Consider the following 57,144-nt stretch of genomic DNA (forward strand, 5'->3'; position numbering starts at 1 on the left):
GGCGCTCACCAGCACTTCTGCGGTTTGCGCGGCGTCGGCGTCGCTGATACCGTGTGCGCGGAATGCCTCGGCGGCGATGGAGACTGCCCGCTGGCGGTCGACCTCCTGGACCATTATGTCGAGGGGCCGATGCGGTGGATGGCGAACTGACTCTCGCCCAGTGCCTCGCTCAGCGTGACTTTTCCATTGACGACCTCCTCGATCTCGTCCCAGAGTTGGTCGGTCGCCCAGTCGAAGGACTCGTCACCGACGAGGGCTTCACTCACATCGACGTCGGTCTCCTCGGGGACGCGCTCGGCGCTACCGGGGTTCCCAGTTACTTTGATGGTGGGCATCACCGCGTTCGAGAGCGTATGGCCCTGACCGGTGGAGATGACCATGAAGTGCGCGCCGCCCGCACCGATGCCAGTCACCGATTCTGCGCCGTGACCGGGCGTGTCCATGATGTACATCCCCGAATCGCTCGGAATCTTCGCACCGTAGTCGATGATGTCCTGAATCGGGCCGTCGCCGGACTTGACCAAGGCTCCGAGCGATTTCTCCTCGATGGTGGTGAGTCCGCCGTCCATGTTGTCCGGCGTTGGCTGTGCGCCACGCACGTCGTAGCCGGTCGCCTGCAGGCGCTCGTCCCAGTGTTCGACTCGTTCGAGGATTTCCTGCTTGACTTCGTCGTTGACCGCGCGCTCGGAGAGTTCGTTCTCGCCGCCGAAGAACTCCGGCGTCTCGGCGAAGCAACCACGGCCGCCGTAGTCGTCGATGAGCCGCCAGACCGCACCTGCGGTGGCTTTGTGTTGACAGAGCCCGCTCGTGGTGTCCGAAGTCGCGCAGTTGATGCCGAAGGTAAGCTTCGACATGTCGGCCGGGACGCGGCGCTGAGCGCTTGCGTCCTGTGCCATCTCCTGAGCGGCGTTGACAGTGGCCTTCAACGCGTTCATCACACCCTTCTCCTCGTGGATGTTGATGGAAGCGCTGGGTCGTCCGGTTTCGGCGATGTCCTCTGCGAGTTCGTCACCGTCGACGATTTCGCCGGCGTGGGCAACGACGACTGTGCCGTACGTGTTGGGGTGAGTCGCGTATCCGAGGAGGGTGCGGTAGGTCTGGAAGACGTCGGGTTTGGTCTGACACCGTCCGAGCGGATGCGTGATCGGAATCGCGTCTTCGACGATGTCCGCCGCCCGTTTCACCGTGTCGTTGGCGTAGGGGGCGGTCGAGACGATGACCGTATGATTGCGAATGCCGACGCTACCGTCGTCGCGTTCGTATCCGAGGAATTCACTCATTGGTGTTACTCACTGATGACTTTGGCCTGGTTGTCGTCGGCGAGGTCGCCGCGACCGTAGTTCGACTCGACGTTGTGGACGTGAACCCACGTCCCCGCGGGGATGTCTTCGGTGGCGTTGCCGATGCTTTTCCCGTACTTCGTGATCGTCTCGCCGGACGCGATGTCCTCGATGGCGATCTTGTGACCGAAGATAACGTCTTCGGTGATTTCGACGGTGCGTTCCTCGTCGCCGACGCCGACCGTGACGGCCTCACCGGCTTCGAGTTCGCGAAGCGCCGTTGCGACGTTGTCCGTTGGTTCGACTACCTGTAGATACCTATCGGGCATACACTCCGATGAGGTGCACGCCACCATATAATGTTTTCTCATGGCACACCCTACAGCAGGAGCGTCACCGCGACCAGTGCGAGCAGACTCACCGTCAGGAAGTGCGCGAGCACGACGGCGATGGGTCGGAGACCAGTCGCGCGGAGCCGTCGCGGGTTCAACTCGAAGCCGAGGCCGACGAACGCGAGCGTGAACAACCAGTCGCTGACGGTCGCGACGACTGCTTGTGTCCCGCTACCGACGAAGCCGACGTTGACGATGGCGGCGACGACGAGGAACCCGACGAGGAACTTGGGGAAGCGGTACCATATCTCGGTGGCATCGGCTTGCTCGCCGCCGCCCGCGTAGCGGAGCGCGTACGCGACGGCGAGAAAACCGATGAACGTATTCCGGACCAGTTTCGTCACGGTCGCCCACTGTCCCGCAGTCTCGGAGACGGCGAAGCCGACGGCAGCCGTGGGACCAGTCGAGAACAGGCTCAGCCCCGCCCAGATACCGAAGGCACGGTCTGGCAGGCCGAGCATCGACCCGAGAATCGGAAAGACGACGAGCGTGACGGCGTCGAACAGCAGCACCGTCCCCGCGGCGTAGCTGATGTCGGCCTCGTCGCTGTCGATGCTCCCCGCGACGGCCAACACCGCCGAGACGCCACAAACGCTCGCGCCCGCCGCCAACAGCGAACGGGTTCGACGCTCGATGCCCACCCGGCGGCCGACGACTTCGGTGAACACCACGCCGACGACGACGACGCCCGCCGCGAGTCCGACGACGAGCGGCCCCGTACTCGCCAGTTGGCCGAGGGTGAGTTGCGCACCTAGCAGGACGATCCCGGTCTCTAAGAGGAGCTTGTGCCGGTCGAGTCCGGGTTCGGCCCACTCGGGCGCACCGACGGTCGCCGCGACGGCCGCCCCGCTCCCGATAGCCACGACGAGCGGGCTCAGCGGGGTCGCACCGCCAATCACGCGAGCGACGATAGCGATCGCTCCCAACACCGCGAGTCCCGGTAGCAGTCGGACGCCCGACCGCATCAGGGGACCAGCGTGGTAGCGGTGACGATGGCGACGCCGAGCGCGGTTGCCTTCCAACCGCGATCCGCTGCGGCGACCCGTCGACGACAGCGAGCGACGAGGCTCTGGGCATTGCTGCTCGAACCGATGACGTCCATGTACGAAAACGGGTGTGGGGCACCTACATAAAAGTACGGCGTCCGCGCCGACCATCGAGCGCGGGTCCCACAGGTTTAATAATCGATGCCGAGAGTGCCATGTATACGAATGGCAGACACAGCCGAAAGTGCGTCCGGCGCAGCCGCGCAAGACCCGGCAGCCGGGCGGCAAAACAGATTCGAGCGGTACCGCGACCTCAGATTCACCGAGGAGGAACTGGCGGTCATCTTGCTGACCCCGGTCGTGTCGTTCCTGCTCGCGGTGTCGTTTTACCCCATCTTCGACACCGTGATGGCGAGCCTCCACACCGGGTACGTCCTGGAGATCGAGCCACGCGAGTTCGTCGGTCTAGAGAACTATCGGAGCCTGTACGGGAGCGGTCCGCTGCTGGATCAGTTCCTGAACGGCGACGGTTTCTGGAACGCGCTGCGGGTGTCGCTCATCTACACCGTCGTCAGCGTCCCCGTCGAGCTCGTATTGGGGCTGGGCCTCGCACTCTTGCTCAACCGCGAGTTCAGAGGGAAGTACTTCGCGCAGGCTGCTATCCTGTTCCCGTGGGCCATCCCGACGGTCATCAACGCCCGCATCTGGGCGTGGATGTTTAACGGCCAGTACGGCGTCGTCAACGACCTGTTGGTCCGTGCCGGCATCATCGCCACTCCGTTCCCGTTCCTGGCGAGGCCGGACGCGGCGCTGGGCGCGATGCTGTTCATCACCATCTGGAAGACCAGCTCGTTCATGGCGCTCATCCTGCTGGCCGGTCTCCAGTCGATTCCAGACCACCTCTACGAGGCGGCCCGGATGGACGGGGCTTCCCGGCTCCGGCAGTTTAAGGACGTTACCCTGCCACTGCTGAAACCCACGTTACTCGTCGCGCTCATCTTCCGGACGCTCCCGGCGTTTCAGGCGTTCGGCCTGCCCTACGGCCTGACCGGGGGCGGCCCCGCGAGCGCGACGACGACGCTCGTCCTGTTCGACCACCAGTTGACGTTCAACCGCCTCTCCTTCGGCGAGGGGTCGGCCGCCGCGACGGTGATCACGCTCATCGCGCTCGCGATCGCCATGCTCTACGTTGGCACGCTGTACGAACCGGAGGTGCGCTGAGATGGCCACCAGTGACCGCGACCGCGGCTTCGAACTCGAAACGTTCCAGTGGGTCGGCAAGAAGGTCGGCTTCTACGGGAGCATCTTCATCATCGCGCTGGTCTCCGTGTTCCCCATCCTCTGGATGCTCATCACGTCGCTGAAACAGCCGGGCAACGTCGTCCAGTTCCCGGTGCAGTACGTCCCGCAGGACCCGACGCTTGCGAACTACCGCGCAGCCCTCGAACAGGCCCCGTTCCTGCGGTACCTGTTCAACAGCTTCGTCGTCGCCAGCGGTACGGCCATCCTAGACGTGTTACTCGGATCGCTGGCCGGCTACGCGCTTTCGCGGCTTCGCTTCCGATTCAAGCTCCCCGTCCTGTTGCTCATCCTGGGGACGGCGATGTTACCCTTCATCGCGCGACTCATCCCGCTGTTCTCGCTGGCCCGCTCGTGGGGCCTGCTGAACAGCTATCTCGGCCTCATCATCCCCTACGCCGCCTTCCAGTTGCCGTTCGCAGTCTGGATCTTCCAGGCGTACTTTAAGGAACTCCCCGACTCACTGGAGGAAGCGGGCCTGATGGACGGCCTCTCGCGGGTCGGCGTCCTCTTCCGCATCATCTTGCCCGTCTCCGCGCCCGCGATGGCGACGGCCGCCATCATCGTCTTCATCTACGCGTGGAACGAGTTCCTCTTCGCGCTGACGTTCATGACTGAGGACTCGATGCGGACCATCACGGTCGGTATCGCCCTTTATCAGGGCGAGTTCCAGTACCCGTGGGGGACGATCTCAGCAGCGGTGTTCATGTCCGTGATTCCGCTCATCCTGTTCATGCTGTTCTTCCAGCGGAAGGTCGTCGAGGGACTGACCGCCACCGGTAAGGCCTGAGCTAGCGGTTCTCCGTTCTTCTTCCGTTTCTGTTTCTGGTGCACTGATTTGAGTGAGTCAGTGCTGACAGTTGATAAATCCAGAACCACCAGTTGGCTGTTCAGAGGAGTGCCTCACCGTCGTTCTGGCCGCGAGAAACAGTAAAACAGCGCGCCAGCCGTTCCTAGTCGTTCACGACGTTGTACGGCTCCTCACCCAACAGCACGGAGCGGACGATGTCGGTGACGGTGCGGCGGCGCTGGTCGTTAGCCTCCTCGCTGTACCACGCGACGTGGGGCGTCGTCACAACTTTCGGGTGGTCCCGGAGCGGGTCGTCCTCGGCAGGCGGTTCCTCGGGGAACACGTCGAGACCAGCGCCGGCAATCTCACCGGCTTCGAGGGCCGCATGGAGGGCGTCAGTGTCGACGATGGGACCGCGCGCGACGTTGACGAAGTAGGCGTCCTCGCGCATGCGGGCGAAGGCGTCAGCGTCGAACAGTTCGCGCGTGTCGGGCGTCAGCGGGGAGTGGACAGTGACGAAGTCGGCTCGCTCCAGCACCGCTTCGAACTCGACGAGGTCAGCGGGGTCGGCGGCCACGTCTTCCTCGGAGAGGAAGGGGTCACTGGCGACGACATCGGCACCGAGTGCTGCAGCGCGTTCGCCGACGGCGCGGCCGATCGCGCCGTAGCCGACGACGCCGACCGTTCTGGTCGAGAGGCGGTGGATGGGTGCAGCGACGCTCCGGTCCCAGCCGCCGTCGGCCACGTCGGCGTCGTAGGACGTGAGGCCGCGGGCGAGCGCGAGGTACAGCGTCAGCGCGTGGACCGAGACCTCCTCCAGGCAGTAGTCGGGAACGTTCGTGACCGGAATCCCGCGGTCGCTGGCCGCGTCAACAGCGATGTTGTCGACGCCGATGCCGTACCGGGAGATGACCCGGCAGTCGGTCAAGGCGTCGATGGCGGCTTCGTCCAGCTCGTAGCGGAGGTTGATGACCGCGTCCGCGTCGGCAAGCGTCTCGTGGGCGTCGGCGGCGTCTTCGCCCACATCGCCGGTGAGTTCGACGACGTCGGCGATATCGGCGAGTCCCTCGCGTTCGATGGAGAGGTCGGCGAAGTCGTGGTCGGTGACGACGACGGTGTGTCGTGACATAGCAGAACAGTGGAGGCCCCGGGGTTAAATAATCAGGTCGTAGCCGTCCACGAGGTACTCTTCACAGAGGTCGCGGTCCAGTTCGACGCCCAAGCCCGGGCCTTCAGGAAGGTCGATGTAGCCGTCTTCGAGGATTGGGCCGGAGCCCTCGACCCGGTCGACCATGTCGTTCCACCACGGCACGTCGCGGGAGTGCCACTCCATACAGAGGAAGTTCGGGATGGCCGCCGAGACGTGCGCGCCGGCGACGGTGCCGAGGGGCGAGGAGATGTTGTGCGAGGCGATGGGGACGCCGTAGAGGTCACAGACGGTGGCGATATCGACGTACTCGCCGAGGCCGCCGCACTTGTTCACGTCGGGCGCGGCGATGTCCATCATCCCCTCGCGGGCGGCATCGTTGAACTGGCTCGTCGTCACAAGGTTCTCGCCGGTCAGCACCGGCATGTCCAGCGCCTCGGTGACCCGTTTCTGGGACTCGGTCTTCTCCGGCGGGACCGGGTCTTCCAGCCACGCGAGGTCGAAGCGTTCGAGTTTCTTCCCGAGGCGGATTGCCGTCTCGGTGGTGAAGTTCCAGTGGAGATCCATCCCGAGATCCACGTCGTAGCCGATCTCGTCGCGGACCGCTTCGACGAGACTGACCTTGTGTTCTAACGCCTCGTTGTCCATCCGGCGGTTGGCCTCGTCGTACTCGGCGTGAGTCGGCACGTCGAGGTCAAACTTCAGCGCCTCGAACCCCTCGTCGACGACTTCGCGGGCCGCGCGGGCGTAGGACTCCGGCGTGTACACGTCCTGCGGGTCGTGCTGGCTGGCCTCGCCCAGCGACTCGCCGCCGTGGGTGTCGCAGTAGATCTTGATCTCGTCGCGGTATTTCCCGCCCAGCAGTTCGTAGACGGGCACGTCGAACAGTTTTCCCTTGATGTCGAAACAAGCCGTCTCGATGGCGGTGAAGGCCGCCTGCCCGATGCGGCCGGTGCCAGTGTAGCGCTGTTCGAGCAGCTCGCGGATGCGATTCGTATCGAGCGGGTTCTCGCCCTCTAAGTCCACGTCCATCCGGCCTGCCATGTCCAGCGCCGCTTCGGCGCGGAACGTCTCGCCGAGCCCGTAGACGCCCGCGTCAGTTTCGACTTTGACGATGCCCCACGTGAAGTTACCCGCGATAGCCATCGTCTCGATGCCGGTTATCTCTACGTCTCGTTCGGCCGGTCGGTGAGTCTCCGCCATGCCCATGTCCCGCCACGGCACACCGCCGCCCTGCGGAATACGATAGTCCGGTTGGTCGTCTTGCGTCATCGTCTGCCTTGTCGCGCAAGCCGACGTTAAAGATTGTGGTGGTCACTCGCGCACGGTCGCGTCGGCGAGCGGCCGGCGGTCCGGGCGACCGATATCGGTCACGGTGAGACTGGCAGTTCCCCGAACGTCCGCCGACGAACGGCCGACAGAGAGGTCGAAGCGACCAGGTTCGACAGCGGGTTCCCCGTCGGCGTCGTAACACGCGAGCGCCGCCGCGGGCAGCGAGAACTCGACCGTCACTCGCTCGCTAGCCGCCATATCGAGGCGCTGGAACCCGACAAGTTCGCGTTCGGGCCTGACGACACTCGACAGCGGGTCGCTCGCGTAGAGTTGGACGACTTCGCTACCGGGTCGGTCAGCGACGTTCTCGACCGCGAGCGAGAGCGTCGTCTCGCCGCCGCCAGTGATTTCGTCGGCCTCGACGGCTACGTCGTCGTACTCGAAGTCGGCGTAGCTCTCGCCGTGGCCGAACGGGAACAGCGGCGACCCTTCGGTAAAGACGTACTCGCCGCCCGATACCGCGTCCCGCCGGTAGTGAATCGGTAGTTGGCCGACCGAGCGCGGGAGCGAGACGGGGAGACGGCCCCCGGGGTCGGTCCCGAGTAACACGTCGGCGATGGCGTTTCCGCCGGCCTGTCCGGGGAGCCACGCTTCGACGGTGGCAGCAGCGTGGTCGGCCACCTCGGGGACGGCGAACGGCCGCCCGCCGGCGAGGACGACGACCACCGGCGTCCCGGTGGCCGCGACCCGGCGAACGAGTTCGGGCTGTCGCCCTGGAAGTTCGAGACTCGCGCGGTCCAGCGCTTCCCCGGCGGTACCCGACGAGTCCCGTTCTACGTCGATACCGGACTGGCCTCCGACGACGGCGACGGCCACGTCGGCTTCGCCGGCGGCCACAACCGCGGCGTCGATGTTGTCGTCAGGGCCAGCGCGAATCCCACAGCCTCGCGTGTGCATGACTGAATTAACACGCTCCCGGAGCGCCGACAGCGGCGTCACCACGTCGATGCCGCCGGTTTCGTTCTCTGCGCCCGCGTAGGAGTAGTTCCCCAGCAGGTTCCGTCCGTCGGCGGCGCTGGGACCGACGACGGCGACCGATTGCTCGGGCAACAGGGGCAACGTTCCGTCGTTGTGAAGCAGGACCAGCGACCGGCGGGCGGCGCGCTCGGCCAGCGACCAAATCTCGTCGGTACCGAACACGACAGAAGCGGCGGCAGGGTCCGGGTTTGCGTCCTCGAACAGCCCCGCTCGCTCCTTCTGGCGGAGGTGTCGGCGGACAGCGCGGTCGACCAGCGACTCGTCGACTTCGCCCGCTTCGACGGCCGCCACGAGTCGGTCGCCGAAGCACTCCGTCTCGGGGAGTTCAACGTCGATTCCCGCCGAGAGCGCCGCGATGCCCGCGGCCTGCCGGTCAGGGACGACGCCGTAGTCGTCGGCCAGCATCTCGATGCCGCGTCCATCTGAGACGACGGTCCCGTCGAATCCCCATTCCTCGCGGAGGAGGTCGGTGAGGAGACGCTCGTTCGCGTGGCAGGGGACACCGTCGACGGCGTTGTAGGCGGCCATCACCGACGGCGCACCCGACTCGACGCCCGCGCGGAAGGGGCGAAGATCAGCGTCGCGCATCGCTCGGAGCGAGGCGGTTGGGGCGGCGCGGTTGCGGCCGCCCGCGGGGCGACCGTGCCCGACGAAGTGCTTGAGCGTCGCGTCCACGCCGCCGTCGTCCAGTCCCGAGACGACGGCCTCGGTCATGCGACTCGCCAGCGCGGGGTCCTCGCCGAACGTCTCCTCGATGCGACCCCAACGCGGATCGACACCGAGGTCGGCAACCGGTGAGAGCGTGAGCGTACAGCCGACGGCGCGTAACTGCTCGGCGACACCGCGGGCCAGTTCGCTCGCCAGTTTGGTGTCCCAACTGCTGGCCACGTTGATCGGCTGGGGGACAGTCGCGCCCTCGCGCCCGGCGTAGCCACAGAGCCCCTCCTCACGCACGAACGCGGGGAGTCCGCGAGGAGCTTCCCAGTGGAGGTAGGTCTGGAGGTCGGCCACCGCCCGCGCGAGTTCGGCAGGTCGGAGGCCGCTCTCGCGACCGACGCGCGTGACGCGGCCGACGCCGTGGGGAATCACTTCCCGAGCGCGCTCGCGCGAGAACGCCCCGTCCTCCAGCAAGTCGCCGATTCGCACGGTCCCTAACTGTGCGACCTTCGCCCGCAGGTCTAGCTGCTCGATGAGGTGGTCGATGTCCGACCGAGTCATAGCTCTCGCTTCGCTCAGTAAGGACATAACTCCGGCGGGACGGAGTAGATTTATTAGCGAGAGCGCCCCGGTGGAAGGTAGGATGACGAGCGAACGCATTACCGTCGCCGCCGTCGAGGAGTACGCAGTCGAGGACGACACGGTCCAATTCGACTGTGCGATCGACGCGCCGGAGACGGTCACGCCCCGGACAGTGCCCGTGACGCTGACGTTCTACGACGAGCGGACCTTCCGCTTCGAACTGCAGGCCAACCCCGAAGTCGCCGTCGAGAGCGAGTATCCGAAACTGGACACCGACGCTGTCGCGTCCGAAATCGACCTCGACGCGAGCGAGGACGACGGCACGCTCACCGTCGAGACCGGCGCGCTGGCCGTCGAGGTTGGACTGAGCGAGTGGTCGTTCGCGGTGACCGACGCCGACACCGGCGAGACGGTGTTCGAAGAACAGCGGGCCGACCCCGACGTGTTCGGCCGGCAGCGGGTCGAATCGTTGGGGTTCACACAGGAGGAGATCAACCACAATCCCCGAAAGATCACCGAGACGGGCACGTCGTTCCGCCTCTCCCCCGACGAAAAGATCTACGGCGCGGGCGAGCAGTTCGTGGAGTTCGACCGCCGCGGCCGGGAACTGGACCTCTGGCACGAGGAACCGCTCGGTACCGAAACCGAGCGGGCCTACAAGAACATCCCGTTCCACCTCTCGACGCAGGGCTACGGCCTCCTACTCGATACGACGAACCGCGTCCACTACGACTTCGGCAAACAGTCCACGGCGTCGGGGACGATGTCCACAGCGGACGATTCGTTCGCCTTCCTCTTTTTCTACGGGCCGGACTTTCCCGACATCCTCGAACGCTACACCGCGGTCACGGGCCGCCCCGACCGGCCGCCGAAGTGGAGTTTCGGCACGTGGATGTCCCGGCTGGGCTACGAGTCCCGCGCGGAACTGGAGGAGGTCGCCGAACGCCTGCGCGAGGAGGAACTGCCGAGCGACGTGCTCCATCTGGACCCGTTCTGGATGCGCGACCGCTCCTCCTGTGATATGGAGTGGGACACCGAGCAGTTCCCCGGCCCCGAGGAGATGATAGCGGAGTTGCGCGAGGACGACTTCCGCCTCTCGCTGTGGGAACACCCTCACGTTCCCGTCGGCACTGACGCCTTCGCCGAGGGGGCCGAAAACGGCTACTTCGTCACCGATGGCACCGGGAAACCGTACGTGATGGACCACACCTGTCAGGGCGACTACCGAGGCGCGCTGGTGGACTTCACTGATCCCGACGCCGTCGAGTGGTGGAAGGACAAACATCGCCGACTGCTCGAACAGGGCGTCGCCGTCTTCAAGACGGACTACGGCGAGTACGTCCCCGAGGACGCCGTCTTCGCCAACGGACAGAGCGGGAAGTCGATGCACAACCTCTACCCGTACCTCTACAACGAGGCCGTCTACGAGACAGTCGGCGAGGTCAACGGCGACGATGAGGCAGTCGTCTGGGGTCGCTCGGCGTGGACCGGCAGCCAGCAGTTTCCGATGCACTGGGGTGGGGACCCACAGACCAGCTGGAACGGGATGAGCGCGGCGCTGCGGGGCGGTCTGTCGGCCTCGCTGTCGGGCATCGCCTACTGGAGCCACGACATCGGCGGCTTCCGCGGGACCCCGTCTGACCCGCTGTACGTCCGCTGGGCGCAGTTCGGCCTGCTCTCCTCGAACGCCCGGTGTCACGGCACGACGCCGCGAGAACCGTGGGAGTTCGGCGACGATGCCGTAGACATCTTCCGGGAGTACGCGAACCTTCGCTACCGCCTGCTCCCGTACGTCTACACCTACGCCGAGGTGGCCGCACGCACGGGCCTGCCCGTCGTCCGTCCGCTCGTCCTCGAATATCAGGACGACCCGACCGTCCACCGCATGGACACTCAGTACCTCCTTGGTGAGGACCTGCTGGTCGCCCCGGTGTTCACCGAGAGCGGGACGCGCTCGGTGTATCTCCCCGAGGGAGAGTGGCGCGACTACTGGACCGGCGAGCGGTACGAAGGCGGCCAAACCGTCGAGATGAATGTCGCCCTCGATGAGATGCCCCTGTTCGTCCGGGCCGGAAGCGTCGTCCCCCAGCGCGAACCGACCCAGTCCGTGCAAGCGGGGACGCCCGCGGAACTCGAACTCGATGTGACGCTCGCCGACGGCGAGGCGTCGGGCCGGTTCTACGACGTGGACGCCGACGAACTCCGCGACATCGGCGTGACGGTCGACGACGGTACGGTGACGGTCGAGCTCGGCGCGGTGAGCGCCGATACCGTTCGCGTCACTGTCCGCGACACGGCCCCTGAGACCGTCGTCGTCGACGGCGAGTCGGCGACCGAAGTGGACGCGGACCCGGCGTCGGACGAGTGGACCGAGACCGAGGACGGACTGCTCCTCGTCGTCTGAGGCGCGAACCGCTCGCTCACGGCTCTGCGGGAGAGGTGGATTTATTAACCGACGTGGTAAAGCATGGGACACGGATACATGGTGACACAATGGGACGCCTACAACTGAACGACCTGACCAAGGTGTTCGACGCCGGAGACAACGAGATCGTCGCGGTCAACGACCTGAACCTCACCGTCGAGGACGGGGACTTTCTCGTCCTCGTCGGTCCCTCGGGGTGTGGGAAATCCACGACGCTTCGCTGTATCGCCGGCCTCGAACACGCGTCATCCGGACAGATAACGCTCGACGACCGGGACATCACCTACAAGAAGCCCAAGGAGCGCGATATGGCGATGGTGTTCCAAAACTACGCGCTCTACCCACACATGACGGTGCGCCAGAACATCGGGTACGGACTGAAGATAACGACCGACCTCTCGAAAGACGAAATCAACCAGCGCGTCGAGGAGACCGCCGAACTGCTAGAGATCGGCGAGCTGCTCGAAAAAGAGCCGTCGGACCTCTCGGGCGGACAACAGCAGCGCGTCGCGCTGGGCCGGGCCATCATCCGCGAGCCCGAGGTGTTCCTGATGGACGAGCCGCTGTCGAACCTGGACGCGAAGCTCCGGACGACGATGCGGACGGAGATCCAGCAACTCCAGAGCGACATGGACATCACGACCATCTACGTCACCCACGACCAGACGGAGGCGATGACGATGGGCGACCGCATCGCCGTCCTCAACGACGGCGAGCTCCAGCAGGTCGGCGAGCCACTGGTCTGTTATCACCAACCCAAGAACCGCTTCGTCGCGGGATTCATCGGGTCGCCATCGATGAACTTCCTCTCGGTCCACCGCGAGGGTGAGACGCTCGCTCACGAGGAGTTTACCTACCACATCACCGAGATGACCCGCGACGCCATCGCGGACGCCAGCGACGATCTGACACTCGGTATCCGCCCGGAGCACATCCGACTGACCGAGAGCAGCGAACAGAACGCCATCGAGACGACGATCGAGGTCGTCGAGCCGATGGGCGAGGTCACCTACGCGTACTTCCAGATCGGCGGGGAGACCTACACCGCGAGTATCGAAGGCGAACGGCGGATCCAGGCGGACGAGACGGTCAACGTCGTCTTCCCAGAAGAGAAGATCCACGTTTTCGACGGACAGACCGGCGAAGCCGTCAAGAACAGCAATCTGGGCGAAACCGTCGATACGCCGCAGGTCTGAAAAGACGTTTACCTCTCGCAAACAATTAAGTGACCGCTGTCCATAGTGCGGAGCATGCCCGAACCAACGGCAGCGAACGGCGCCGGACGGCGGATACAGGCGGTCGATACGTCCTGTGAGATCCTCGAAGCGCTTCGAGACCTCGACGGTGCCGGCATCTCGGAGTTGGCCGACGAGCTCGACTGGTCGAAGGCGACGATTCACGGTCATCTGGCGACGCTCGCTGACAACGAGTTTGTCGTCAAGCGCGGCGACATCTACGAGATCAGCCTCCGCTTCGTCGATATCGGCGAGTACGCCAAGAGTCAGGTCGATATCCACGACATCGCCGTCAAGGAGGTAGACCGGCTCGCCGAAGAGACCGGTGAAGTCGCGCAGTTCATGGTCAAAGAACACGGCCGCGGCGTCTACCTCCACAAGGCCAGCGGCGAGAACGCGATTCAGACCGCCTCCTACACCGGGAATCGGAAGGACCTCCACTGTACCGCACTCGGAAAAGCGATCCTCTCGCAGTTGTCCGAGGCGGAAGTGGACGAGGTCATCGAGCGCCACGGCCTCCCCGCACGCACCGACCGAACTGTGACGACCCGCGAGGAACTCTTCGAGAACTTAGCGGAGATCCGCGAACGCGGCGTCGCCTTCGACGACGAGGAGATCCTACAGGGACTGCGCTGTATCGCCGCTCCCATCGAACATCCGAAGGGCGATCTCCACGGGGCGATCAGCATCTCCGGGCCGACCAACCGGTTCAAGGGCGAGCGGTTTCACGAGGAACTGCCCGAAATCGTACAGGGCGCCGCCAACGTCATCGAAGTCAACGCTACGCAGGTCTGACCGTTAACGAGAGCCAAACGAATCATCCTCCCGCGTATCCTCAACTCACCCCTCGTGCTCCCTCTCTCCGACGCTTCGGCCGGAATTCGTTCTCACGGACCGACAGTCTCGCCAGCGGGATCTTTTACGAGAGGTGAAAATACAGCCACAGCCACCCAGAGTCCCGAATTCACCGCTTTTCCGACCACCGAGACTGCATCGGCCGTGTTTTTCGGTGGTTTTCGGCCGATCATCCGTCCATACGGCCGTGAGCGACGGAAAACCACTGAATTCGAACAGTATCTCGGCAGCTCGATTTACATCTCGCAAACGCATAGTATCGCACTGGCCCCTCAGGAAGCTGCGACGGTCAGTTCACGCGAGCCGGATCGATCGTCGGGGAATAACAAGGGTACGGAAGTTATTCGAATGAGGCCAGCGGTGATCGCGTACGCAGTGGAGCGGCGAGACAGTTCGACAGCCGGCGACCGGCGGCCGGCGACCGGATTGTGTCGACGGTGTTCGGCTGAGCGCGGCATCGAGTCACGGAGCCGCCGTCACCGACAGTCGGTGAGCCATATCGGAAAACCGATGTGAGGATTCATCCATGAAATCGCGCAAGTGAAATCTATCATTGCCCGCGAACGAGCGTATATCGGAGATATATAGAAACTATTAAGCCAATGTGTATCCATTTTACCGATATGGCACACGACGAAGGCGAAAACGCGGACGGCGTCTCGGTATCGATGGAAGTCACGGGTCCCTACGACGACGTGATTTCGAAGCTAAAATCCAGTACTACGGAGCGAGACGCTATCGGTCCGCTGATGGGCGACGTCCAACTGCTCTTAGAGACCGTCGAGCGGATGGGCGGCGGAACGCGAAGCGCCATCGCGGACCAACTTCCGCCGGAGATGACCGCCGATTTCGACGCCGAGGCGGTCGTCGAGACGTGTCAGGTACTCGAACGATACGACCTCGTCGTCCTCGAAGGGAACACCTGGAAACCGGGTCCGCGTCTCGGCGAATAGCGCGGTAACGGTGGCTCGGACGGCCGCTCTCGTGGTTAGTCCCAGTCGTATCCCCACTCGCGGAGTTCGTCGGCGACGAGGTCGGGGTTGTTCATGGCGACGACCAGCGCCGCTTCCAGTGCGTCGGTCTTGTAGACGTCTTCACCGAGGTCGTCTTCGAGTTCGCGGAGGAAGTCGCTCTCGCGCTCTTCGACGTGCGGACGAACGAATATCGGTCGCTGTGTTCGCCCCTCCTTCACGGAGGAGCGCCGGAACTTATAGGGTATCGACGGCGGCGCGGACTCGGTGGTTGCGTCGTCCGCGTCGGCATCGGCTCCGGCGGTCGCGTCGTTCCGGTCGTCATCGTCCACCGGTGCGCCGGTCTGTCGGCCGGTCGTTTCGGCTGCCGCCTCCGTCGCGTCGTCGGCCACCCCCGCTGGCTCGTCTCGCTCCTCGATCTCCGCGAACGGGTCGTCACCGGAGCCGGCTTTCATGCCGTCACCTCCTGTTCGCGCGTCTCTCGAAGCCGACGAGCGAGCGTCTCGAACCGTTCGAGCGTCTCCAGTTCGTAGTCCCGTTCCCGGCTACGGTGTTCCTCGATGTAGGCGAACGCCGAACACTGCTGTCGCCAGCAACCCTCTAAGAGCGACGTCCGTTCGCGGAAGACGACCGGCACGTCGTAGTTCATCGCTTCGAGCCTGTCGAGCATCTCCTCCTGGTCGTTGGTCCCCTTATATCGGTTGGGCACCGCAGCAAGGACGCCGACGTTGATGTCCAGCGTCTCTTCGAGCCCGTCCACGAGGTCGGTGAGCCCGGTGACCGACTGTTGGCCCTTCCCGCTCGGTTCGAACGGGATGACGAGATTCCGCGTGGCGTGGATCGCGTTGTACAGCTTCACGTCGGCCGTCGCCGGCGGGTCGACGATGACAGTGTCGTACTGGGCGGGTACGTCGGCCGCTTTCAGCACGCGGAGCAACTGGACGTTCGGGTTCCAGTTCTCCCCGAAGTCGGCGGCCTCTTCCTCGCGGCGGCGCAGGTGCTTCGAGAGGACTTCGAGCGAGTTGTGCGCCGGGACGACGTCGACGCCCTCAGAGGTCTCGATAAGGTCTTCGAACGGACCTCGCGGTCGCTCGACGAGGTGTCGGACGAGACTGTCCGCGTCGGAGTCGGTGCGTCTGTCGCCCACATCGAGGAGATACGAGAGGCTCCCCTCTTGTGGGTCCATATCGATCGCAAGGACGTCCCGACCCGCGCGAGCGTCCGCGACGGCGAGGTTCACCGCTAGGGTAGTCTTCCCGACCCCGCCCGCCTCGCTGTACACCGTGTATGTCAACATATCCGGTCAGTTGCCGCATACGGACATAAAAGTTAGTCAGACGGTATAGTTAATCAGTATAGCTATCCTATGGAATGCGTGTCAGTCCCCAGTCAGATTGTCAACTGTTTAGGGAGTAACTATCGAGAACGAGTCGTTCAAGTATTACTCGGTGTAACCACCGGCAGATGAAACGACGAACGTTCCTCTCACGCGCCGGCGTCGGCGTCACGGGACTGACGGCACTGACGGGCTGTATGGGCGACTCATCGGATCCAGACGGCGGAACAGAGACGGCTAGTTCGGGCGGCAAGACGGGGACCGCCAGTTCGAGCGGCGGGACGCTCACGATCGCCACGTACTCCTCGTTTACCGGCGAGGACACGGCCGGGAACTGGCTCAAATCGGCGTTCGAGTCCGAGCGGTCTGGCGTCACCGTCGAGTTCCAGACGCCGGACAGCGGCATCAACCAGTACATCCAGCGGAAATCCCAGAGCGCGCCAATCGACGCGGACCTCTTCGTCGGATTGAACACCGGCGAACTCGTGCGGGTCGATCAGCAGTTAGACGACCAGCTGTTCGCGGCGACGAGCGAGCAGCTCGAGGGTGCCGACTCAGTGAAGTCGTCGCTTCAGTTCGACCCGAACGGCCGGGTGATTCCCTACGATACGGGCTACATCAGCCTCGTGTACGACGAGGGAGCGGTCGACGAACCGCAGACGTTCGATTCGCTGTTGAAACCGGCCTACGAGGACGGTCTCATCGTCCAGAATGCCCAGCAATCCGACCCCGGGCGCGCGTTCTTGCTCTGGAGCATCAAGCAGAAGGGACCCGACGGCTATCTCGACTACTGGCAACAGTTGGCCGATAACGGCGTCCAGATTCTCTCTGACTGGGAGCCCGCCTACCAGGCCTACATGAACGAGGAAGCACCAATGGTCGTCTCCTACTCCACCGACCAGGTGTACTACCACGGCGACGACGTCGACATGTCCCGACACCAGGTCGGCTTCCTCAACGACCAGGGGTACGCGAACCCGGAAGGGATGGCGCAGTTCGCCGACGCCAAGAATCCCGAACTGGCCCGCGAGTTCATGTCGTTCGTCCTCAGCGAGGAAGCCCAGGCCGAGATCGCGGTGCGAAACGTCCAGTTCCCGGCCGTCGAGGGCGTCGAACCGGGCGGCACGTTCGGGAAGTACGCACTCGAACCGCCCGAACCCGTGACATTCAGCTACGAGGAGCTCTCGGGCAACGTCGGCGGGTGGATAGAGGAGTGGGCGCGCCAGATCGCGAGTAACTGACGATGCAGCTCCGAGACGACCGAGTGCTGTCGGTCGGCGTTGCAGCGACGCTGCTGACGCTCGTCGCGGTGTTTTACTACCCCGTCGGCAGCGTCCTCGCCAGCGCCGTCTCGGCTGGCGGTCGTCTCACACTCGCTCCGCTCGTCTCGGTGCTCGCCGACCCCTTTTACACGGGCGCGTTCCACTCGCTCGTGACCGCGCCAACGACGGTCCCACGCGGTCTCGTACAGTGGTTCGCGGCTGGAATGCCGTCGGTCCGGTTGGGCCTGTTCGGCTTCACCGCCTATCAGGCGCTCTTATCGACGCTTGCGAGCGTCGCCGTCGGGTTGCCCGGGGCGTACCTGCTCGCTCGCTTCGAGTTCCCCGGACGGCGATTCGTCCGTTCGGTGACGATCCTCCCGTTCGTCCTCCCTTCGATTATGGTCGCGGTCGGCTTTCTGGCGATGTTCGGCCGGAGCGGCCTGCTCAACGACCTGCTCGGCGTCGTCGGACTCGGTCCGGTCGAGTTGACGTTCACGCTCGAACTCATCGTTCTCGCCCACGCATTCTACAATGCCCCGCTCGTCACGCGGCTGGTGACGGCAGCCTGGGAGTCAGTGGACGCTAACCGCGTCGAGATGGCGCGGACGCTCGGGGCCTCACCCCTCCGGGCGTTCCGCGACGTGACGCTTCCACAGATTCTGCCGGCGCTGTTGACCGCGTCGGTGCTCACGTTCGTCTTCACCTTCATGTCGTTCCCGCTCGTGCTCGCGCTCGGTGGTCTCCAACTCGCGACGGTCGAGGTCTGGCTGTACGCCCGCGTCCAGGACCTCGCGTTGACCGAGGCGGCGACGCTGGGTGCGATCGAGACCGCGCTCTCGCTCGGGCTCGTGTACGTCTATCTGCGCTTCGAGGCCATGCAGATCCGTCCCCGAGGCGAGAACCGCGGACTGACTCGGACGCCCCTCGTCTCCGGGTGGCGGTCGCTCCTCGACCCCAGACGGTTGGGACTGCTGGCGTACGGTGCTATCGTGCTGGTCCTCTTCGTCGGCCCCCTGGCGAGTCTCGTCGTCGAGAGCGTGACGACGCCGTCGGGCCGACTGACGCTCGACTACTACGCGTTCTTGCTGTCCCAGCAGTCCTCGACGGCAACCGGGACGACGCGCCCGTTACCGGCCATCGTCAACTCGCTACTGTTCGGCGGCGGCGCGTTGCTGCTGGCGTTGCCGATGGGCGTCGTCGTCTCCGTCGTCGCCACGCGCGACAGTCGCGGGTCACGGCTCGCCGAGGCGCTGTTGACGGCCCCACTGGCGGTCAGCGGCATCGTCCTCGGATTGGGAATGCTCCGAACGCTCGTCTTCGGCACGACCCTCTTCGGCCATCGTATCACGGTCACGGGACCGATCGCGATCGTCGCTGCACACGCCGTCGCGGGGTATCCGTTCGTCTCGCGGAACGTCACCCCGGCGCTCTCGGGCGTCGACGACCGCCTCGGCGAGGCCGCGCGAGCGCTCGGGGCCGACCGGACCGCCGTCCTCACCGATATCGAGTTGCCGCTGGTCGCGCCGGCACTCGTCGCCGGTGCCGCCTTCGCCTTCGCCATCAGTATCGGCGAGTTCGACTCGACGGTCCTGCTGGCGGAGGGGATCGACAGCGCGACGATGCCGGTCGCGCTCGAACGCTACATCGGCAACCGGTCGCTGGGACCGAACCTCGGTCCGGCGACGGCGATGGGGACGGTGCTGTTGGCGGTGACGACCGTCAGCTTCGTAATAATCGACCGCGTCGGCGGACGGTGGGAACGATGAAAACCGCTGGCGTCGAAGTGGACGACCTCGCGGTCGCATACGACGGCGTGACCGCGCTCGAAGGCGTCTCGCTGTCGATAGAGGAAGGCGAGTTCTTCACGCTGGTCGGCCCCTCGGGCTGTGGAAAGACGACGATGCTGCGCTCGATTGCCGGACTGGAGACGCCGTCGGCCGGGCGCATCGCCATCGACGGCCGCGACGTGACCGACGACCCGACGGAAGACCGCAACGTCGGCATGGTCTTTCAGAACTACGCGCTCTTTCCCCACATGAGCGTGCGCGAGAACGTCGCCTACGGCCTGCAGTTTCACGATGTCGACGACGGACGCGACGAGGACGAGCGCGTCTCGAAACTGCTCGACCTGGTCGATCTGGCGTCGTTCGGGGACCGCGAACCGACGCAGCTCTCGGGCGGTCAACAACAGCGGGTCGCGCTCGCCAGAGCGCTCGCTCCGGAACCGGACGTACTCCTCCTCGACGAACCGCTCTCGGCGCTCGACGCCCAGTTACGCGAAGAACTCCGAGTGCAGATTAAGAACCTGCAGCAAGCACTGGACATCACGACGGTGTACGTCACGCACGACCAGGCCGAAGCGCTGGCGATCAGCGACCGGATCGCGGTCGTACAGGACGGCACCGTCGAACAAGTGGCGACGCCGGAGTCGGTGTACCGCGACCCGGCGTCCCGGTTCGTGGCCGAGTTCGTCGGCGACAACAACGTGTTCGCCGGCAAGGTTACGGAGGGCGGATCACAACTGGCTGTCGACGGCGCGACCCTGCCGCTGCCGAACTGGGCCGATGCACGAGACGGGGAATCCGTTGCCCTCTCGGTCCGTCCGGAGTCGATTTCTCTCGAAGGCATAGATACTGTGACTACCGACGAGACAACGCTCGACGCGACAGTGCGGACGGCCGAATTCCTCGGCGACGCCTACCGAGTCCACTGCCTGTGGAACGACCAGACCATCGCCGTCAAGACTGCTGCGACCGAGCCGCCGGCGGGCGACGTGACGCTTCGGTTCGACAGCGACGACGTGCACGTCCTCTGATATCGGGGACATTTTAGCCGCGCCCACTGGAAAAACACTATGAGTAATCTGGGGAAGATCGACCGCGACATCTTCGAGGAGATCATCTACCCCGAGCTGGGCGCTCGACGGGACGACGTGGCCATCGGGCCGCGACACGGCGTCGATTTCGGCGTTCTCAATCTGGGCGGGCAGGCGGTCGTAATCGCGACCGACCCCATCTCGCTGCTACCTGCCCTCGGTCTCGAACGGGCGGGCAGACTCGCGCTGGAGATCGTGCTGACCGACGTCGCCGTTTCGGGCATCGCGCCGACACATCTGGCGATAAATCTGACCCTCCCCCCGTCGTGGAGTGACGAGAAGTTAGCGATGGCGTGGACCGGACTCGCCGCACACGCCGAGCGCCTCGGCGTGAGCATCGTCTCCGGCCACACGGCGCGCTATCCCGGCATCGATAGTTCGTGGGTCGGCGGGGCCACCGTCCTCGGGGTCGGCGACCACGACGCGGTCGTCCGGCCGGACGGGGCGAGCGTCGGTGACGAAATAGTCGTGACGACAGGTCCCGCCGCGGAGAGTACGGGCCTGCTCGCGACGCTATTTCCCGAGCAGTTGGGACTCCCACCCGAGACCGTCGCGACGGCACAAGAACGCGTCGAGGATATCGCGGCCGTCGCGGACGCTCGCGCGGCCTTCGAGGCAGGCGGCGTCACCGCGATGCACGACGCGACGGAGGGCGGCGTCGCCGGTGGATTCGTCGAGATGGCCCGCGGAGCAAACGTACGCTTCGACATCGATACCGAAACGGTCCCAATCGCAGACGGCGTCGAGGCGGTATGTGAGGCGGTCGAAGTGGACCCGTGGACGGTGACGAGCGCGGGCACACTCTTGCTCACCGTCGAATCAGGCCGCGGGGCCCCCATCGCCGAGGCAGTTAGAGACTGCGGGACGCCGGCTGCCGTGGTCGGAGAAGTCACGTCGGGCGAGGGCGTCTTCGCTGACGGCAACCGTCTCACTGCTCCCGATAGTGACCCCTCGTGGGAGGTCTTCGCCCGTTTCTCGTGATACAGGGAAGGATGGGCACCAATACAATACGGATTCTTAATTACAAATAGCCTATTTTGCTCTTATAGACATGTGCTTAAGCCATAGTTGGCCATATATAGCCTCAATTAGTCATTATACGGATTTCTCGGCGAGATTAAGAAAGCGAATTTCTCGTTTTAGTTCGGTCGTCGTTCGGTGAGTATTCGGCGTGTCTGGCCCCTTTTCGCCGCTGTCGGAGTGATGGTACTCTTAGTGGAAGTCCTTGCAAGTGCTCGCTGCGCGGCTCAAGCAACGACCGTACAGCATCGAGCGGAGCGGCTCGAATCCAGTCGTAGTCAGGAAAGCAACACGTATAGAATAACGAAAGTACGATCGTTATCACAGGTAGAAAAGTCCCTATTCACGGCTTGAATGTCCCGATATCGTAATTGTACTGTCCTCCCTATCCAGAATGGTAAGAACATTGATTTTTTAGTCCTGATTCTGCCGCGCCAGAAGTATCCGTAGATACTTAACATCGTCCACGCCATAGCAAGCAGATCTGCAGCTCGATGTCGGCGAGAAGGCCACGAAACCCGGCCAGTCAGACACCCCCGTGGGCGACTGGTCGAGTACGCAGATGCAACAGCAATCGAAAGGCGGCCAAGCGGAATCGATGCCATCCGTCGCGAGGGACGAATTCACCGCCGGCTTCCGGTCCGAGATCCCCCGCCCCCATACATTGAATACGCTCGCACGATACTGTTTAGACCGTGACCGGACAGCGAGTTATCAAGATGAACCCCGCCTTGCGCGTTTCGACCGGGAGAGAGAATCTCTCGCAGGGACGAGCGGTACTCGAAGCGGTGCGGGACGCTGGCGCGTCGGTCTCGACGGTGGCGGTCGGATCGACCGGACACCTGGGGTTGGAACCGCTCGTCACGGCGACGCTCGACGGCGAGACAGCGTTCTTTCCCGACTGTTCACCGGCGCACGCTCGAACCGTCGTCGAAGCGCTCGACGACGGAACGGTTCCGACTGACGATGCGACCGCAGTCGTAGCCCACGAACCGGGGACGTCGACCCTCCCGGTTCCGAAAGACGGCCCACTCGCCGTTGGCGAACGGCAGGTACTCGGCGCGTGCGGCTGGGCAGTTCCCGGGAGTATCGAGGACTACCGCGCCGGAGCGCACTCTGTGCCGACCGACATCGAATCGGCTGACGCACTGTCACGGCTCCGCGAAAGCGGCTTGCGTGGCCGCGGCCGCGGCGACGAGAGCGCCGACGCGTCGGTCGCAGAAGAGTGGACGACCGTGAATGAGGCCGCGGGAGAGCCTATCGTCGTCGTCAACGCGAACGAAGCCGACGACCACGCCGCCGGTGACCGACTCTTGCTCGAAGGCGCGCCGCTCTCGGTACTCGACCCGGCGTTCACCGCGGCAGCGGCACTCGACGCGACCGACGTCGTGGTCTACCTCACGGAGGGAGTGGACCTCGCCCGTGAGCGAGTGGAGGCGGCCGCGGACGCACTGGTCGAAGCGCGCGACCCCGACGCCTCGCTCCGTGTCGTCGTCGGCCCAGAGGAGTACAAGGCGGGCGAGCCGACGATGGCGCTCGAAGCCATCGAGGGGAAACACCGAATCGAGGCCCGGCGTCGGCCACCCGGGCCGAGCGAGTACGGACTGAACGGTCGGCCGACGTTGCTACACACGCCGCGGACGCTGGCACAGGTCGGGCGCGTCCTCGCCGGAGCGGACCCCGGTGGCGTGCCGGCCGACCCCGGGACGCGCCTGTTCACCGTCGCCGGCGACGTTTCCGCACCCGCGACGGTCGAACTCTCGACGGGGGCGACGCTTTCGGACGCCCTGCCAGCGGTCGAACTCGAAGGATCCCGAAAGGCCGCCTGCGTCGGGGGCGTTTTCGGCGGCGTGACCCGCTCGCTGGACGTGCCCGCGAGCGCGCCCGGTCTCGACAGCGCGCGTCTCGGAACCAACGGCGTCGTCGAACTGGTCGGGGAATCGACCTGCATGGTCGCGCTCGCCGGCGAGCGTGCGAAGTTCGCCCGCGAGGAGAACTGCGGGCGCTGTGGTCCCTGTCGAGAGGGGTCGAAACAGCTCGTGGACCTCCTCCGGGACGTCTACGACGGCGAGTTCAAGGACGGGATGCTCCGCGAACTGGGCCGCACGATGCGCGAGACCAGCCTCTGTGGGTTCGGCAGCGACGCCGCGCGACCGGTGACGACGACCATCGACGTTTTCGAAACGGAGTTTCACGCCCACGCCGACGGCCGCTGTCCGAGCGGGGTGTGTACGAAACTATGAATATAGCTACACCACGCCGACATCTCGACGCCTCGAATCGACGTATCATCGACCCTGCGGCGTTCGGAGGAACCGATGAGTACTGACCCGATTTGGGAGGGTTCGACGACCGGAGCCGACGTTCCGTTGACCGAAGACATCGCACCGGGGACGGCCAACGACCCGCCCGCCGGTGCGACGGACGAGGCGACGCTGACCGTCGACGGCCAAACCGTCGAAGCCAGCGCCGGCGCGACGCTGCTCGACGCCTGCGAGACCGTCGACACCGACGGCGACGTGCTCGCGCTCTGTTCGTACGACGATGAGGAGAAGATTGGGCCGCGCAGCGAGTGTCGGACCTGCATGGTCGAGACGGAGGAACACGGGATCGTTCCCTCGTGTAGCTTCCCCGTCGAAGACGACATGGTCGTCTCGACGGATACCGAGGCGGCCAGCGAGGCCCGCGACGTGAACTTAGACCTCATCCTCTCGAACCACAACCTGCTGTGTACGACCTGCGGGGCCAACGGCCGCTGTGACTTACAGGACGTCGCTATCGAGAACGACGTCGAGGAGCCCCGCTACGGCGTGTTACACGACCGGAGCCAGCTAGAGCCGATTGACGATTCCTCGCCGTTCATCCAGATCGACCGGAACAAGTGCATCCTCTGTAACCGCTGTGTCGAAGCCTGTAACGACGTGCAGGTCGAGGGCGTCCTCCGTGTCGAGGGGTCAGGAAGCGACACCCGCATCGGCTTCCAGAACGACGCCGACACGATGATGGACTCGACCTGCGTCTCCTGTGGGCACTGCGCGACGGTCTGTCCGACCGGGGCGCTCGTCGAGCAGGGACTGGTGGACGCGACGACGCTGCCCGTGCCCGGCTTCACGCACAAGAACTCCGCCGAGGGCATCGTCGGCGAGGACTACGAGCGCCAGCAGACGCAGATGACGCCGATGAAGCGCGAAGGAGACAATCGAAACGAGCCGCGGGTCTCCAGACCGGAACCGGCGGCCACCGAGGGGGACGACTGGCTATGAGCGACGACGAGACGCCGGCCACCGAGAAGGAGGGCGTCGCGGGCTTCATGGCTCGTGCGCGCGAACAGGCGCAGTCGCAGGCGAAAGATGCCGTCAACGAACGCGTACAGTCGCGGACAAAAGACGCCGTCAACGAGCACGTCGTCCGGCCGTTCGAACACGCGGTCTCCGGCTTCGCGGGCAACGCGATATCAGAGGGCCGCCTCTTTTCGGTCGCGGACGCGGTCAGCGACTACCAACTCAACGAGATCGACGTCACGGACACGACCTGCGAGTTCTGCGCCGTCGGCTGTCGGTTCGACGTCTACTCGAAGGACGGCAAAATCCTCGGGAAACGACCCAATCCCGAGAAGGCACCCATCAACGGCATCTCGACCTGTGTGAAAGGGAAGTTCAGCCACAGTTACGTCAACAGCGACGACCGATTGACCCAGCCGCTCGTGAAAGAGGACGGCGAGTTCCGCGAGGCGTCGTGGGACGAGGCACTCTCGCGAGTCGCCGAGGGACTCGACGAGATTCGCCGCGAAGACGGCCCGGACGCGCTGAGTTTCGTCGCCTCCTCGAAAGCAACCAACGAGGACAACTACGTGATGCAGCGGTTCGCCCGCGAGGTCATCGGGACGAACAACATCGACAACTGCAACCGGCTCTGTCACTCCTCGACGGTGTCGGGCCTCTCCAGTACCCTCGGGTTCGGGGCCGCGTCGGTCGGCTTGGAAGCGCTCGAAGAGACGGATTGCTACCTGCTCACCGGGTCGAACACGACCGAAGCCCACCCGGTGCTGGCGACGCGAATCAAGCAGAACGTCAAGGACAACGACGCCGACCTGTTCGTCTTCGACCCGCGGAAGGTCCAGATAGCCGAGTACGCGGACCAGTACTCCCGCGTCGAACCCGGCTACGACACGACGTGGCTCAACGGTTTGACTCGCTACATCATCGAGAACGACCTCCACGACGAGGAGTTCATCGAGGAACGAACCACCGGCTTCGAGCAGATCGAAGAGACGGTCCAGAAGTTCACGCCAGAGTTCGTCGAGGAGAAGGCGGGCGTCCCGCCCGAGGAGATAGCGAACGCCGCAGAAACCATCGCCAACGCCGACTCCTGCGTCTTCGGCTGGACGCTCGGCCTGACCGAACACTCCCACGGGACGGAGAACATCTACGCGATAGCGAACCTCGCGCTCGTGACCGGCCACATCGGGAGCCCGAAGTCCGGCGTCTCGCCGTTCCGCGGCCAGAACAACGTGCAGGGCGGCGGTGGGGACATGGGACCGCTGCCGAACAACTTCCCCGGCTACCAACCCATCGCCGACGAGGACAACCGGCAGAAGTTCGCCGACGCCTACGACATGGCTGTCGAAGACATGCCCGACGAGGAAGGGTATCGCCTCACCGATATGTTCCTCGCTGTTGCCGAGGACGACCTCCGCGGGATGTTCATCCAGGGCGAGAACCCCGTCACCTCGGAACCGAACAGCGGGCACGCGAAGAAAGCCCTTGAAGAACTGGACTTCCTCGCGGTACAGGACATCTTCCTGACCGACACCGCGGAGTACGCCGACGTGGTGTTGCCGGCCACCTCCTCGATGGAATCGAACGGCACGTACACGTCCTCGACGCGCCACGTCCAGTTAGTGAAGCGAGTCATCGACCCCGTCGGGAACGCCAAACCCGACTGGCAGATAACGAAAGAGCTCGCCGCCGAGTTCGGTTACGAGTGGGACTACGACCACCCGAGCGACATCATGGACGAGATCAACGATCTCGTGCCGATATACGGCGGCGTCACGCACGAGCGGTTGGAGACCTTAGCCGACGGCGACGGCCTCCAGTGGCCCGTCTGGGACGAGGACCACCCCGGGACGCCGTACACGTACGAGGACGAGTTCCAGACGCCGTCCGGGTTGGCGTACATGCACGTCTGTGATACGGTCGAGCCCTCGGAGACGCCCGACGAGGACTACCCACTGGTGATGACCTCTGGTCGGGTGCTGTATCAGTACCACACCGGGACGATGACCTTCCGAGAGGAAGGCGACATGTCCTACAACGACAGAAGCTTCGTCGAGATTCACCCCGACACCGCCGCGGAGTACGGCGTCTCGACGGACGATATGCTCCAAATCAGGTCTCGCCACGGCGAGACGACGGCGATGGCGCAGGTCACGACGCGCCCGAGCGAGGGCGAGATATTCATTCCGATGCACTATCTCGAAGGCGGCGCGAACAACCTGACAAAGGAGGAACCGCTCGACGGCCCGGCGCGAACGCCCGAATACAAGGTTACGGACGTCCAGATTTCCCTAGCCGACGCCGACGCGGACGGTGCCGCCGTGCGCGTCTCGAAACCCGACGCGGCCGACGAGACTGACGCGGACGCACCGTTGGACGACTGACCACCGAGGACGACAGCGAGAATTCAACACCCGACCAAGAAAACGATGAAAGACGTAACAGAAGACGACATCGGCAAACCGATATTCACCGCCCAAGGAACCCGACTCGGCACGCTTCGAGGGATAGACTATCCTACGATTTACATCGAAATCGCCGACGACATCGACGAAGAACTCCAGAGTGATATCACAGTCTCCGAAACGACGGCCAAGCGAGCGCACGGTAAGATACTCGCCGGTGCGCCCATCGGCGCAATAGAGGGTGTCGCCGACGGGAAGATTCGCTTCTGGCCGTCCTACGCCGCGACAGCGCGACACGAGGCGGTTGAGTACGAGGAGATTCCGGAAGAGGGCGGCCACGAGGAACCCGGCGGATGAGTACCCGCTCACTAAAGACCGAACACCGGAAGAACGCGAACGGTGCGGCAACAGCGTTATGTGACCGCCGCGCGGACGTTTCGGCGACCGAAGGAGTGCACTACCCATGATACTGACGTTACTCGATAAACTCTTCGGGCAGAACGACACAGGCATCGGCCACGACGAGCGAACCGACCACGAGTGTAGCGTCTGTGGGACGGCGTTCGATACCACCCACACGACCTGTCCGGCGTGTGACAGCCAGATATACCGGACCAAGACCACCACACCGAACGCGCGGCTCAACCTGCTGGTCATGATGACGCTCGCCGGCCTCGAAGCGGCCTACAACGTCGTGACCGGGGAATACCCGAAAGAAGGCCCCGGTGCCTGAGTTCGGGACCAGCGTCCTATACTAGCCTGACGTGGCGGGTATCTCGCCGCGCATCGTCACCGAATTCAGCGGGTCGAAAGGGAACCGGAATACACACAACGGATCCGCTCGCCACTCCGGACATGGCACAGACCGTCGACGACCTCCGAAACGAGATCAGACAGGCCGTCGGGCGCTACGAGCGCGTCGAATCGACGGCCTTCACCAAGGAAGCCCTCGCTGCCATCTGCGAGGCCGTCGAGTACGACATCGACTCGAACACGCTCCCGCCCAAGCCACAGATGCGAGCCGGCATTCTCTGGCGAACCGGTGAGCTGGATGATGACGACCCATCACAGGCCAAGCGCCCCTTCCGGAAGGCACAGCTGCAGGCGATTGCCGCGGCGCTCCGCGACGAGTAACGGAGCGGCGACGAGTGACTACTTCCGGAGTGAGACCCCGCCGCTAGGGTTCAGTAGCTGCGGATTCAACTGCGAGAGTGGATGGGCGTTGAATCCCTGGACGTGGTTTTTCACGCCGAAACTGTTGTCGAGCGTGTACAGTGGCAGGGCGGCCTTGTCTTCGAGGATGGACGTAATGGCGTCAGCGTACAGGTTCCGCCGTTCGTCACGGGAGGAGATCGTGCGGGCGTCTTCGAGCTGTTTGCGGACGGCCGGGTTCTGATAGAACATCCCGTTGGTCAGCCCCTCCATCGAGTCGTGGAACAGTGGATACAGGAACGTATCGGGGTCGGCATAGCCCGCCCACGAACCGATATACATGTCGTAGTCACTGGCGTCGCCGCTAGTCACTTTTTCTCGGAACTCCGACCAGTGGTACTTCTTCACTCTGGCCTTCCCGAAGCCGATGGCCCGAAGCCCCTTGACTATCGTCTGCGCGAATTTCTCTCGCATCTTGTCGTGTGGCGTCGCGACCAGCGGAGCCCACTGTTTGACGCCAGCCTCTTTAACCAGTTCCCGCGCTTTCTGCTGGTTCTTTTCTCGGGGGAGATCGCGCCACTCCTGGAGTGGGAGACCCCACTCTTCGGCGAGGTGGTCCGGAATCGGGCTGTACTGACGCTTCCCCGCCGGTTCGATGATGTTCGAGACCAGGTCGTCCGTCGAAAAGAGGTAGTCGACGGCTTCGCGCACCTCCTTCATTCTCGTCGGGCTGCCGGGACTGCAGTTGAAGCCGACGAAGTGTGAGTGATAGCTCTGTTCCGAGGCGACGTTCGCACCCATGTACCGTTTCGTCGTCTTCCAGAGCTTCGGGTGGACCCGCTCGACGATATCGCTCTGGTTCGTCAGCAGACTCATCGACCGCGAGAGTCCGGCGTGGTTCGTCACCATCTTCACCTTCGATATCGAGGGCATCGGGTCGCCCCAGTAGTCGTCCCACTTCGAGAGTACCACGTAGCTCCCGGGTTTGAATATCTCGACCTCGTAGGGGCCGGACCCGGTGGGCGACTCCTCGCCGAACGTCTCCGCGTTCTGGCCGCGCACCGACTCGGGAACGACCGCTCGCGTCAACGTGTGCTCGAAGGCCGGGTACGAATACGCGAGCTGGAACTCGACGGTTCGGTCGTCTGGGGTCCGAATCTCCTCGATCATGTCGACCTGCCAATGATTCGGCGACTCGCTCTCCTCGTACGTTTTCGGGTCGAAGGAGTACTTCACGTCCTCCGACGTGACCGCGTTCCCGTTCTGGAATTGCGACTCGTCTGCGAGCGAAACGGTGTAGGTGGTCCCGTCTTCGCTCACCTCGGGCGTCCCGTCTGCGAGGACGGGAACGAGGTTCATCTCCTGATCGTAGGTGTATAACCCCTGAAAGACCAAGCCTGCCGGCTGTGCCGACCACGGGTCGTCGAAAGTAATCGGGTCGAGCGTCTTCGGCGAGAGCACCTGTAAGTATCTAAGTTGCGTCCCTCCCGACGCTCCGAGCGGCGTGCCACAGCCGGCGAGCGAAGCCGTGCCGACGACGCTGCCGATACCTTCGAGGACGTTTCGTCGCGTGACGGTCGATTGCGTGAAGTCTTTCTCTGACATGGTTAATTACCCTCCCCGGAGACGTTTCCGAGCGGGTCGCCCTTGAAGTAGAGCAGCTCTGCCCCGAGGACGAAGACGGTGATAGCGATAACGAGATAGAACGTCCCTGGACTGGTACGGTAGAGGTTGTAGAGCAACAACGGGAAGAACAGCGCCGTCCCACCCATTCCGATGACAGGGACAGGCGTGATCAGGTCATCTATCTGATCGCGTTCGCGGAACGCGAGGTAGCTCATCCCGCCGAAGACGGCGATGAAGGCGAGCGACGCGAACGACGTGATACTGGAGAGGCTCCCGTAGACGGCGAACGCCGCCGAGAGCACACCGAGGACGATAATTATCTTCGAGGGCACTCCTCCGTCCCCAGAGGAACCGAACCGGTCGGGAAGCAGTCCGTAGTCGATAAGGTCAGAAGAGAACTGCGCCCCCGAGAACAGCGTCGCGTTGACGGCGCTGGCCGTCGAGAACAGCGCCGAGATGCCGATGATAAACGCACCGACGGGCCCCATGAACTTGATGCCGGCCCAAAGCAGCGAGACTTCCGGCGAGACGGCGATGACCGACAGCGGGAGGAGGCTCACCGTCGTGAATGCGACGACGATGTACAGCAGCGTCGCCACAGGAATAGAGATGTAAATCGCCTTGCGAATGTCATCGATGGGATTCTCGAACTGACTCTGGTCGTACATCAGGAGTTGCCAGCCTTGGAACGCCACGAACGACATCGCCGCGGCCATGATGGGACTGACGGTGGCGAGCTGCGAGAATCCGAACGATAGTTGCTCGCCGGTGTAGGCGAACCAGACGCCCCAGAACCCGAAGACGCCGATGACGAGTACCTTGAAGAATGTGAGGACGTCCTCGGCTTTCCCCGTCTCGGCCGCACCGAGGAGATTGAGACCAACGAATACGGCGATAAGCGCGACGGAGACCACCTTCGACAGCGGCAGCCCCATGTAGTGGAGCCGTCCGATCATCTCCGCGAAGAATCCGGCGAACGCGTACGCATAGAGCGCCATCGACCCGATATAGCCGAAGAGCAACGACCAGCCAGTCATCCCCGAGAGCGTCGAGTTGCCGATCGTGTCCCGGAGATACGTCGGTGCACCGCCCTGTTCGTCCGTGAGTTCGTTCAACTTCACGTAACTGTAGCCAGCGCACATCGCGATGCTCCCGGCGATGAGGAACGCGAACCACGCCGCCTTCCCCGCAATGGCGACGACGATACCGAATGCAGAGTAGATGCCGCCGCCGATCATGCCGCCGAGTGCCATCGCTATGGCTTCTTTGAGTTGCAAATCCGCCATTGTTGTCTCCAGGAGGTCCATCGTCGTTGGGAGACTTATCGGTTAATATTCAGCCACACTATGACGGATGACATACCAGCCTTTAATCCTCACTTCCGGACCAGTTTTGCAGAGGTACCTGAGGGGAGACGCGACCTGTAGCTCCGCAACAGACCTGAGCGAAACAGACCCACATGACTATACGAATCGTTCCCGTACCGTCACGTAACATGGCTACAGCCGCGGAGATCTCGCTTCCCGCCGAGCAGTTCGCACTATGGGAGACGTTCACCGAAATCCCAGCCATCGAGTTCGATGTCGAACGGGTCGTCGCACACGACCAGACGCGCGTGATGCCGATTCTCTGGGCGGGCGGTGCCGAGTTAGACGAGATAACCGACGCGTTCGAGGCCGACCCGAGCGTCGAAGACGAAGAGTTACTCGTCGATCTGGACGACGAGTGGCTCTATCAGATGGGGTGGGTGGACGACATCGCCGCTGTCGTTCAGTCGCTCGTCTACGAGAAGGGAACCATCACGGACGCTCACGGGAGAAACGACCGCTGGAGCTTCCGAATCATCTTCCCGGACTCGGACGCGCTCTCGCGAACGTACGAGTTCTGTCAGGAGAAGAATCTGACGATGGAAATCGAGCGTGTCACCCAGATGGAGAGCGAACCGGCCGCACAGTTCGGACTCTCAGACATCCAGTATACGACACTCATTACGGCCCACCGCGAAGGATACTTCGAAGTGCCGCGCGAGACGAACGTCGAAGAACTCGCAGAGAAATTTGATGTCTCGGCACAGTCGGTCTCCGAGCGGCTCCGTCGCGGCCACGAGAAACTCATCAGCGGCGCGTTGCCCGCCGCGGTCGAGGAAGCGAGTAACGATAACTGAGATTATGGCTTCCGAAAGAAAACCTGAATATTCGTCCGGAAGGCTCGCATCGACGCGCCGTGTAGCTTCGTTCGAAGTACGTGTGACAGACCAGAGCAGTGTCAGTACTACGATACGACGTTCGAGAGCGTGACCGAACTGAACGCCCATCGAGAGAAGAACCACGAAGCGAAACTGGGCGTCTAAAAACGGGAGCACACTCTACAGAACACGTTCTCCTGGTCGCTAAAAAATTACTATAATAATAGTAAGTCGAGACCAGGATTTTACGTCTCGGCTGTTTCTATGTGAATAGAATGAGCGCAGAATCAACGGCAGAGAGCGCGGATGCGGAACTGGAGACGGTACTGCTCGCCATCGGCGGTCGCGACGATACGCGCATCGACTCGCTCGTGACGACCGTTCGCGAGATTGCCCCACCGAACGATGCGACCGTCGTGGTCGCTCACGTTTTCGACAACGGGTCCTACCGGGAAGCAGTGGAGCGGATACTGGACACCGAGACGGCAGATATCGAACCGGACGAACTCGCCGCGGAGATGGGCGTCACGCAGGTAGTAACCGAAGAACTAGCTGACGACGCCATTGATTGTGAAGCGCGCGCCACGACTGGGAGACGCGGCGAAGGGATCGTCGAAATCGCCGAGGAGGTGGACGCCGACCGCGTCGTCGTCGGCGGTCGCCAGCGGTCACCAGCCGGCAAAGCGGTCTTTGGCAGCACCGCCCAGACAGTGATGTTGAATGCTCCCTGCCCGGTGACGTTCGTCCGCGACCAAGCGTAGTCACCGTCGCTCGACGTTTTCACTCGTTAATTTGAGCGGTCGAGTCGGCACCCGGAGCGAGAGTGAACGTCACATAGCTACAGATCACGTTTTCCCCGAGCCACCGTCTCTCGTTCGGCTATAAAATGTCTACTGGCATCTGATAGAGTTTTGAAAGCCATCAGAAAGTGGCTAAAATGGGGTGAAACGGCGTTCTCTTTGTAAACAAATCTGAAACAATACCAATCATCTGGCGGTTATATGATGAGATACATTGATAGGTCGAAGTAAGGAAATACCATGTCGACCGCATCCTCCTCACTTCCACGCCCGCCCGCGATCATCACCATCGTCCAGTCGGTGGCAGCCGCCACCATCAAGGCACTCGTCACGGCCATTCAGGGCCTGGCCTTCTGGGCGACCATCCTGCTCCCGATCGTCATCTCGATGACGCTGCTGACCGGCGTCGTCGCGTCCTCTCCGCACTTCGTGAGCGGTCTGTTCGTTCTGAACGTCGTGTGTGCCGTCTTCGGGCAAAACTACTCGCCAGGCAGATGAGTATGGAACGACCGCGCTCACGAGATTCCGATCGAAGACACTCGAAGACGATCCTGTTCTGTCTCGCCTGCAACCATGACAGTCCAGTAGACGGTGAGTGGCTGTCCGACGACTCGACTGACGCCAACCGGTTGCTCTGTCCACGATGTGGCACTGTCGTGGTCAATCGGTCGCTCCGGTGACTCCACCCGTTTCTGCCCTTCCTCTCTGGCATCACTCTCGTTTTCGCCCGTCTCGCAGATGGACGCTGCCTCGGTGGTATGGATATCGAACGGGTCACACACCCCTCTATCGAAGTGTTGGACAACCGAAGACACCGAAGACGACTGACAGCGAAAGTCTCGACACACCGGTCGATGCATCGAGAGAGGACGACTCAGTATCGAACCGAACTCCGCACACAGGACCTCTTCCTATCGGTTTCAAGCGAATACAGAGTGACAGCAGAGGAGGCCAAACACTTCGGTAGAGAGGGACTGTCCGGACAGACTCGTCGAAAGACACTTCGATAGAGGAGGGTGGCTGCCCGAAGAAATCGGTCGTGAGAACACATCGATAGGGGGGAGCGGGGCTGAACAGACTGATCAGCAAAAACACTTCGATAGAGGGGGGTGACCGTCAGGGCAAGATGGTCGACGAAACACCGCAATGGAGGGATCCACCTGAGTATCGGTCTGGCTGGGAACGTAGAACACCGCGATCTCGCCTGTCGCTGTCTGACCGAGCCGACAGGCCCGACATCCGGAACCGGTATCTATCGGCATCAGAGCGTTTCTGAACGGGAGTTACACTTCGATAGAGGGGTGTGGTGGGTCGAGGAGCTACGAAGGAGAACACTTCGATAGAGGGGTCTGCCGGGCCTGAAGTGCGTCGGTTACGCCTCGTTCCGGACCTGTGCCCTGACGACGGACTGCACCTCTTCGGCGGCGACCATCTCCAGTCGAGAGTCCTCTCTGAGGGTCTCGAGGATAGTTCGTGGCCGCTCACCGAACTGGAACTCCAAGAACATTCCCGAACTCGGACCGTGACTCCGTCGCTCGAAGTCTACGAGCGAGTACGTCGTCATCTCCTTCATCTTGTTGACGTACGTCTCCTGGTGGTACTGATCGGCGTCGATGGAGTCGGTGAGGAACTGATAGACGCGATACCCCGTCGTACTCCGGGCGGTTTCGTCGTCAGTTTCGGTTGCAACCGCCGCGGTCGCGTACAGACAGAGCTTCTTCTGTGTACTGATACCGCGGACGACCTCCAATACGCGATTCTTCTCGACCTTGTCCTGAGCCGCTCGAACGTGTCGTTCGCGGACGCGAGAATCGCCCTCCCGCTCTGCGAGTTCGCCGGCGACCCGAATCAGATCGATAGCTTTCCGCGCGTCCCCGTGGGTCTGTGCGGCGAACGCTGCCGCCAGCGAGATGACGCCGTCATCGAGGACATCCTCGTGGAAGGCGTCCTGTCGTCGTCGGAGAATCGACTGTAGTTGGTTCGCGTCGTAATCGTCAAAGTGGACGTCCTCGGGCGTGAATGAACTCAACGCGCGACTACCGACCAGTTCCATCATCTTCGTGTCGTTAGAGATCGCGACGACGGAGATGTGGGCAGTCATCTCGTCGTTGGCACCCGCACGCGAGAGCTGATAGAGAAGGCGCGAGAATGCGGGATCCTGTTTGTCACGGCGGCCGACGAGCATATCGAGTTCGTCGAGAACGAACACCACGGAATCGAAGTTTTCGTTGACGATGCGATACAGCTCGTCCCACTTCTCCTTCGTGGCGACACCGTGTTTCGGTACCTCGATATCAACGCAGGCTTCGTCGGCAGCACGACGACCGAGCTCGTAGACAGCGATGCCGAGCGTATCGAGGTCCTGGCAGTTGACTTCGACCGTACCGAACCGGATATCTCTCGACGAACAGATCTGACTGATGTTCTTACAGACGGCCTTGGTGATGAGGGACTTCCCCGTCCCTGAGGGACCGTAGAGAAAGAGATTCGGTGGTCGGTTGTCACCGAGTGCGACTCGAAGCATCTTCGTTACCTCTTGGAGTTGTCGGTCGCGGCCAACGATGCGATCCTCCTCGACGACGTGGTTGGGATCGAGCAGCGAACGGTCCCGAATCAGCCCCTCTTGCTCCTCGAACTCGAGAAGCATGTCTTCGATAGACTGCGATCCGTCACCATCGGGAGCCGGTGATGCCTCGCCGTCGAGAGAGACTTGCTCGTCATCGTCGGTAGATGACGGTGTACTCGTATCGAGAGATGACGACTCTTTACCATCGGGAGACGACGGTTCTCCAGCTTCAGGTGCTGACGACTGTTCCTCGCTGGACTCGGTCGTCGGAGCCGGCTCTGTATTTCGCCGGGTTGCATTCGGATCGGAAACCGGGTCGAGTTCGTCTGCGGACTCAGTCCCGTCGGTAGCTTGCTCGTCCGTGCTCGCCATGAGATCAGACTGGGTCGTCTCTTCGAAATCGTCTGGTTTCGACGACTCGGTGATGTCGTCAGTCTCAGAGTCGTCAGCGTCCATAGTCCAACGGACACGTCCGGAAGGGAAAAACGTTACCCACCTCTATCGATGTGTGATTCCGTTATTGAGTTCGTCAGTAGCGCGTTTGTACGAGTTCAACCTCTCCGAGTGTGAGAGAGGCCAGAAGTAGTGACGATATGTTCGAGAAGAGGTGGAGACACACACACACCCCTCTATCGATGTGTTCGAGCGGACGGAGGGGTGGGGGGATCGATCGGCCTCGTCGAGGGAGCAGAAAAAAGCAAATCTGAGGGAGAGAGCCATGTCTTCACCCACAGAGCAAGAAGATGAATATAGGATATAGCGCCTCTTACGTGTCGATATTCATCTTCTTCTTCTTTCTTCTAGCTTACTAGAAACAACACACACACACCCCTCTATCGATGTGTTCGATATGGTCGATGTGTTTCGGAGGGTGAGATCCTCACCCTAGAAGTGGAAACGAAACAGTCAGATTGAACGCTTTCCATCTCTATCCGCGATACCGCTATAGACCCTCTTCTTAGACCCTCTTCGGCACTTCTATGGTTTTCTCTACTGTCTCTCGACTCCCAGACTGCTCTTGAACTGCGTCAAATTCCTCACTACTGGTTTCTTTGCTCGACGTTACTCTTCACAGTCGGTCGGAACACATCGATAGAGGGGTGTGTGTCCCCACTGTTCGAACACGTCCGTCGATTATTTTGTGCTTTCCACGATCTGCTGATCGTCCACACTCCCCCAATAGCCCGAACACATCGATAGAGGGGTGTCTCTCCTCGAATAAAATTCTCGACCGGTCATCTTCTCTTTAATCTTCGACAGAGACGTTTTCGTAACTACTCTTCGAGCCTATTCATCCACTCCTGTCTCTTGATAGTCGTTTGGTCCCCTCATCTCTATTTCCAGTTTCAAACCTTGCCTCTTAGCTCTATATATGCCCGAAACGAGAGGACTAATGTCTATGGTCGTGAATATGTATTGATACGTCGCATTATGGGGGGCAGAATTCTTACATTAATAAACATACACATTCTACATCAAGAAAAATATTCAGTATGGCTCTACAATCTCACTTTATACTTCTATATACACTATATATCTCCTCATCTGGGCCATAGAGATGGTTCTAGCACGCTGCCCTAATCGTTCGTTTCCTATCCGACGATCGCGGCCGAGACGAACGACTGGCTACACCGCGACCATCCCGAAACTCCCGACGTACCACAGGTTTAAGAACGCTGGTAGGTACATTGCAGGTATTACGTGCTACTATGGGATCAGGGGAAGGGACTGACGGCATCGTTGCGGACACGCTAGAGGTCTTCGAGCGACTGGAACAGCAATCGACGCCGCTGACGACGGCCGAAGTCGCTGATACTCTCGATTGTCACCGTCAGTGTGCCCACCAATCGCTCGAACGACTCGCAGATCGGGGAGTACTCCAAACGAAGGAGACAGGTCCCGAAAGCCGCATCTGGTGGCGCCCGGTGGAAGCCGAAGCGACCACCATCGATTCGCCTTGGGACGAGGACGATCAGTTCGCCGAGTTCGTCCGGTCGGTCGAGGACTACGCGATTTTCGTCCTCAGTTCGGATGGGTACGTCGCCAGCTGGAACGACGGAGCCAAGCGAATCAAGGGGTACGAAGCGGACGAAATCGTCGGTAAGCATTTCTCGACGTTCTACACCGACGAGGATGTCGAACGGGGGGTCCCAGAAAGGAATTTGGCGGCCGCCAAGAGGAGTGGCCGTATCGAATCCGAGGGGTGGCGTGTTCGAAACGACGGCTCGGAGTTCTGGGCGAACGTCACCATTACCGCAATATGGAACGACGACGGCTCGCTAAAGGGGTTCACGAAAGTTACCCGCGACCTGACTGAGCGAAAGCAACGCGAAGAAGAACTCCGTCGAGAGAACGAGCTGACCGAACATCTCCTGAAGACGGCACCAGTCGCCATCACCGTGCAGGACAGCGACGGCGAGACAGTCATGGCCAATCAGCGCGCACAGGACATCCTCGAGCTCTCCGAGCAGGAGATTCTCGACAACTCCATAGGTCTCGACGAGTGGGAGATCTACGATAGCGACGGTACTCCTCTCGATCCCAGCGAGACGCCGATGGCTCGCGTCTACGAGACCGGTCAGTCGCTGTTCAACGAGGAAATCGCCGTCGAACGTCCCGGCCACGACCGCCTCTGGATCTCGGTCAACACCGTCCCACAGTTCGACTCGGAGGGGTCGCTCGAACGGATAATCTCTGCCAGCGAGGACATCACCGAACTCAAACGTCAAGAAACCCAACTTCGACGGGAACGGGATTTCGTCGATCAGATTCTCGCTGCCGTTCCAGTGAGCATCCTCGTCGTGAATCGCGACGGGAGTATCGAGAAACTGAACCAGCTCGCCCGGAACCGTCTCGCGCTCGAAGAATCGGAGGAGTACGCCATCGGAGACCAACCCGTCTACGACACAGATGGCGACCCGATTCCGCTGTCGGAGCGGCCCTACATGCAGGTGTTCGAGACCGGTGAGCCGGTCACTGACTGGGAAGGTCAAATTGACCTGCCGAGCGGTCGCGCGTGGATGTCGGTGACCGCCGTACCGTTCGGCGACGAATCGCCACCCGAGCGCGTCGTCCTCGCCGTCAAAGACATCACGAAACTGAAGACGCAGGCCAAGCAACTCGAACGCCAACGCGCCGAACTCGAAGCCGAACTCGACGAGGTGTACGACCGGATCACCGACGGGTTCGTCGCTCTCGACGAGGAGTGGCGCTTTACCCACGTCAACGAAGCCGCCGAGGAACTCATCGAACGGGAGGAAGCAGAAGTACTCGGCGAGAGCGTCTGGGAGACGTTTCCCCAGGCGGAGTCGGGGGTCGTCTGGGAGAAAGCCCATGAGGCCATGGAGACACAGGAACCAGTCAGTTTCGAGTGGTACAACGAGTCGCTCGAAGCCTGGGTGGAGATTCACGCCTATCCCTCGGAGACGGGGATGTCGATTTACATCCGGGACGTGACCGAACGCGTCGAGTCCGCGCAAGAACTCGAAGCCCGCGCCCGTCAGCAATGGGTCGTCTCTGAACTGAGTCGGCGTGCGCTCGAAGATACGGATCTCGATGCGCTGTTCGACGGAGCCGCTCGCCTGGTCGCCGACGTCCTCGACAACGAGTACGCGAAGGTCCTCGAACTCGATCAGTCCAGCGACGAACTGCTCCTTCGGCAGGGCGTCGGCTGGGACGACGGAATCGTCGGTACCGGGACGGTCTCGGCGTCCGAAGACGACTCGCAGGCGGCGTACACGCTCCACTCGAAGGAACCCGTCGTCGTCGACGACTTAGCGACCGAGTCGCGGTTTTCGGGTCCCGACTTGCTTCGCGCGCACGACGTCAGTAGCGGCATCAGCACGATCATCGGGTCCTACGACGACCCGTGGGGCATCCTCGGCACTCACGACACCGAACGGAAGTCGTTCACCGACGAGGACGTCACGTTCATCCAGAGCGTCGCGAACATCCTCGCCGATGCCATCGAACGCCACACCTATCAGACCGAGCTGGAGGAGCTGGTCGTGGAACTCGAAGCGTCCAACGAACGGCTCGAAAGTTTCGCGAGTATGCTCGCTCACGAACTCCGCAATCCGGTCACAATCGGCCACATCTACAGCCAGCAACTGCCAGACGGAGCCGATTCCGAGTCTGTCGAATACGTCAGGGAAGCGTTCGACCGCATCGAAACGATGATCGACGTGATGTTAGTGCTGGCTCGCGGCAACGACGCCGTCGACACGACCGAGTCGGTAAATCTGGCAGAGATGGCGCGTGAGGCGTGGGACGACGTAGACGGGCTGTCGTCGTCGCTCGATGTCGACCTCGACGTGACGGTACAGGCCGACGAGACGTACCTCCAGCATTTGTTCGCGAACCTCTATCGGAACGCAATCGAACACGGCGGCGAGGACGTTTCGATCACCGTCGGCGAACTGTCGTCGGGATTCTACGTCGAAGACGACGGAACGGGAATCCCCGAAGACGAGCGGGACTCGGTGTTCGAAGTCGGCTACACGACCGCCGCCGAGGAGGGCGGCACCGGGCTCGGATTAGCGTTCGTCAAGGAGTTGACCGAGGCGTACGGGTGGGAGTGTCGCGTTACCGAGAGCGAATCCGGTGGTGCGCGCTTCGAGTTCACGGATATCAAGAGGGACATATAACGAACCCACGGATGTCGGGAAGAATGTATAACTAAACACCGAATATTTAGGCTCACCCACTCTGAAACACTCTGAACTCTGTGGGGTATGTGCGAAGTAGGCAAATATGGGATCTAATGGCTATAAATAAGGTCTATATCTGGAATACCGTTGCTTAATATGGACATTCTATTTCTATGTACGAGACGTTCGAACATCGTTTCGGTAACCACGGCGGATTGCTCTGTTCGCGCACTTTTACCGCTTTCACGACAGACGCTACGTCCGGAAATAGACGAAAGCACGACCCCCTTACATTCGGGCTACCACAAAGGTTAAATGCTCGTTTACCAATTTCGAACTATGCGAACGTGCGTTCTCTCGGATGTCGGTGAGCTAAGCGTAATCGAACGAGATCGACCGACTCCCGGGCTGGACGAAGTGCTCGTCCGCGTCGACCGCGTCGGAATCTGTGGCTCAGACCTCCATTATTACCAGAACGGCGGGAACAGTGGGAACGTCGTGGAGTTCCCGCACGTTCTGGGACACGAATCGGCGGGGACGGTCGTCGAGGTCGGACGTGACGTCACGGGCGTCGCCGAATCCGACCGCGTCGCTATCGAACCGGGCATCCCGTGTGGCGAGTGCACATATTGTGAGGACGACGAGTACCATCTCTGTAAAGAGATGGAGTATATGTCCTCCCCGCCGGTCGACGGTGCGCTGACAGAATACGTCGCGTGGCCTGCCGACCTCGTCTACCCGCTTCCCGAGAGCGTTTCGATCCGGGAAGGCGCGCTCGCGGAACCGCTGAGCGTCGCCATGCACGCCTGTGAACGCGGCGAGATCGTCGAGGGCGATACGGTCCTCGTCACCGGGGGCGGCCCCATCGGGCAGCTCGTCTCCGAAGTCGCTATGGCACAGGGCGCAGAGGTCGTGCTGACCGACGTCGTCCCGGAGAAACTCGAACTGGCTGAGCGACGCGGTGTGGACCACACGGTCGACGTCACGTCGGAGGACCCGGTCAACGTGATTCACGACCGAGTCGATCCTGACGGCGTCGACGTCGTCTTGGAGAGTTCCGGTGCGGATAGCGCCATCGAACTAACGACCGATGCTGTCAAGCGTGGCGGCACAGTCGTCTTCGTCGGTATCCCCATCGATGCGGCGCTCCCGACGGATGTCCTCGGGCTCATCGGTGAGGAGTACGACCTGAAAGGGTCGTTCCGATTCTGCGGGACGTATCCAGACGCCATCGAGGGCATTCGGACGGGACGGTTCGACGTCGATAGCATCGTGAGCTTCGAGCAATCGTTGACCGAGACACAGGCTGCCTTCGACCGGGCGATGGAACCGGAGAACGTCAAGGGCGTGGTGCGCGTCAGCGACGACTTAGAGTGAACTATCGTCGTACCCGCCGTCGACTTTGAGCGTCTCGCCCGTCGTGAACGACGCCGCGTCGCTGGCGAGGTAAACGGCGGCTCCCGCGATCTCGTCGGGCTGGGCGACTCGTTCCAGCGGCGTCCGCTCGTCTATCTGTTCTCGCAGCTCCGTTCCCTCCGCGAAGGCGTCACCGGCCAGCGGCGTCTCGACGAATCCAGGTTCGATGGCGTTGACGCGCACCTCGGGTCCGAGGTCAGCGGCCGCGGCGCGTGTGAGACCGTTGACGCCGCTCTTGGCAGCACAGTACGCCGGCCGCTGTTCGCGGGCCTGTCCGGCCGACATCGAGGAGATGGTAATGATGCTCCCGCTCTCCATCTCGCGGCCAAACACCTGACACGCGCGGAAGACGCCCGTGAGGTTCGTGTCGATGTCTCGCGCCCAGTCCGATTCTTCCATCTCCGTAATCGGCGCTTTCGCCACGGAGCCGGCCGAGTTGACGAGGATGTCTACCTCGTCCAGCGCGTCCGCGGCCACGTCGTAGAGGTTCTCGATCGAATCCTCTTCTCGCACGTCACAGGTGACGGTCGCCGTCTTCACGTCGCGTTCTCGTAGTTCCTCAGCGGTCGATTTGACGGCATCTTCGTGGCGGCTCGTCGCTACGACGTTCGCGCCGTCGTCCGCGAACGCGAGCGCGATCGCTCGACCGATACCGCTCGTCCCGCCGATGACGACGGCGTTCTTCTCCGCGACACTGACTGTCGGCGTTGCTGATTCAGTCATATGGTATCAACGATCACTCACCTCCCCCTTACTCTTACGGTATTCCGGTCACGGAGAGGAGAAGAATCCGGACAGGGACTCAGGCGAGTCCCATCGTTCGCGGCAGCCACAAGACGATTTCTGGGAACACGATTGCGAGAATCAACGCGATCAGTAGCGGGACGTAGAACGGAATCATGTTCCGCGTGATCCGTTCGAGCGAGACGCCTGTGACGGCGTTGAGGACGAACAGGATGACGCCGAACGGCGGCGTCAGCAGGCCGATCATCAGCGTGATGATCATGATGACGCCGAAGTGGATCGGGCTGATGGCCGTCTGCTCGATTATCGGCAGGAAGACCGGCGTCAGAATCGTGATAGCCGCGATGGTCTCTAACATCAGGCCGACGACGAACAGCACGCCCGCTATCAGTAGCAGAACGACGAGCGGGTCGGTAGAGACATTCATGACCGCGTTGGCCAAGACCTCCGGCAGTTGCGCGCGCCTGATGAGGAACCCGTACAGGGCGGCGGCGGCGACGATGAAGGTGAGTGACGCCGTCCGCGTCATTCCGTCTTCGAAGCTATCTACGACTTCTTCCAGGCTAAGGGCGTCGTAGAAGACGGTCCCGATGAACAGCGTGTAGAACAGCGCGATCGCTCCCGCTTCCGTTGCGGTGAACCAGCCGCCGAGGATGCCGCCGATGATGAGCAGCGGCGTTCCTAGCGCCGGGAGCGCACGGTAGCCGGTCCTAGCGATTTCGCCGAGGTTCCACCACTCGCCGCGTTCGTACCCGCGTCGATGGGCGAACACCGTGCAGAGGATCATCAAGCCGCCCCCCATGATGAGGCCGGGGACGAGCCCCGCGATGAATAACGTCCCGATGGAGACTTGTGCGATGACGCCGTAGATGATAAGCGGGACGCTCGGCGGGATGATGGGGCCGATAATCGAGGATGACCCCGTAACGGCGACGCTGAATCCCTCTTCGTAGCCCTCGTCGCGCATCGCCTGATACTCGATGGCACCGAGGCCGGCGGCGTCGGCCGCGGCCGTGCCGGTCATCCCCGAGAAGATGATGCTGGCGACGATGTTGACGTGAGCGAGGCCGCCGCGAATCGGCCCCACGATGGCCTTCGCGAAGTCGAAGATTACGTCAGTGAGACCGAGCGCGTTCATCAACAGCCCCGTCTGGAGGAACAGCGGAATCGCCAAGAGGACGAAGGAGTTGCTCCCGCTGACCATCGTCTGTGCGACGAGCAGCGGTTCAAAGGGGATTGACGTCGTCCACATCAGGATGAGGCTCGTCAGTCCCAGCGCGTAGACGACCGGGACTTCGAAGAGATAGAGGCCGAGCAGTACTCCGACGAACAGGGTCAGGAGGACGATGTCCGCCATCAGCGTGGCACCTCCCGTGATCGGAATTGAGTCGGGTGACCGTCGGGCCTCTTAGTTCGCATCGTCGTCACCTTTGGTCTCAGCGATTATCGTTTCTGGTGACGTGATGGCCTCCCAGAGGTCGCGAACGCTGTAGACGGCGATGATGGCCCCACCCACGATAGCCGGCACGTACAACCACGCCTGCGTGAACGGCGGATAGGTCGGCAACGCACCGATTACCGAGCCCCGGTTTTGCAGGTACAGCGGGTACGCCCCCGAGACGAGAACGCCGATGAATACGAGCACGAGTACCGCCCGGAGTCCTGCGAGTATCCGAACCGCCTCGTCTGGAAGTCGCGAGGACAGGAGGTCGAGCGAGATGTGTTCGCGCTTGCCGCTCGCGACCGCCGCGCCGACGAACGTGACGTAGACGAGGAGCATCTGTGAGAGATTGACGGTCCACGGCAGACTGCTACCGATGAACGACCCGAGTACCCACCGGGTCAGTATCTGGAGCCCAACGACCAGGATCATCAGCACGTACAACGCCAAGGCCAGCGTCTTGACTCCCGAGTCGAAGTAGCGGATTGATGTCGATTTAGTGCTGTTCTCAACCATAATTCACTGTGTTTCGCGGGGGCTCTCAAATGTTTCGCACTTCTTCTAGCGACGGCTCCCAGTTCGCTTCGAACTGCGCCTTGAGCGGCTTTTCGGCCGCCGAGAGCCACGCGTCGCGGTCGGGTTCGACGATATTCATCCCGTTGCTCTCCAGTTCGTCGACGGCTTTGGACTCGGAATCTTTGATGCTGCTACTGAGGTCTTTGATGTTCTGCGTGAGGGTGTTGGTCAGGACCGACTGGTCGTCTTCCGAGAGACTGGTGAAGGTATCGTTGTTGAACGTGAACCAACCCGTCGAGGCCAGATGCTGAGTCAGCGTGTAGTGGCTCTGAACCTCGTACAGCGACGCCGACAGGACCGTCTCCGCCGGGTTCTCCTGTGCCTTGACGACGCCCTGCTGGAGCGCGCTGTACAGTTCGTCGAAAGCGACGGTCGTCGGGCTGGCACCGATACCTTCCCAGATGTTCACCCACGGTGAGAGGTCCGGAACGCGCAGGTTGGTCCCCTTAATCGCCTCGGGCGTCTCGTACGCCTTCTTACCCGACGTGTGCCGGTAACCGCGGTAGATGGGTTGATTGACGAGATGCTGGTTCCCCTCCTCTCGAAGCCGTTTTCTCCCGTCTTGGAGGTACTCCGTCTGGAACGCTCGTCGCTGCTGTTCCCAGCTTTCGAAGACGAACGGTGACTCGACCCAGAAGTTCTTCGAGTCGTAGTCGATGACCCAGCGGGTTCCGATGATGGTCCCGTCGATCGAGCCAATACGCGTCTGCTCCATCACTTCGGATTCACCGCCGAAAGCGGGTTCGATGGTTATCGAGACGCGGTTGCCCGTCTCTTCCGAGACGGTCTTCGCCCAGGACTTTGCCATCTCGTTGATAACGTGGCCGCTCGGGAAGACGCTCCCGATGAGCATCGACTGGCTCTCGCCGCCCCCGCCGTCTCCGGAGGATCCGGTCGTCGCGTTGCTCCCGGAGCCGCCGTCGCCGTTTCCGGAGCCGCCGTCGCCGGAACATCCCGCGAGTGAGGTGAGCGTGCCCGCGCCGCCGAGCACACCGAGCTGTTCGATGAAGCGTCTTCGACTCTGTTGTGGCATACACTCACCAACTTTGGACGCTACTACTTATATCTTGCTCAATAATGCATGATAATCATCGTCCACTGATATTGTACAGCACGATTGGCGGCTCGATAGCGGTGACTCTTCCTCGGCATTTTCCAAGAAACGTGCTTGCGAACGATAGGTTCGGCTAGTATCGCTCACACTGACACAGCGATAGTTACGCCGTCTGTTCTAGCAGGCCGCGAATATAGCCGATAGCGAACAACCGCCCCATATCTGTATATCCCGCATGGACGCCCTCTCTGTCTTCTTCGCCGAGCATCTTCGGGACGTGGTCGGGCCGGATCGGTCCGTCGAAGCCGATGTCTCGGTACGCTTCGATGGCGGCTTTCATATCCGTCGGGCCGTCGTCGTGCCAGGTCTCGACGAACGACTCGGGCGTCCCGGCGACGTCTCGAAAGTGGACAAAGTGAATGCGGTTGCCGAGCCGCCGTATCGCCGATGGGACGTCGCCGCCCATCGCGGCGAAGTTGCCTTGACAGAACGTTACGCCGTGATTCGGACTGTCGTAGAGATCGAGAATTCGCTCGTAGTTCTCGACGGACGTGACGAGACGAGGGACGCCACGGACGGGCGAGAGCGGCGGGTCGTCAGGGTGAAGTGCCATCTTCACGCCCGCCTCCTCAGCGACGGGAACGACTTCGTCGAGGAAGTATTGGAGGTTCTCCCAGAGCTCGTCCTCGGTGATGTCCGCCGCGGGGTGGTCGTCCGCCCGTTGGCTCAGTCCGTGGTCGTAGCCCGTCAGCAGCGAGCCACCGCGGTCGGGAATCGAATCAGAGGTGCGGAGGACGCCTACGGGATTCTCGGTCCAGACCCAACAGTACGTCTCGATGCCCAGCCGACCCATGTTTCTGAGTAACTGCTTCACCGTGGCTATCTCCTCGTCACGGCCTTCTTCGCCGAGGACGGTTCGCGTCATCGGCGGTCTGTCCTCGACGACTTCGAGGGGGATATCGTGATCCTCGAATCGATTTCGCGTCCGCAAGAGCGTGTCGTACTCCCACCAGTCGTCGACGCCCCAAAACCGGACGACGCCGCGATCCACGCCCAACTGCTTGGCGAGGGTCCATCGTCTATCTGGAGAGGGCGGCAACATCAATGCTGGATTCATACGGCCGAAGTGAGAAACTCCTCCTATGTAAACTTTGCTTACAATCTCCTCTCAGTGAATGACTTCCACCGGAAACGTACAGTACCCGACTCTTGACCGGGGCTCGCTGGACCGTGTGGAGTGATCACACATGAGAGTCCACTATGCGTGGATTCGGTTCACGCAGATCGTCAGTGTCGGCGTCGAGTAAGTGGCCCCGAGACAGAGTCTTCGACCGGCAGACGAGCGGTTGGTACTACTCGTAGGCGATTTTCACTTCGACGACATTCGTCCGGTCTTTGAGCGCCGGCAGCAGCTCTGCTTCGATCCGGTCGTCGTCGAATCGTTCCTTCGGTCCCGAGAGGGAGACTGCTCCGACGACACGGTCTTCTACCTTGAGTGGAACGGCGATCGACCGAATACCGGTGCGTCGTTCCTCGTCTTCGAGCGCGAACCCGCGTTCGCGGATGGTCGATAGCTCCTCGAAGAGCGCCTCTGGTGTGTCGATCGTGTTTTCCGTGGCTGTCGGGAGTCCGTAGCTATCGACGATTTCCTCGACGTACGCTTCCGAGAGTTCGGCGAGGATCGCTTTCCCCAGCGCCGTCCAGTGCATGTTGGTGTACTCACCGACGAGAGCGTTGTCGTAGACCGCTTCGCTCCCTTCCGACTGATAGACGATGACCCGCTGTCCGTTCTCCTCGACGCCGAGGTTCGCGACTTCACCCGTACCCTCTGCGAGATTGTCGATCTCGGTCCTCGCGGTCGAGTACGCGCGCAACTCGCTTCTCGCAACGGCACCGTCTCTGAGAAACTGCAGTCCAAGTCGGTATCCGTCGGCGTCCTGAACGACGTAGCCGGCCGATTCCAGCGTCTTGAGATGAACGTGCGCTGTACTCGTCGGGATATCGAGCGCGCCTGCGACATCCTTGATTCGGACCGTTCCGGCGTCTCGCAACACGTCGACGACTTCGAATGCCCGCTGTACGGCGGCCACTCGCTTTCCGCCGTCGTCTGGGTCGTTTAGATTCATGTGAACACCTACGACGACGGGCTTGATAAAATCTACCATGGGTGGAATCACTCATCTCCGAGAAGGGTGTCGAGAGACTGTGGTCTCACTGATCCGTCGTACGAGAATTCACCGCCTGGACCACCATTCTATTCCACTTATAGTGGATTTCCCACCCCGTCCCATGGAATAACGAACGTACCTGTGTTATGGAATGTCGACTGGTTCTCCTAGGCGAAAAATCACTGCTAGGCAACGTGATGAGCCAGTGCTCGTTGTATCACGATTGGAAGTAACGGCCTACTTGTAACCCTGAGTATAAAATAAAGAGATAGATGTAGATTCGGGCTTATTGTGTAGGAAATGCTCTAAATATAGAATATAAGAAGTATATGGGAGAATAGAACCCCATATCTTCTAATATTGGCTCTAAAAAATAGATTCTAAATCATAAATATGGGATATAAATAAGCATTTGTGCTATTTGGAGACTCTCAGTTTTATCGAGCCAGAGTTCTTGAAAAGTATGTTGAGGCTGTCGATTCTCTCGCTGTCATAGAGAGCCGAATTACTACCACCGCAATGCCGACAGAGCCGAGCACAGCACTGTGACATAATCTTTTATACCATCCCCAGATGTAACGCTATACATGCGCCTGTTAGCAGAGTCCCGGGTACCGGTAGCACTCGAAGTAAACCAATTCGGCGGCGATCAGTGTTTCCCGACCGAGACCGAAGTATCGAGGCACCCTACAGCGTATCGCTCAAGGATACCAGAGGGCCCCTACGTCACCGTTTCTGTCCCAGACGTTCTCCAAGCACGAACACAGGCAGTCGACGGAGTTGAAACGAATGTCGCCGACTAGCTACCCGGATTCCCAGACGCGTGACGCGGTGCTGTCGTGCCAGAAGCAGCTTCCATCTGAACCGAGCGGCGGAAACGTGGTGTTCGGCTTCGACGGGTTTGTCGATAACGTCCGCCAAGCGGGGACGAACGCCGGTTCGTCAGCCGACGAACGTATCACGACACTGCGCGAGTTCGGCGAGGAGATCGTGACGTCGGCGGCCGCTGATAGCTCGCTTGCCATCTCGTGGGAACGCCACGGCCAGCGAACCGGTGGACACGTCAGCCACCTGTCTCGTGCGTACCAGACCCTCGGGTTCGATACGACGCTCGTAGGGATGTGTGGCGACCCGATTTTGGACATCTTCGAACAGGAGTTCAAAGCGTGTACCGTGTATTCACTGGGAGATCCAGGAATCACCGACGCTATCGAATTCAACGACGGGAAGCTCATGTTGATGGAGAGCGGCGGTGCTGCAACGCTGGACTGGGAAACGATCGAGTCACGGGTCGGTATCGAGACGCTGGTCGACGAACTCGATGGGGCGAAACTACTTGGAATCGGCTACTGGGCGGTAATTCCCGAGATGGCGAGCATCCTCGATGGACTCCGAGAGGAGGTCTTCCCGAAGCTATCAGCCCCGCCAGAGCAGGTCCTACTCGACCCGGCGAACATCCGAGAACTCGATCAGGAGGTACTGGAGCCGATCGTCACGGCGACGCGCCGCCTCGCTGAGGAGGTCGAGGTAACCGTCTCGGCGAACCGCTACGAGACGAAAGAACTCGCGGATGTCCTCGGCGCTCACACGAGTGAGGAACTCGTAGCGGACGCTCGTGTCGTGTTCGACTCCCTGGCTGTCGACCGGTTCGTCGGCCACAGCGTAACGGAGTCCGTGGTCGTAAGCGACGAAGGGACGACGAGCGTCAGCGTCAATCCGGTCGACTCTCCGGAGCTGACCACCAGCGCTGGCGACCACTTCAACGCGGGAGTCTCTCTCGGCCTCGTCGAGGACTTGCCGGAAGCGGCCGCGGTAGTCCTCGGCAACGCACTCGCTCGTGAGTTCGTCCGGACTGGTGAGACGCCGTCCTACGACGATGTCGTCTCGGCTGTCAGTAGCTACGACGCACAGTTCGAGTAGCACACCGAGCCGTCCTTTCGTCGCCTCACTGTCTCCTTGTGGCCGCAGAGTCCGTGTTCACGGCTGCTGAGTAGATAGTGCGCGTATCCGTTTCGCGTTCCCCCCGCGACTGTCGACCGTCGTATATTATCACTCCCAGGACATCGCAAGTTCACCGTGCTCGTCGAATACCCACTGTTCGTCTTCGTGGATCTGGATGTCGTCGCGATCAGTGAGGTCCTCGGCAACCGGTTCGGATACCCACAGTTCTTCGGGCTCCATCGTGTTCTTGATACGGGCGATTCGGAGGTCACCCGCGCTGGCGACACCAGTCATCGACGCCGAGAGTATGAACGCCGTCGCGTCGCTCGGAACGACGAACGGGAGTTTCGCCCGGTTCGTTTCGCCGCTGGTCACGATGTTGACGTACGTGTCCTCGAAGTCGACGGCCGACGCGATGTCGCGGTGGACGAGGTCGGCGAGGCCCATTCCGAGGGCGTTGCCGTGGGATGCCGGTGTCAGTGACCGCACGTAGATTCGAGTGATGGACGGCTCGTCGACCTCCGCCTGATTGTGGAACCTGACCCGACCGATGACGTTCGTATCGAGTCCAGTCCCACTGATCTCCTTGCCCATCGCGTCGACGACGAGCAAATCGAGGTCGTCGACGGGGAGTTCTGGGAAGAACTCTTTCGAACGCTCTAGCAGTTTCGGCTCCTCCTCTAGGAGGTCCGGTGCAGAGACGCCGTGAATCTCAGCGGCCTCCTCGGCGGTGTTCTCGATGATACCCACGCCACCGACAATCGGTGTCTCTTCGATGAGGATATCGGCCCACTCCGGGATGACCTCGTGGAATCCGCGCTCCAGTGCGGCGTTGTGCATGTTGTCGGCACCGCGTTGCTTGCCCAGCCCGACGACGGCCATCTTACAGAGCCCGCTCTCGACGTCTCCCTGAAAGTCTGTGTGGAGTTTGATGCGGTTGGCGAGCAGGACTGCGTCGGCTTCGAGCGCGTCTTCGGCGGCGTACACCGGCCGCCCGGTCGAGTCGGTTCCCACCTGTTCGACGGCGAGTGAGGACCGAATCTCACAGCCGAGTCGGTCGGGTGTGATACCGAGCGTCGCGAGCGTCTCGCGCTGGCCCTCGGGGGTCGCGCCGCCGTGGCTGCCCATTGCGGGAAACACGAACGGCTCGAAGCCGCGCGAATGTAGCTCCGCGACGATAGCTTCGAGCACTTCCGGGAGGACCTCGATACCTCTGCTTCCGGCGGTAATGCCGACAGTGCTCCCCGGTTCGAGGTCGCCGAGCTCGGGGATGTCGGTCACGGCATCGATCGAGGCCTCCGTGACGTCCGAGACGGTGGGATGGTCCCGGGTGCAACTGACACGGTAGGCACGGGGAAGGTCGGCTACGTCGGCGTCGTTGGCCGCCTCCAAACGGTCTCGGTCTGGAAACTCGAACTCCATAGATACACGTACTAAAACGCATCCGAACCTTATGTTTTGTCCCTCGCTTGGGTGCCGGTGCCCGTGCGAATGTTTCTTTACACAGCGCCGCACCATACGTACCATGGACACGCGTATTCCAGCCCAGCGTACGCGCTCACGGCAGGGGGACCGACGATGACCCGATGTCTCGTCGTCGCAGACGATCTGACCGGGAGCTGTGACGCTGGTCACGAGTTCGCGAGACGCGACTACGACACCAACGTCGTCCTCTCCGCACAGCCCGACACGACGACATCGGGAGACGTCGTCGTGTACAACACCGAGTCACGCTATGTGGAGCCTAATGTTGCCGCCGAGCGCGTTCGAGCAATCTTCGAGAACACCGACCCCGAAGCCGCGTTCAAGAAGGTCGATTCGACCCTTCGCGGAAACGTCCGCGTGGAGGTCGACGCCGCGACGCAAGCGATCGATCCCGACCTCGTCATCGTCGCGCCGGCGTTTCCGGACAACGGGCGTCTGACAGCCTGTGGATATCACCTCGTCGACGGCCAGTTGGTAACCGACTCACCGCCCGGCAACGACGAAGAGCGACCACCCACACACGACTCGCTTCCCGAATTCTTTGCGTCGAGTGAATATCCCGTCGAGCAGATTGGTGTCGAGACCGTCGCCCGCGGCGCGGCCGCCGTGTGTGAAGCCTTCGAGTCGGCGACCTCGACGAGCGGTCCCGTCATCGTCACCTGTGATGCCGTAACGGACAGTCACCTCGCGACACTCGCCACCGCAGCTACCGATCTCTCCGAGCGATGTCTGTACGTCGGTAGTGGTGGTCTCGCCCGCCACATTTCCGTCCCAGGAACACCATCTGGCGCAGGAATCGACGTCGACCAGACCCGGTCAGTGGTGGGCGTGTCGGGGAGCATCGCCCCGGAGACGCTTGAACAGGTCGGGGCGGTGGCGACGGACCGGCGGCGACAACTCGATCTCGAGATGGCGGTCACCGACCCGTCTGGTGCGGGGGCCGAACTGGCGTCTCGTGGACACAGTGTCGTCGACGAACACGGGGGCGTGCTACTCGTCAGTGCCGACGCACGCAGCGATGTCGACCGAGCGATGGCAGCCGGTGAGCGGGCGGGCGTCGACGGAGCGACGGTGCGGCGGCGAATTACGGATGCACTCTCTCACGGCGCCGCTGAGGTCGTCGGCGATGGACGAGCGTCGAACCTCTTTCTCACCGGCGGGGAGACCGCTCGGGCAGTCCTCGACAGCCTCGACGCGACGGCGCTCCGTATGGCTGGTGAAGGCGTCGCTCCGGGAATACCACTTGCGACCGTCGAAGGCGGCGTCGCAGACGGGGCAACGGCTGTTACGAAAGCCGGCGGGTTCGGAGACGAGCAGGCAATAATTAAGTCCCTCGCTCGTCTCGGTCTTCGTGATGAGTGATCGAACCCCCACCGTAGGCGTTACCATGGGTGACCCTGCGGGCATCGGAAGCGAAGTCATCGTCAAATCGTACCCGACGCTAGTCGAGACGGCAACCGTCGTCGTCATCGGTGACGCGTCCGTCTTGGAGGACGCGGTAGACCGATTCGCCTCCGACCTAACCGTTCGTCGTATCGACTCGCCGACCGAGGCGGACGCTGACCCCGAGGTACTACCAGTAATCGACCTCGACAACGTGGCTGCCCACGAGTACGGCGAGCTTTCGCAAGCGAACGGTGCAGCGAGCCTCGAATACGTCGAGCGAGCGATCGAACTGGCACAGGCTGGCGAGATAGACGCGATAACCACCGCCCCAATCAACAAGCAGGCGACCCGAATGGCCGGAAGCGAGTACGCGGGCCATACGGGGATGCTCGCGGACTACACAGGGACTGATGACTACTCGATGATGCTGATCGAGGACGACCTGACGGTGACACACGTCAGTACGCACGTCCCGTTACGGGAGGCCTGCGACCTCGATGTCGACGATGTCGCGTCGACGATCACAGTCACGGCCGACGCACTGCGTGATCTCGGCATCGACGACCCGTCGGTCGCCGTCGCGGGGTTGAATCCACACGCGAGTGACGGCGGACTCCTCGGTGACGAGGAAGCGACGGTCATCGAACCGGCTATCGACCGGGTGGCCGAGACAGGTGTCGACGTGACTGGCCCCCTCCCGCCAGACACGGTCTACGTTCGGGCCGCCTCAGGCGAGTTCGATTGCGTCGTCTCCATGTATCACGATCAGGGACACATCCCGATCAAGATGCTCGGCTTCACCGGCGATGGCGACGCGGTGAGCGGTGTCAACGTCACGATTGGGCTTCCAATCGTTCGGACGAGTGTTGATCACGGCACCGCCTTCGACATCGCCGGTGAAGGGGTCGCCTCCGAGCAGAGCATGATCGATGCGGTGTCGACGGCCGTCAGACTCGCTCGATAGACACGGTTTCCGTCTGGGACGTAGTCTCAGGTCCGGCGCGGACTCTTGCTTGGCTGACTACACCAGTGCGAAGGCACGAACTGAACACCCTCCCGCCCCCTGGACGTTGAGTGGCGGGAAGAAGAAGTCTGCGCGCCGACTATCCGCACCGTCGAGGACTCGGTCGAGATTCCGCAACTCCTCGATGGGGATGACGTCGTTTTCGAGCAGAGGCAGGTGTGAGTCGGCTGGGTGGACGTCAGTCGATGGCCCATGAGCAGGCACCTCGTCGTACCAGCCGCCGACACTCGCCCCCTCCGTCCCGACTGCCTTCGGATCGAGTGAGACGACGTATTCCGCGGCCTCACCCGTCAAATAGGGGAACTCGAAGAGGTATTCCGGCGTCTGCCCGTAGTGCTCGTCCCAACCCGTGTGGAGCATGACGACGTCACCAGGCTGGATGTCTGATTCGTAGGCCTCGATGTCGGCGCGGGTAATCGGCTCCTCGGGCTCTTTCGGCGTCAGGTCGATAACGACGCCCTCGCCCATGAACCGCTCGATGGAGAAGTCGTCGACAGTCTTGCCCTCGGGGATGAAGTGCGCCGGAGCGTCGATGTGTGTCGCCGTATGACTTCGCATCTCGAACCGTTCCATCGTGAACCCGTCGCGTGCGGCGAGAGAGGTCTGTTCGAGTTCGACCGGTGGAAAACTCGGCCACACCGGAATCTGCTCACTGATCGGATTTGACAGTTCGATGACTTCCTTTGAATCGAACATGATAGAGTCGACAATCCACTACAGAATAAGTATTGTGCTCACGCGGATGCGAGACGGAAGTTCGCGCTGCAGTCGGGGACCTCAGAGATCCTGTCACCTCTAATTCTGCGGAGATACTACTCGTGAGCGACCGATCGGGTTCCCTTCCCTATACAGGGTAGAGGTATCGAGCGTGCCACCAGCGTCGCTCTCGTATTTGCGTTCCACCTCACGAATCGAACGTTATCATGCCTTTGATCGTCGTCGGTTCCATCGCTCGCTGGAACGCGGCATCAACGTCTTCCAGCGACGATTCGAAGTCGACGATGCCGGCGACGTTCACGGCTCCGTCGGCGAGGAGGTCGATGGCCGCGTCGTACGTGTTTTTGTACCGAAATGAGCCACACACGTCGAGTTCGTTGTCGATGATATCGAGCACGTCGAGGGGAACTTCGGCTTCGCTTGCCAGGCCGACGAGTACGATTTTCCCGCCTCGCCGGACGGTATCGAGCGTCGCCTCGATAGAGGGGGGCGCGCCTGACGCTTCGATAACCACGTCAGCACCGACGCCGTCGGTGTACTCCATCACCTCGGCTTCGAGGTCGGCTTCAGTCACGTTGACGATGCGGTCCGCACCCCTCTCGCTGGCGAAGTCGAGTTTCTCCGCGACGATGTCCGAGACGATAATATCCGTCGCGCCGGCGGCGCGGGCCACTTCGAGAATCATCAACCCAATCGGACCGGCCCCGGTGACGAGGACTGTATCGCCCGTGCCGACAGCACCGCGTCGGCAGGCGTGAATCCCGACAGAGAGGGGTTCACAGAGCGCTCCCTCGGCCGTCGAAACGTTCTCAGGGAGTTCGTAGGCGAAGTCTGCCGGCCACGAGACGTACTCGGCGAACGCGCCATCGTGCGGCGGCGTCGCCATGAACGTCACCGCCTCACAGAGATGGTAGTCGCCGTTCTTGCAGTGGGCACACCGGCGACAGGGAACGCCCGGTTCGATTGCCACGCGGTCACCTGTTTCGAGTCCGGTGACGCTATCGCCAACCTCGACGACTGTCCCCGCGCTTTCGTGTCCGAGGACGAGCGGGTCTTCGACGACGTACTCACCGATACGACCGTGTTCGTAGTAGTGGACGTCCGAGCCACAGATACCCACGTCGCTGACTTCGACGAGAACGTCGTCCGGGCCGGGCGATGGTCGTGGACGATCCGCAAGTTCGAACTGTTTTGGTTCTGTTAGCACTGCAGTGCGCATATCCATTGTATTACTACGAAACTATAAAAATGGAGAGGGAGCAGCGGTAGCGATGGTGGCAGTGGTTTTCGCTTCTTTCTGCCGAGGTGTCATGCATTTACTGGTTCGCGGACCGACGGCCTGGTCACCAACGTCTCGGAGTTCACCCGTTACGACTTACACGCGGCTACCTGTCGTTGGGATAGATCATCTTCTTGAGTCCCTCGTTGTTCTCCATCTGATCGAACGCGGTCTGGAGTCCGTCGAGGCCGAGTTCGTCGGTGACGAGTATCTCCGTCTCGATTCGGTCACCTTGCAACAGCGTCACCGCGCGTGAGAAGGTGTTCTGCGTGAGCGCGAATACGCCGACCATTTCGAGTTCTCGATAGTAGAGCTCGAACGGGTCGATTTCGATGCTCTCGTTCTGTGGCGGCACACCGAATACGAGCGTCGTCCCACCGGGAGACGTGATCGAATGTGCCTCTTCGATTGTCGCCGGAAGCCCGACGGCCTCGACGGCAACGTCGACTCGGTCGACCAATTCGTCGGCGTGGTCCGCTAGTGCTCCCTCTGTCGGGTCGACGACGTGGTCGGCACCCAGTTGGGTCGCGATCTCTCGGCGCTCGTCGACGAGTTCGGAGACGATGATCGTTCCCGCTCCGCTTGTACGAAACGCCTGGAGCAAGAGCAGTCCGATCGGTCCGGCACCAACGATTACGACGGTGTCACCGCTCTCTATATCGGCCCGGTCGACGCCATGAATGCAACAGGCGAGCGGTTCCGCGAAGGCGGCCGCTGAATACGAGAGGTCGCCAATGTCCTGGAGGCACTGGGCGGGCGCACGGAGATACTCCGCGAACGCACCGTCGAGGATCTCGTCGCCCGCACCACCCATCGAAACTGTGTTCTCACAGAGGTTCTGCTTGCCCTCCTTACAGAAGTCACATTCGCCGCAGGGGATTCCCGGGAAGACCGCGACCCGATCTCCCTCTTTGAAGTTCGAGACTCCGTCCCCGGTGGCGACCACTTCGCCCGCACTCTCGTGACCGGGGACCACGGGAAACTCCGCCGGGAACGTTCCGTGATACAGGTGATAGTCGGTCATACACACGCCACACGCCCCGATCTTGATGATTACGTCGTCATCTCCGGGCGTCGGGCGCTCTCGATCCGAAACCGTGACCTCTCGCTGGTCGGTTAGTACTGCGCTTTTCATACAGATATCGACTCAAACGTGAGCGTGACTGGTTATAAAGATACCGGATAAATTCAAGGGTTTTTAATTACGTTTAGAATGACTAGCGGCGTACTCCCTTGCACCCTCACTGTCAGAGGTGTCGAGCTGGCGCTATCGGCTATCGTCGTTTGCGGAGCCAGTAGCGGCGTGGCGGAAGCGATTCGCTAACGACCCAGCTCGACACTCCGGTTCTTCGAAGACCCGCTCGACAGCACACCGGTCACGAACGGGTTCAGTCCGAGGAGCTACTCACCGTCTGCATCCCGTCTTCGAGGGCGAGTTCGGCGTCCGCGTCCAGTTGCCGCTGGTGGATGGTCTCGCCGGTCTTGGCGTCGAAGAGGTGGACGTCGCTGTCGGGAATCTCGACGTAGACCGCCGACCCCTCGCTGATCGGGCGCTGGCCGTCCGTCTCCGCGATGAACGGTTCCCCGTGGTCCTGGTGTGTCGGCTGCAGGTAGACGTAGGAGATGCTCCCCATGGGCTCGACGACGTCGACGACGGCCTCGAACTCGTGGCCCCCGGTCGGGTCGTCGTGCAGCGTGAGGTCCTCCGGCCGGATGCCCAGGACGAGGTCGTTCCGGCCCTCGGCCGAGGACTGCATCCGCTCGGTCAGGTCGTAGTCGAAGCCGTCCGCCCGGAGCGTCCCGCCGTCGAGGTTCCCCTCGAAGAAGTTC

47 protein-coding genes are annotated in these 57,144 nt (G+C 62.0%); 24 read left to right on the top strand and 23 right to left on the bottom strand.

What is annotated here, in order from left to right; all coding sequences use genetic code 11:
- Window positions 1-113: 113 nt before the first annotated feature.
- From E4S61_RS21175 to E4S61_RS25700, 4 genes are read right to left on the bottom strand one after another with little or no spacing between them, the layout of a single operon-like run.
- Complete coding sequence (locus E4S61_RS21175) at window positions 114-1,280, bottom strand: UxaA family hydrolase (RefSeq protein WP_135305919.1); 1,167 nt, start codon at window positions 1,278-1,280, stop codon at window positions 114-116.
- A gap of 5 nt (window positions 1,281-1,285) precedes the next feature.
- Window positions 1,286-1,609 (bottom strand): UxaA family hydrolase, encoded by a 324-nt coding sequence (locus E4S61_RS21180; protein WP_135305920.1) that lies wholly within the window; start codon window positions 1,607-1,609, stop codon window positions 1,286-1,288.
- A gap of 50 nt (window positions 1,610-1,659) precedes the next feature.
- On the bottom strand, window positions 1,660-2,637 hold the full coding sequence (locus tag E4S61_RS21185) for a YeiH family protein (protein WP_135305921.1): 978 nt from the start codon (window positions 2,635-2,637) through the stop codon (window positions 1,660-1,662).
- Window positions 2,637-2,774, bottom strand: coding sequence for a hypothetical protein (locus E4S61_RS25700; RefSeq protein WP_167768607.1), 138 nt, complete (start codon window positions 2,772-2,774; stop codon window positions 2,637-2,639). The genes E4S61_RS21185 and E4S61_RS25700 overlap by 1 nt, the downstream gene beginning before the upstream one ends.
- Before the next feature lie 109 nt (window positions 2,775-2,883).
- On the opposite strand from E4S61_RS25700, the gene E4S61_RS21190 reads away from it, so the two are divergent.
- Both E4S61_RS21190 and E4S61_RS21195 read left to right on the top strand, forming a co-directional pair.
- The gene (locus tag E4S61_RS21190; RefSeq protein WP_167768608.1) at window positions 2,884-3,879 is read left to right on the top strand and encodes a carbohydrate ABC transporter permease; all 996 of its coding nucleotides are present in this window, start codon (window positions 2,884-2,886) and stop codon (window positions 3,877-3,879) included.
- Between the two features lies 1 nt (window position 3,880).
- Window positions 3,881-4,747, top strand: a complete 867-nt coding sequence (locus E4S61_RS21195) for a carbohydrate ABC transporter permease (protein WP_135305923.1) — start codon at window positions 3,881-3,883, stop codon at window positions 4,745-4,747.
- A gap of 163 nt (window positions 4,748-4,910) precedes the next feature.
- Here the strand turns inward: E4S61_RS21195 and E4S61_RS21200 are convergent, their stop codons facing one another.
- The 3 genes from E4S61_RS21200 to E4S61_RS21210 are packed head-to-tail and all read right to left on the bottom strand — an operon-like array spanning window position 4,911 to window position 9,422.
- A complete protein-coding gene (locus E4S61_RS21200) occupies window positions 4,911-5,876 on the bottom strand; it encodes a C-terminal binding protein (RefSeq protein WP_135305924.1) in 966 nt (321 codons plus the stop codon).
- A gap of 24 nt (window positions 5,877-5,900) precedes the next feature.
- Window positions 5,901-7,166, bottom strand: a complete 1,266-nt coding sequence (locus E4S61_RS21205; RefSeq protein WP_135305925.1) for a mandelate racemase/muconate lactonizing enzyme family protein — start codon at window positions 7,164-7,166, stop codon at window positions 5,901-5,903.
- A 42-nt stretch (window positions 7,167-7,208) separates the two neighbouring features.
- Complete coding sequence (locus tag E4S61_RS21210; protein ID WP_167768609.1) at window positions 7,209-9,422, bottom strand: glycoside hydrolase family 3 N-terminal domain-containing protein; 2,214 nt, start codon at window positions 9,420-9,422, stop codon at window positions 7,209-7,211.
- A gap of 82 nt (window positions 9,423-9,504) precedes the next feature.
- Here E4S61_RS21210 and yicI point away from each other — a divergent pair, with 82 nt between their 5' ends.
- From yicI to E4S61_RS21230, 4 genes are all read left to right on the top strand, one after another.
- Window positions 9,505-11,847, top strand: a complete 2,343-nt coding sequence (yicI, locus tag E4S61_RS21215; protein ID WP_135305927.1) for an alpha-xylosidase — start codon at window positions 9,505-9,507, stop codon at window positions 11,845-11,847.
- 89 nt (window positions 11,848-11,936) lie between these two features.
- Window positions 11,937-13,064 (top strand): ABC transporter ATP-binding protein, encoded by a 1,128-nt coding sequence (locus E4S61_RS21220; protein WP_135305928.1) that lies wholly within the window; start codon window positions 11,937-11,939, stop codon window positions 13,062-13,064.
- A 54-nt stretch (window positions 13,065-13,118) separates the two neighbouring features.
- Window positions 13,119-13,898: an IclR family transcriptional regulator gene (locus E4S61_RS21225; RefSeq protein WP_135305929.1), complete on the top strand. Its 780-nt coding sequence runs from the start codon at window positions 13,119-13,121 to the stop codon at window positions 13,896-13,898.
- 683 nt (window positions 13,899-14,581) lie between these two features.
- Window positions 14,582-14,911, top strand: coding sequence for a hypothetical protein (locus E4S61_RS21230; protein WP_135305930.1), 330 nt, complete (start codon window positions 14,582-14,584; stop codon window positions 14,909-14,911).
- 35 nt (window positions 14,912-14,946) lie between these two features.
- Here E4S61_RS21230 and E4S61_RS21235 read toward each other — a convergent pair whose 3' ends face one another.
- Both E4S61_RS21235 and E4S61_RS21240 read right to left on the bottom strand, forming a co-directional pair.
- Window positions 14,947-15,384: a hypothetical protein gene (locus tag E4S61_RS21235; RefSeq protein ID WP_135305931.1), complete on the bottom strand. Its 438-nt coding sequence runs from the start codon at window positions 15,382-15,384 to the stop codon at window positions 14,947-14,949.
- Window positions 15,381-16,226 (bottom strand): ParA family protein, encoded by an 846-nt coding sequence (locus E4S61_RS21240; RefSeq protein WP_135305932.1) that lies wholly within the window; start codon window positions 16,224-16,226, stop codon window positions 15,381-15,383. Before E4S61_RS21240 ends, E4S61_RS21235 begins: the two co-directional genes overlap by 4 nt.
- Before the next feature lie 167 nt (window positions 16,227-16,393).
- On the opposite strand from E4S61_RS21240, the gene E4S61_RS21245 reads away from it, so the two are divergent.
- From E4S61_RS21245 to E4S61_RS21290, 10 genes are all read left to right on the top strand, one after another.
- Window positions 16,394-17,506, top strand: coding sequence for a thiamine ABC transporter substrate-binding protein (locus tag E4S61_RS21245; RefSeq protein WP_135305933.1), 1,113 nt, complete (start codon window positions 16,394-16,396; stop codon window positions 17,504-17,506).
- A gap of 2 nt (window positions 17,507-17,508) precedes the next feature.
- Window positions 17,509-19,293 (top strand): ABC transporter permease, encoded by a 1,785-nt coding sequence (locus tag E4S61_RS21250; protein ID WP_135305934.1) that lies wholly within the window; start codon window positions 17,509-17,511, stop codon window positions 19,291-19,293.
- Window positions 19,290-20,342, top strand: coding sequence for an ABC transporter ATP-binding protein (locus tag E4S61_RS21255; protein ID WP_135305935.1), 1,053 nt, complete (start codon window positions 19,290-19,292; stop codon window positions 20,340-20,342). The genes E4S61_RS21250 and E4S61_RS21255 overlap by 4 nt, the downstream gene beginning before the upstream one ends.
- A 39-nt stretch (window positions 20,343-20,381) precedes the next feature.
- Window positions 20,382-21,383 (top strand): AIR synthase-related protein, encoded by a 1,002-nt coding sequence (locus E4S61_RS21260; RefSeq protein WP_135305936.1) that lies wholly within the window; start codon window positions 20,382-20,384, stop codon window positions 21,381-21,383.
- Between the two features lie 758 nt (window positions 21,384-22,141).
- Window positions 22,142-23,665 (top strand): NADH-ubiquinone oxidoreductase-F iron-sulfur binding region domain-containing protein, encoded by a 1,524-nt coding sequence (locus E4S61_RS21265; protein ID WP_135305937.1) that lies wholly within the window; start codon window positions 22,142-22,144, stop codon window positions 23,663-23,665.
- 75 nt (window positions 23,666-23,740) lie between these two features.
- A complete protein-coding gene (locus E4S61_RS21270) occupies window positions 23,741-24,685 on the top strand; it encodes a 2Fe-2S iron-sulfur cluster-binding protein (protein WP_135305938.1) in 945 nt (314 codons plus the stop codon).
- Window positions 24,682-27,084 (top strand): formate dehydrogenase subunit alpha, encoded by a 2,403-nt coding sequence (fdhF, locus tag E4S61_RS21275; RefSeq protein ID WP_135305939.1) that lies wholly within the window; start codon window positions 24,682-24,684, stop codon window positions 27,082-27,084. Before E4S61_RS21270 ends, fdhF begins: the two co-directional genes overlap by 4 nt.
- A 45-nt stretch (window positions 27,085-27,129) precedes the next feature.
- Complete coding sequence (locus tag E4S61_RS21280; protein WP_135305940.1) at window positions 27,130-27,462, top strand: hypothetical protein; 333 nt, start codon at window positions 27,130-27,132, stop codon at window positions 27,460-27,462.
- 106 nt (window positions 27,463-27,568) lie between these two features.
- Window positions 27,569-27,838 carry a hypothetical protein gene (locus tag E4S61_RS21285; protein ID WP_135305941.1) on the top strand — a complete coding sequence of 90 codons (270 nt, stop codon included), beginning with the start codon at window positions 27,569-27,571 and terminating at the stop codon, window positions 27,836-27,838.
- A gap of 122 nt (window positions 27,839-27,960) precedes the next feature.
- On the top strand, window positions 27,961-28,239 hold the full coding sequence (locus E4S61_RS21290; RefSeq protein ID WP_135305942.1) for a hypothetical protein: 279 nt from the start codon (window positions 27,961-27,963) through the stop codon (window positions 28,237-28,239).
- A gap of 18 nt (window positions 28,240-28,257) precedes the next feature.
- On the opposite strand, the gene E4S61_RS21295 is transcribed toward E4S61_RS21290, so the two are convergent.
- Complete coding sequence (locus tag E4S61_RS21295; RefSeq protein ID WP_135305943.1) at window positions 28,258-29,862, bottom strand: ABC transporter substrate-binding protein; 1,605 nt, start codon at window positions 29,860-29,862, stop codon at window positions 28,258-28,260.
- Between the two features lie 2 nt (window positions 29,863-29,864).
- Window positions 29,865-31,169 (bottom strand): APC family permease, encoded by a 1,305-nt coding sequence (locus E4S61_RS21300; RefSeq protein WP_135305944.1) that lies wholly within the window; start codon window positions 31,167-31,169, stop codon window positions 29,865-29,867.
- A 209-nt stretch (window positions 31,170-31,378) separates the two neighbouring features.
- Between E4S61_RS21300 and E4S61_RS21305 the strand changes: the two genes are divergently transcribed.
- From E4S61_RS21305 to E4S61_RS21315, 3 genes are all read left to right on the top strand, one after another.
- Window positions 31,379-32,047, top strand: coding sequence for a helix-turn-helix domain-containing protein (locus E4S61_RS21305; RefSeq protein ID WP_135305945.1), 669 nt, complete (start codon window positions 31,379-31,381; stop codon window positions 32,045-32,047).
- 296 nt (window positions 32,048-32,343) lie between these two features.
- Window positions 32,344-32,829: a universal stress protein gene (locus E4S61_RS21310; protein ID WP_135305946.1), complete on the top strand. Its 486-nt coding sequence runs from the start codon at window positions 32,344-32,346 to the stop codon at window positions 32,827-32,829.
- A gap of 279 nt (window positions 32,830-33,108) precedes the next feature.
- On the top strand, window positions 33,109-33,366 hold the full coding sequence (locus tag E4S61_RS21315; RefSeq protein WP_135305947.1) for a hypothetical protein: 258 nt from the start codon (window positions 33,109-33,111) through the stop codon (window positions 33,364-33,366).
- An 874-nt stretch (window positions 33,367-34,240) separates the two neighbouring features.
- Here the strand turns inward: E4S61_RS21315 and E4S61_RS21320 are convergent.
- A complete protein-coding gene (locus tag E4S61_RS21320) occupies window positions 34,241-35,515 on the bottom strand; it encodes an orc1/cdc6 family replication initiation protein (RefSeq protein WP_209309576.1) in 1,275 nt (424 codons plus the stop codon).
- A 1,628-nt stretch (window positions 35,516-37,143) separates the two neighbouring features.
- Between E4S61_RS21320 and E4S61_RS21325 the strand changes: the two genes are divergently transcribed.
- Together E4S61_RS21325 and E4S61_RS21330 are read left to right on the top strand one after the other, a co-directional pair.
- Window positions 37,144-40,080, top strand: a complete 2,937-nt coding sequence (locus E4S61_RS21325) for a PAS domain S-box protein (RefSeq protein WP_135305948.1) — start codon at window positions 37,144-37,146, stop codon at window positions 40,078-40,080.
- Window positions 40,081-40,422: 342 nt separating this feature from the next.
- Window positions 40,423-41,460, top strand: a complete 1,038-nt coding sequence (locus E4S61_RS21330) for an NAD(P)-dependent alcohol dehydrogenase (RefSeq protein WP_135305949.1) — start codon at window positions 40,423-40,425, stop codon at window positions 41,458-41,460.
- Here E4S61_RS21330 and E4S61_RS21335 read toward each other — a convergent pair.
- The 6 genes from E4S61_RS21335 to E4S61_RS21360 form a co-directional block, all read right to left on the bottom strand.
- Window positions 41,452-42,222, bottom strand: a complete 771-nt coding sequence (locus E4S61_RS21335) for an SDR family NAD(P)-dependent oxidoreductase (protein WP_135305950.1) — start codon at window positions 42,220-42,222, stop codon at window positions 41,452-41,454. The genes E4S61_RS21330 and E4S61_RS21335 overlap by 9 nt on opposite strands.
- Window positions 42,223-42,301: 79 nt before the next feature.
- The gene (locus tag E4S61_RS21340; RefSeq protein WP_135305951.1) at window positions 42,302-43,600 is read right to left on the bottom strand and encodes a TRAP transporter large permease; all 1,299 of its coding nucleotides are present in this window, start codon (window positions 43,598-43,600) and stop codon (window positions 42,302-42,304) included.
- Between the two features lie 51 nt (window positions 43,601-43,651).
- Window positions 43,652-44,200 (bottom strand): TRAP transporter small permease, encoded by a 549-nt coding sequence (locus E4S61_RS21345; RefSeq protein WP_135305952.1) that lies wholly within the window; start codon window positions 44,198-44,200, stop codon window positions 43,652-43,654.
- 25 nt (window positions 44,201-44,225) lie between these two features.
- A complete protein-coding gene (locus E4S61_RS21350) occupies window positions 44,226-45,293 on the bottom strand; it encodes a TRAP transporter substrate-binding protein (protein WP_135305953.1) in 1,068 nt (355 codons plus the stop codon).
- A 184-nt stretch (window positions 45,294-45,477) separates the two neighbouring features.
- Entirely contained in the window at window positions 45,478-46,431 is a 954-nt protein-coding gene (locus tag E4S61_RS21355) for a mannonate dehydratase (protein ID WP_209309574.1), read from the bottom strand.
- A gap of 235 nt (window positions 46,432-46,666) precedes the next feature.
- The gene (locus E4S61_RS21360; protein ID WP_135305954.1) at window positions 46,667-47,440 is read right to left on the bottom strand and encodes an IclR family transcriptional regulator; all 774 of its coding nucleotides are present in this window, start codon (window positions 47,438-47,440) and stop codon (window positions 46,667-46,669) included.
- Between the two features lie 831 nt (window positions 47,441-48,271).
- Between E4S61_RS21360 and E4S61_RS21365 the strand changes: the two genes are divergently transcribed.
- Window positions 48,272-49,402, top strand: a complete 1,131-nt coding sequence (locus E4S61_RS21365; protein WP_135305955.1) for a carbohydrate kinase family protein — start codon at window positions 48,272-48,274, stop codon at window positions 49,400-49,402.
- A gap of 129 nt (window positions 49,403-49,531) precedes the next feature.
- Here E4S61_RS21365 and E4S61_RS21370 read toward each other — a convergent pair whose 3' ends face one another.
- On the bottom strand, window positions 49,532-50,845 hold the full coding sequence (locus E4S61_RS21370; RefSeq protein WP_135305956.1) for a DUF362 domain-containing protein: 1,314 nt from the start codon (window positions 50,843-50,845) through the stop codon (window positions 49,532-49,534).
- Between the two features lie 156 nt (window positions 50,846-51,001).
- Between E4S61_RS21370 and E4S61_RS21375 the strand changes: the two genes are divergently transcribed.
- Together E4S61_RS21375 and pdxA are read left to right on the top strand one after the other, a co-directional pair.
- A complete protein-coding gene (locus tag E4S61_RS21375) occupies window positions 51,002-52,270 on the top strand; it encodes a four-carbon acid sugar kinase family protein (protein ID WP_167768610.1) in 1,269 nt (422 codons plus the stop codon).
- Window positions 52,263-53,258: a 4-hydroxythreonine-4-phosphate dehydrogenase PdxA gene (gene pdxA, locus E4S61_RS21380; protein ID WP_135305958.1), complete on the top strand. Its 996-nt coding sequence runs from the start codon at window positions 52,263-52,265 to the stop codon at window positions 53,256-53,258. The genes E4S61_RS21375 and pdxA overlap by 8 nt, the downstream gene beginning before the upstream one ends.
- Before the next feature lie 57 nt (window positions 53,259-53,315).
- Here the strand turns inward: pdxA and E4S61_RS21385 are convergent, their stop codons facing one another.
- The 4 genes from E4S61_RS21385 to E4S61_RS21400 all read right to left on the bottom strand — a co-directional run.
- The gene (locus E4S61_RS21385) at window positions 53,316-54,014 is read right to left on the bottom strand and encodes a cyclase family protein (protein ID WP_135305959.1); all 699 of its coding nucleotides are present in this window, start codon (window positions 54,012-54,014) and stop codon (window positions 53,316-53,318) included.
- A gap of 208 nt (window positions 54,015-54,222) precedes the next feature.
- Window positions 54,223-55,254, bottom strand: a complete 1,032-nt coding sequence (locus E4S61_RS21390) for an NAD(P)-dependent alcohol dehydrogenase (RefSeq protein ID WP_135305960.1) — start codon at window positions 55,252-55,254, stop codon at window positions 54,223-54,225.
- Window positions 55,255-55,420: 166 nt separating this feature from the next.
- Window positions 55,421-56,449 (bottom strand): zinc-dependent alcohol dehydrogenase family protein, encoded by a 1,029-nt coding sequence (locus tag E4S61_RS21395; protein WP_135305961.1) that lies wholly within the window; start codon window positions 56,447-56,449, stop codon window positions 55,421-55,423.
- Between the two features lie 253 nt (window positions 56,450-56,702).
- Window positions 56,703-57,144: TOBE domain-containing protein (locus E4S61_RS21400; RefSeq protein ID WP_135301868.1), on the bottom strand; the 442-nt coding region annotated here is incomplete at its 5' end.

Origin of the sequence: Haloarcula amylovorans (genome assembly GCF_004681185.1) — an archaeon.
GTDB lineage: Archaea > Halobacteriota > Halobacteria > Halobacteriales > Haloarculaceae > Haloarcula > Haloarcula amylovorans.

Bases quoted from the DNA above. Each gene is read 5' to 3' on its own strand.
- E4S61_RS21395 (WP_135305961.1), bottom strand. From the start codon at position 56,449: ATGAAAAGCGCAGTACTAACCGACCAGCGAGAGGTCACGGTTTCGGAT.
- E4S61_RS21195 (WP_135305923.1), top strand. From the start codon at position 3,881: ATGGCCACCAGTGACCGCGACCGCGGCTTCGAACTCGAAACGTTCCAG.
- E4S61_RS21360 (WP_135305954.1), bottom strand. From the start codon at position 47,440: ATGAATCTAAACGACCCAGACGACGGCGGAAAGCGAGTGGCCGCCGTA.
- E4S61_RS21200 (WP_135305924.1), bottom strand. From the start codon at position 5,876: ATGTCACGACACACCGTCGTCGTCACCGACCACGACTTCGCCGACCTC.
- E4S61_RS21230 (WP_135305930.1), top strand. From the start codon at position 14,582: ATGGCACACGACGAAGGCGAAAACGCGGACGGCGTCTCGGTATCGATG.
- E4S61_RS21320 (WP_209309576.1), bottom strand. From the start codon at position 35,515: ATGCTTCTCGAGTTCGAGGAGCAAGAGGGGCTGATTCGGGACCGTTCG.
- E4S61_RS21375 (WP_167768610.1), top strand. From the start codon at position 51,002: ATGACCCGATGTCTCGTCGTCGCAGACGATCTGACCGGGAGCTGTGAC.
- E4S61_RS21305 (WP_135305945.1), top strand. From the start codon at position 31,379: ATGGCTACAGCCGCGGAGATCTCGCTTCCCGCCGAGCAGTTCGCACTA.
- fdhF (WP_135305939.1), top strand. From the start codon at position 24,682: ATGAGCGACGACGAGACGCCGGCCACCGAGAAGGAGGGCGTCGCGGGC.
- E4S61_RS21210 (WP_167768609.1), bottom strand. From the start codon at position 9,422: ATGACTCGGTCGGACATCGACCACCTCATCGAGCAGCTAGACCTGCGG.
- E4S61_RS21235 (WP_135305931.1), bottom strand. From the start codon at position 15,384: ATGAAAGCCGGCTCCGGTGACGACCCGTTCGCGGAGATCGAGGAGCGA.
- E4S61_RS21330 (WP_135305949.1), top strand. From the start codon at position 40,423: ATGCGAACGTGCGTTCTCTCGGATGTCGGTGAGCTAAGCGTAATCGAA.
- E4S61_RS21365 (WP_135305955.1), top strand. From the start codon at position 48,272: ATGTCGCCGACTAGCTACCCGGATTCCCAGACGCGTGACGCGGTGCTG.
- E4S61_RS25700 (WP_167768607.1), bottom strand. From the start codon at position 2,774: ATGGACGTCATCGGTTCGAGCAGCAATGCCCAGAGCCTCGTCGCTCGC.
- E4S61_RS21300 (WP_135305944.1), bottom strand. From the start codon at position 31,169: ATGGCGGATTTGCAACTCAAAGAAGCCATAGCGATGGCACTCGGCGGC.
- E4S61_RS21225 (WP_135305929.1), top strand. From the start codon at position 13,119: ATGCCCGAACCAACGGCAGCGAACGGCGCCGGACGGCGGATACAGGCG.
- E4S61_RS21185 (WP_135305921.1), bottom strand. From the start codon at position 2,637: ATGCGGTCGGGCGTCCGACTGCTACCGGGACTCGCGGTGTTGGGAGCG.
- E4S61_RS21290 (WP_135305942.1), top strand. From the start codon at position 27,961: ATGGCACAGACCGTCGACGACCTCCGAAACGAGATCAGACAGGCCGTC.
- E4S61_RS21355 (WP_209309574.1), bottom strand. From the start codon at position 46,431: ATGAATCCAGCATTGATGTTGCCGCCCTCTCCAGATAGACGATGGACC.
- E4S61_RS21385 (WP_135305959.1), bottom strand. From the start codon at position 54,014: ATGTTCGATTCAAAGGAAGTCATCGAACTGTCAAATCCGATCAGTGAG.
- E4S61_RS21255 (WP_135305935.1), top strand. From the start codon at position 19,290: ATGAAAACCGCTGGCGTCGAAGTGGACGACCTCGCGGTCGCATACGAC.
- E4S61_RS21285 (WP_135305941.1), top strand. From the start codon at position 27,569: ATGATACTGACGTTACTCGATAAACTCTTCGGGCAGAACGACACAGGC.
- E4S61_RS21190 (WP_167768608.1), top strand. From the start codon at position 2,884: ATGGCAGACACAGCCGAAAGTGCGTCCGGCGCAGCCGCGCAAGACCCG.
- E4S61_RS21310 (WP_135305946.1), top strand. From the start codon at position 32,344: ATGAGCGCAGAATCAACGGCAGAGAGCGCGGATGCGGAACTGGAGACG.
- E4S61_RS21390 (WP_135305960.1), bottom strand. From the start codon at position 55,254: ATGCGCACTGCAGTGCTAACAGAACCAAAACAGTTCGAACTTGCGGAT.
- E4S61_RS21315 (WP_135305947.1), top strand. From the start codon at position 33,109: ATGTCGACCGCATCCTCCTCACTTCCACGCCCGCCCGCGATCATCACC.
- E4S61_RS21240 (WP_135305932.1), bottom strand. From the start codon at position 16,226: ATGTTGACATACACGGTGTACAGCGAGGCGGGCGGGGTCGGGAAGACT.
- E4S61_RS21325 (WP_135305948.1), top strand. From the start codon at position 37,144: ATGGGATCAGGGGAAGGGACTGACGGCATCGTTGCGGACACGCTAGAG.
- E4S61_RS21250 (WP_135305934.1), top strand. From the start codon at position 17,509: ATGCAGCTCCGAGACGACCGAGTGCTGTCGGTCGGCGTTGCAGCGACG.
- E4S61_RS21370 (WP_135305956.1), bottom strand. From the start codon at position 50,845: ATGGAGTTCGAGTTTCCAGACCGAGACCGTTTGGAGGCGGCCAACGAC.
- E4S61_RS21220 (WP_135305928.1), top strand. From the start codon at position 11,937: ATGGGACGCCTACAACTGAACGACCTGACCAAGGTGTTCGACGCCGGA.
- E4S61_RS21280 (WP_135305940.1), top strand. From the start codon at position 27,130: ATGAAAGACGTAACAGAAGACGACATCGGCAAACCGATATTCACCGCC.
- E4S61_RS21295 (WP_135305943.1), bottom strand. From the start codon at position 29,862: ATGTCAGAGAAAGACTTCACGCAATCGACCGTCACGCGACGAAACGTC.
- E4S61_RS21260 (WP_135305936.1), top strand. From the start codon at position 20,382: ATGAGTAATCTGGGGAAGATCGACCGCGACATCTTCGAGGAGATCATC.
- E4S61_RS21265 (WP_135305937.1), top strand. From the start codon at position 22,142: ATGAACCCCGCCTTGCGCGTTTCGACCGGGAGAGAGAATCTCTCGCAG.
- E4S61_RS21180 (WP_135305920.1), bottom strand. From the start codon at position 1,609: ATGCCCGATAGGTATCTACAGGTAGTCGAACCAACGGACAACGTCGCA.
- E4S61_RS21270 (WP_135305938.1), top strand. From the start codon at position 23,741: ATGAGTACTGACCCGATTTGGGAGGGTTCGACGACCGGAGCCGACGTT.
- yicI (WP_135305927.1), top strand. From the start codon at position 9,505: ATGACGAGCGAACGCATTACCGTCGCCGCCGTCGAGGAGTACGCAGTC.
- E4S61_RS21340 (WP_135305951.1), bottom strand. From the start codon at position 43,600: ATGGCGGACATCGTCCTCCTGACCCTGTTCGTCGGAGTACTGCTCGGC.
- pdxA (WP_135305958.1), top strand. From the start codon at position 52,263: ATGAGTGATCGAACCCCCACCGTAGGCGTTACCATGGGTGACCCTGCG.
- E4S61_RS21345 (WP_135305952.1), bottom strand. From the start codon at position 44,200: ATGGTTGAGAACAGCACTAAATCGACATCAATCCGCTACTTCGACTCG.
- E4S61_RS21335 (WP_135305950.1), bottom strand. From the start codon at position 42,222: ATGACTGAATCAGCAACGCCGACAGTCAGTGTCGCGGAGAAGAACGCC.
- E4S61_RS21245 (WP_135305933.1), top strand. From the start codon at position 16,394: ATGAAACGACGAACGTTCCTCTCACGCGCCGGCGTCGGCGTCACGGGA.
- E4S61_RS21205 (WP_135305925.1), bottom strand. From the start codon at position 7,166: ATGACGCAAGACGACCAACCGGACTATCGTATTCCGCAGGGCGGCGGT.
- E4S61_RS21350 (WP_135305953.1), bottom strand. From the start codon at position 45,293: ATGCCACAACAGAGTCGAAGACGCTTCATCGAACAGCTCGGTGTGCTC.
- E4S61_RS21175 (WP_135305919.1), bottom strand. From the start codon at position 1,280: ATGAGTGAATTCCTCGGATACGAACGCGACGACGGTAGCGTCGGCATT.